The sequence below is a fragment of the Nonomuraea longispora genome (assembly GCF_004348345.1).
Classification (GTDB): domain Bacteria; phylum Actinomycetota; class Actinomycetes; order Streptosporangiales; family Streptosporangiaceae; genus Nonomuraea; species Nonomuraea longispora.
This window is the reverse complement of record NZ_SMJZ01000015.1, coordinates 1-54,539: the sequence shown is the minus strand read 5'-3', so window position 1 is coordinate 54,539 and position 54,539 is coordinate 1. Positions and strand designations below refer to the sequence as shown.

General features: G+C 69.2%; 63 protein-coding genes, 1 tRNA gene and 1 pseudogene (1 of these 65 running past the window's edge). 33 read left to right on the top strand and 32 right to left on the bottom strand.

Annotated elements, in window-relative coordinates; translation table 11 throughout:
* The 3 genes from E1267_RS06765 to E1267_RS06755 all read left to right on the top strand — a co-directional run.
* Positions 1-48: the 3' end of a dolichyl-phosphate-mannose--protein mannosyltransferase gene (locus E1267_RS06765; RefSeq protein WP_132330885.1), read on the top strand. Its footprint begins 1,590 nt before the window's first position; 48 of the gene's 1,638 nt are visible here — the last part of the coding sequence; the start codon falls outside the window, past its left edge; its stop codon occupies positions 46-48.
* A gap of 113 nt (positions 49-161) precedes the next feature.
* Complete coding sequence (locus tag E1267_RS06760) at positions 162-1,364, top strand: hypothetical protein (RefSeq protein WP_165959489.1); 1,203 nt, start codon at positions 162-164, stop codon at positions 1,362-1,364.
* Between the two features lie 86 nt (positions 1,365-1,450).
* Positions 1,451-2,383, top strand: coding sequence for a DUF5996 family protein (locus E1267_RS06755; RefSeq protein ID WP_132330883.1), 933 nt, complete (start codon positions 1,451-1,453; stop codon positions 2,381-2,383).
* Positions 2,384-2,638: 255 nt separating this feature from the next.
* Here E1267_RS06755 and E1267_RS06750 read toward each other — a convergent pair whose 3' ends face one another.
* Together E1267_RS06750 and E1267_RS06745 are read right to left on the bottom strand one after the other, a co-directional pair.
* Positions 2,639-3,883, bottom strand: coding sequence for an RNA polymerase sigma factor (locus E1267_RS06750; protein ID WP_132330881.1), 1,245 nt, complete (start codon positions 3,881-3,883; stop codon positions 2,639-2,641).
* Complete coding sequence (locus E1267_RS06745; protein ID WP_132330879.1) at positions 3,884-4,303, bottom strand: YciI family protein; 420 nt, start codon at positions 4,301-4,303, stop codon at positions 3,884-3,886.
* Between the two features lie 138 nt (positions 4,304-4,441).
* Here E1267_RS06745 and E1267_RS06740 point away from each other — a divergent pair, with 138 nt between their 5' ends.
* Positions 4,442-5,221, top strand: a complete 780-nt coding sequence (locus E1267_RS06740; RefSeq protein WP_132330877.1) for an alpha/beta fold hydrolase — start codon at positions 4,442-4,444, stop codon at positions 5,219-5,221.
* 128 nt (positions 5,222-5,349) lie between these two features.
* Here the strand turns inward: E1267_RS06740 and E1267_RS48190 are convergent, their stop codons facing one another.
* Positions 5,350-5,655 (bottom strand): WCX domain-containing protein, encoded by a 306-nt coding sequence (locus E1267_RS48190; RefSeq protein ID WP_484213937.1) that lies wholly within the window; start codon positions 5,653-5,655, stop codon positions 5,350-5,352.
* On the opposite strand from E1267_RS48190, the gene E1267_RS06730 reads away from it, so the two are divergent.
* The gene (locus tag E1267_RS06730) at positions 5,644-6,111 is read left to right on the top strand and encodes a VOC family protein (protein ID WP_132330875.1); all 468 of its coding nucleotides are present in this window, start codon (positions 5,644-5,646) and stop codon (positions 6,109-6,111) included. The genes E1267_RS48190 and E1267_RS06730 overlap by 12 nt on opposite strands.
* Here the strand turns inward: E1267_RS06730 and pip are convergent.
* The 3 genes from pip to E1267_RS06715 form a co-directional block, all read right to left on the bottom strand.
* Complete coding sequence (gene pip / locus E1267_RS06725; protein ID WP_220449367.1) at positions 6,065-7,024, bottom strand: prolyl aminopeptidase; 960 nt, start codon at positions 7,022-7,024, stop codon at positions 6,065-6,067. The two genes, E1267_RS06730 and pip, sit on opposite strands and share 47 nt — an antisense overlap.
* Before the next feature lie 174 nt (positions 7,025-7,198).
* The gene (locus tag E1267_RS06720; RefSeq protein ID WP_132330873.1) at positions 7,199-7,591 is read right to left on the bottom strand and encodes a RidA family protein; all 393 of its coding nucleotides are present in this window, start codon (positions 7,589-7,591) and stop codon (positions 7,199-7,201) included.
* A gap of 35 nt (positions 7,592-7,626) precedes the next feature.
* Positions 7,627-7,899, bottom strand: coding sequence for a hypothetical protein (locus E1267_RS06715; RefSeq protein ID WP_132330871.1), 273 nt, complete (start codon positions 7,897-7,899; stop codon positions 7,627-7,629).
* Between the two features lie 86 nt (positions 7,900-7,985).
* On the opposite strand from E1267_RS06715, the gene E1267_RS06710 reads away from it, so the two are divergent.
* On the top strand, positions 7,986-8,585 hold the full coding sequence (locus E1267_RS06710) for a TetR/AcrR family transcriptional regulator (RefSeq protein WP_161714645.1): 600 nt from the start codon (positions 7,986-7,988) through the stop codon (positions 8,583-8,585).
* Between the two features lie 149 nt (positions 8,586-8,734).
* Entirely contained in the window at positions 8,735-9,097 is a 363-nt protein-coding gene (locus tag E1267_RS06705; RefSeq protein WP_132330867.1) for a peptidase inhibitor family I36 protein, read from the top strand.
* An 18-nt stretch (positions 9,098-9,115) separates the two neighbouring features.
* Here E1267_RS06705 and E1267_RS06700 read toward each other — a convergent pair whose 3' ends face one another.
* The 3 genes from E1267_RS06700 to E1267_RS06690 all read right to left on the bottom strand — a co-directional run bounded on the left by E1267_RS06700 (position 9,116) and on the right by E1267_RS06690 (position 12,565).
* Positions 9,116-10,567 carry an N-acyl-D-amino-acid deacylase family protein gene (locus E1267_RS06700; protein WP_246063551.1) on the bottom strand — a complete coding sequence of 484 codons (1,452 nt, stop codon included), beginning with the start codon at positions 10,565-10,567 and terminating at the stop codon, positions 9,116-9,118.
* A gap of 203 nt (positions 10,568-10,770) precedes the next feature.
* Entirely contained in the window at positions 10,771-11,634 is an 864-nt protein-coding gene (locus E1267_RS06695; RefSeq protein WP_132330863.1) for an LLM class F420-dependent oxidoreductase, read from the bottom strand.
* 85 nt (positions 11,635-11,719) lie between these two features.
* Entirely contained in the window at positions 11,720-12,565 is an 846-nt protein-coding gene (locus tag E1267_RS06690; protein WP_246063549.1) for a CPBP family intramembrane glutamic endopeptidase, read from the bottom strand.
* A 45-nt stretch (positions 12,566-12,610) separates the two neighbouring features.
* On the opposite strand from E1267_RS06690, the gene E1267_RS06685 reads away from it, so the two are divergent.
* Positions 12,611-13,237 carry a TetR/AcrR family transcriptional regulator gene (locus E1267_RS06685; protein WP_132330861.1) on the top strand — a complete coding sequence of 209 codons (627 nt, stop codon included), beginning with the start codon at positions 12,611-12,613 and terminating at the stop codon, positions 13,235-13,237.
* 75 nt (positions 13,238-13,312) lie between these two features.
* Here the strand turns inward: E1267_RS06685 and E1267_RS06680 are convergent, their stop codons facing one another.
* The gene (locus E1267_RS06680) at positions 13,313-14,134 is read right to left on the bottom strand and encodes a GON domain-containing protein (RefSeq protein WP_220449366.1); all 822 of its coding nucleotides are present in this window, start codon (positions 14,132-14,134) and stop codon (positions 13,313-13,315) included.
* 133 nt (positions 14,135-14,267) lie between these two features.
* Between E1267_RS06680 and E1267_RS44115 the strand changes: the two genes are divergently transcribed.
* A complete protein-coding gene (locus E1267_RS44115) occupies positions 14,268-14,435 on the top strand; it encodes a hypothetical protein (RefSeq protein WP_165959484.1) in 168 nt (55 codons plus the stop codon).
* 397 nt (positions 14,436-14,832) lie between these two features.
* Here E1267_RS44115 and E1267_RS06670 read toward each other — a convergent pair whose 3' ends face one another.
* The 3 genes from E1267_RS06670 to E1267_RS06660 all read right to left on the bottom strand — a co-directional run bounded on the left by E1267_RS06670 (position 14,833) and on the right by E1267_RS06660 (position 16,674).
* Positions 14,833-15,228, bottom strand: coding sequence for a hypothetical protein (locus E1267_RS06670; RefSeq protein ID WP_132330857.1), 396 nt, complete (start codon positions 15,226-15,228; stop codon positions 14,833-14,835).
* Positions 15,229-15,310: 82 nt separating this feature from the next.
* Positions 15,311-15,928: a LysE family translocator gene (locus E1267_RS06665; protein ID WP_132330855.1), complete on the bottom strand. Its 618-nt coding sequence runs from the start codon at positions 15,926-15,928 to the stop codon at positions 15,311-15,313.
* Positions 15,925-16,674: a phosphodiesterase gene (locus E1267_RS06660; protein WP_132330853.1), complete on the bottom strand. Its 750-nt coding sequence runs from the start codon at positions 16,672-16,674 to the stop codon at positions 15,925-15,927. Before E1267_RS06660 ends, E1267_RS06665 begins: the two co-directional genes overlap by 4 nt.
* 108 nt (positions 16,675-16,782) lie before the next feature.
* Here E1267_RS06660 and E1267_RS06655 point away from each other — a divergent pair, with 108 nt between their 5' ends.
* Together E1267_RS06655 and E1267_RS44110 are read left to right on the top strand one after the other, a co-directional pair.
* Positions 16,783-17,379 (top strand): CGNR zinc finger domain-containing protein, encoded by a 597-nt coding sequence (locus E1267_RS06655; RefSeq protein WP_246063547.1) that lies wholly within the window; start codon positions 16,783-16,785, stop codon positions 17,377-17,379.
* Complete coding sequence (locus E1267_RS44110; protein ID WP_165959488.1) at positions 17,372-17,692, top strand: hypothetical protein; 321 nt, start codon at positions 17,372-17,374, stop codon at positions 17,690-17,692. Before E1267_RS06655 ends, E1267_RS44110 begins: the two co-directional genes overlap by 8 nt.
* Positions 17,693-18,019: 327 nt before the next feature.
* Here E1267_RS44110 and E1267_RS06645 read toward each other — a convergent pair whose 3' ends face one another.
* The 3 genes from E1267_RS06645 to E1267_RS06635 are packed head-to-tail and all read right to left on the bottom strand — an operon-like array spanning position 18,020 to position 21,796.
* Positions 18,020-20,221, bottom strand: coding sequence for a xanthine dehydrogenase family protein molybdopterin-binding subunit (locus E1267_RS06645; RefSeq protein WP_220449365.1), 2,202 nt, complete (start codon positions 20,219-20,221; stop codon positions 18,020-18,022).
* A gap of 1 nt (position 20,222) precedes the next feature.
* The gene (locus E1267_RS06640) at positions 20,223-21,194 is read right to left on the bottom strand and encodes an FAD binding domain-containing protein (RefSeq protein ID WP_132330905.1); all 972 of its coding nucleotides are present in this window, start codon (positions 21,192-21,194) and stop codon (positions 20,223-20,225) included.
* Positions 21,194-21,796 carry a (2Fe-2S)-binding protein gene (locus E1267_RS06635; protein ID WP_132330849.1) on the bottom strand — a complete coding sequence of 201 codons (603 nt, stop codon included), beginning with the start codon at positions 21,794-21,796 and terminating at the stop codon, positions 21,194-21,196. Before E1267_RS06635 ends, E1267_RS06640 begins: the two co-directional genes overlap by 1 nt.
* Before the next feature lie 283 nt (positions 21,797-22,079).
* On the opposite strand from E1267_RS06635, the gene E1267_RS06630 reads away from it, so the two are divergent.
* Positions 22,080-22,673: a TetR/AcrR family transcriptional regulator gene (locus E1267_RS06630; RefSeq protein WP_132330847.1), complete on the top strand. Its 594-nt coding sequence runs from the start codon at positions 22,080-22,082 to the stop codon at positions 22,671-22,673.
* A 485-nt stretch (positions 22,674-23,158) separates the two neighbouring features.
* Here E1267_RS06630 and E1267_RS06625 read toward each other — a convergent pair whose 3' ends face one another.
* Both E1267_RS06625 and E1267_RS06620 read right to left on the bottom strand, forming a co-directional pair.
* Entirely contained in the window at positions 23,159-23,806 is a 648-nt protein-coding gene (locus E1267_RS06625) for a DUF3159 domain-containing protein (RefSeq protein WP_132330845.1), read from the bottom strand.
* Entirely contained in the window at positions 23,803-25,161 is a 1,359-nt protein-coding gene (locus E1267_RS06620; RefSeq protein ID WP_132330843.1) for a carotenoid oxygenase family protein, read from the bottom strand. Before E1267_RS06620 ends, E1267_RS06625 begins: the two co-directional genes overlap by 4 nt.
* A gap of 96 nt (positions 25,162-25,257) precedes the next feature.
* Between E1267_RS06620 and E1267_RS06615 the strand changes: the two genes are divergently transcribed.
* On the top strand, positions 25,258-25,905 hold the full coding sequence (locus tag E1267_RS06615; protein WP_165959487.1) for a TetR/AcrR family transcriptional regulator: 648 nt from the start codon (positions 25,258-25,260) through the stop codon (positions 25,903-25,905).
* A gap of 111 nt (positions 25,906-26,016) precedes the next feature.
* On the opposite strand, the gene E1267_RS06610 is transcribed toward E1267_RS06615, so the two are convergent.
* Entirely contained in the window at positions 26,017-26,601 is a 585-nt protein-coding gene (locus E1267_RS06610) for a TetR/AcrR family transcriptional regulator (RefSeq protein WP_246063545.1), read from the bottom strand.
* A 165-nt stretch (positions 26,602-26,766) separates the two neighbouring features.
* On the opposite strand from E1267_RS06610, the gene E1267_RS06605 reads away from it, so the two are divergent.
* The 9 genes from E1267_RS06605 (at position 26,767) to E1267_RS06565 (ending at position 35,121) form a co-directional block, all read left to right on the top strand.
* The gene (locus tag E1267_RS06605; RefSeq protein ID WP_132330839.1) at positions 26,767-27,171 is read left to right on the top strand and encodes a carboxymuconolactone decarboxylase family protein; all 405 of its coding nucleotides are present in this window, start codon (positions 26,767-26,769) and stop codon (positions 27,169-27,171) included.
* Positions 27,172-27,748: 577 nt separating this feature from the next.
* On the top strand, positions 27,749-28,525 hold the full coding sequence (locus E1267_RS06600; RefSeq protein WP_132330837.1) for an SDR family oxidoreductase: 777 nt from the start codon (positions 27,749-27,751) through the stop codon (positions 28,523-28,525).
* A 206-nt stretch (positions 28,526-28,731) separates the two neighbouring features.
* A complete protein-coding gene (locus E1267_RS06595; RefSeq protein WP_132330835.1) occupies positions 28,732-29,697 on the top strand; it encodes a helix-turn-helix domain-containing protein in 966 nt (321 codons plus the stop codon).
* Between the two features lie 250 nt (positions 29,698-29,947).
* On the top strand, positions 29,948-31,288 hold the full coding sequence (locus E1267_RS06590; RefSeq protein WP_132330833.1) for a hypothetical protein: 1,341 nt from the start codon (positions 29,948-29,950) through the stop codon (positions 31,286-31,288).
* Positions 31,285-31,677, top strand: a complete 393-nt coding sequence (locus E1267_RS06585) for a FixH family protein (protein ID WP_132330832.1) — start codon at positions 31,285-31,287, stop codon at positions 31,675-31,677. Before E1267_RS06590 ends, E1267_RS06585 begins: the two co-directional genes overlap by 4 nt.
* A 12-nt stretch (positions 31,678-31,689) precedes the next feature.
* Positions 31,690-32,784 (top strand): hypothetical protein, encoded by a 1,095-nt coding sequence (locus tag E1267_RS06580; protein WP_132330830.1) that lies wholly within the window; start codon positions 31,690-31,692, stop codon positions 32,782-32,784.
* Positions 32,781-33,362, top strand: a complete 582-nt coding sequence (locus E1267_RS06575; protein ID WP_132330828.1) for a hypothetical protein — start codon at positions 32,781-32,783, stop codon at positions 33,360-33,362. Before E1267_RS06580 ends, E1267_RS06575 begins: the two co-directional genes overlap by 4 nt.
* Entirely contained in the window at positions 33,359-34,453 is a 1,095-nt protein-coding gene (locus tag E1267_RS06570) for a sensor histidine kinase (RefSeq protein WP_132330826.1), read from the top strand. Before E1267_RS06575 ends, E1267_RS06570 begins: the two co-directional genes overlap by 4 nt.
* Positions 34,450-35,121 carry a response regulator gene (locus tag E1267_RS06565; protein WP_132330824.1) on the top strand — a complete coding sequence of 224 codons (672 nt, stop codon included), beginning with the start codon at positions 34,450-34,452 and terminating at the stop codon, positions 35,119-35,121. Before E1267_RS06570 ends, E1267_RS06565 begins: the two co-directional genes overlap by 4 nt.
* 357 nt (positions 35,122-35,478) lie before the next feature.
* Here the strand turns inward: E1267_RS06565 and E1267_RS06560 are convergent, their stop codons facing one another.
* Complete coding sequence (locus tag E1267_RS06560; protein ID WP_132330822.1) at positions 35,479-35,889, bottom strand: winged helix DNA-binding protein; 411 nt, start codon at positions 35,887-35,889, stop codon at positions 35,479-35,481.
* A gap of 80 nt (positions 35,890-35,969) precedes the next feature.
* On the opposite strand from E1267_RS06560, the gene E1267_RS06555 reads away from it, so the two are divergent.
* The 5 genes from E1267_RS06555 to E1267_RS06535 all read left to right on the top strand — a co-directional run bounded on the left by E1267_RS06555 (position 35,970) and on the right by E1267_RS06535 (position 40,608).
* Positions 35,970-36,827: an SAM-dependent methyltransferase gene (locus E1267_RS06555; RefSeq protein ID WP_132330820.1), complete on the top strand. Its 858-nt coding sequence runs from the start codon at positions 35,970-35,972 to the stop codon at positions 36,825-36,827.
* 47 nt (positions 36,828-36,874) lie between these two features.
* Positions 36,875-37,108: a hypothetical protein gene (locus tag E1267_RS06550; protein WP_132330818.1), complete on the top strand. Its 234-nt coding sequence runs from the start codon at positions 36,875-36,877 to the stop codon at positions 37,106-37,108.
* A 115-nt stretch (positions 37,109-37,223) separates the two neighbouring features.
* Positions 37,224-38,111, top strand: coding sequence for an aminoglycoside phosphotransferase family protein (locus tag E1267_RS06545; protein ID WP_132330816.1), 888 nt, complete (start codon positions 37,224-37,226; stop codon positions 38,109-38,111).
* Positions 38,112-38,961: 850 nt separating this feature from the next.
* Positions 38,962-39,378, top strand: coding sequence for a hypothetical protein (locus E1267_RS06540; RefSeq protein ID WP_165959486.1), 417 nt, complete (start codon positions 38,962-38,964; stop codon positions 39,376-39,378).
* Positions 39,379-39,765: 387 nt separating this feature from the next.
* Positions 39,766-40,608 carry a MerR family transcriptional regulator gene (locus E1267_RS06535; RefSeq protein WP_132330812.1) on the top strand — a complete coding sequence of 281 codons (843 nt, stop codon included), beginning with the start codon at positions 39,766-39,768 and terminating at the stop codon, positions 40,606-40,608.
* A gap of 276 nt (positions 40,609-40,884) precedes the next feature.
* Here E1267_RS06535 and E1267_RS06530 read toward each other — a convergent pair whose 3' ends face one another.
* Together E1267_RS06530 and E1267_RS06525 are read right to left on the bottom strand one after the other, a co-directional pair.
* Positions 40,885-41,487, bottom strand: a complete 603-nt coding sequence (locus tag E1267_RS06530) for a transposase (RefSeq protein WP_425465067.1) — start codon at positions 41,485-41,487, stop codon at positions 40,885-40,887.
* Positions 41,488-41,891: 404 nt separating this feature from the next.
* Positions 41,892-42,299 (bottom strand): phenolic acid decarboxylase, encoded by a 408-nt coding sequence (locus E1267_RS06525; protein ID WP_165959485.1) that lies wholly within the window; start codon positions 42,297-42,299, stop codon positions 41,892-41,894.
* Positions 42,300-42,577: 278 nt separating this feature from the next.
* Between E1267_RS06525 and E1267_RS06520 the strand changes: the two genes are divergently transcribed.
* Positions 42,578-42,856, top strand: a complete 279-nt coding sequence (locus E1267_RS06520) for a hypothetical protein (protein WP_132330808.1) — start codon at positions 42,578-42,580, stop codon at positions 42,854-42,856.
* A gap of 89 nt (positions 42,857-42,945) precedes the next feature.
* Here E1267_RS06520 and E1267_RS06515 read toward each other — a convergent pair whose 3' ends face one another.
* The gene (locus E1267_RS06515) at positions 42,946-43,830 is read right to left on the bottom strand and encodes an NAD(P)-dependent oxidoreductase (protein ID WP_132330806.1); all 885 of its coding nucleotides are present in this window, start codon (positions 43,828-43,830) and stop codon (positions 42,946-42,948) included.
* A gap of 49 nt (positions 43,831-43,879) precedes the next feature.
* Here E1267_RS06515 and E1267_RS06510 point away from each other — a divergent pair, with 49 nt between their 5' ends.
* Positions 43,880-44,287, top strand: a complete 408-nt coding sequence (locus tag E1267_RS06510; RefSeq protein WP_132330804.1) for a MerR family transcriptional regulator — start codon at positions 43,880-43,882, stop codon at positions 44,285-44,287.
* A 108-nt stretch (positions 44,288-44,395) separates the two neighbouring features.
* On the opposite strand, the pseudogene E1267_RS06505 reads toward E1267_RS06510, so the two are convergent.
* Positions 44,396-45,610, bottom strand: a pseudogene (locus E1267_RS06505) (IS3 family transposase).
* 98 nt (positions 45,611-45,708) lie between these two features.
* Between E1267_RS06505 and E1267_RS06500 the strand changes: the two are divergent.
* Positions 45,709-46,164: a hypothetical protein gene (locus E1267_RS06500; protein WP_132330802.1), complete on the top strand. Its 456-nt coding sequence runs from the start codon at positions 45,709-45,711 to the stop codon at positions 46,162-46,164.
* Positions 46,165-46,315: 151 nt separating this feature from the next.
* Here the strand turns inward: E1267_RS06500 and E1267_RS06495 are convergent, their stop codons facing one another.
* From E1267_RS06495 to galU, 8 genes are all read right to left on the bottom strand, one after another.
* Positions 46,316-46,996, bottom strand: a complete 681-nt coding sequence (locus E1267_RS06495; protein ID WP_132330800.1) for a hypothetical protein — start codon at positions 46,994-46,996, stop codon at positions 46,316-46,318.
* 278 nt (positions 46,997-47,274) lie between these two features.
* Positions 47,275-47,348 (bottom strand) — tRNA-Ala (locus E1267_RS06490).
* Between the two features lie 49 nt (positions 47,349-47,397).
* Positions 47,398-47,979, bottom strand: coding sequence for a divisome protein SepX/GlpR (gene sepX, locus E1267_RS06485; protein ID WP_132330798.1), 582 nt, complete (start codon positions 47,977-47,979; stop codon positions 47,398-47,400).
* 124 nt (positions 47,980-48,103) lie between these two features.
* Positions 48,104-48,748, bottom strand: coding sequence for a GNAT family N-acetyltransferase (locus E1267_RS06480; protein WP_132330796.1), 645 nt, complete (start codon positions 48,746-48,748; stop codon positions 48,104-48,106).
* 66 nt (positions 48,749-48,814) lie between these two features.
* Complete coding sequence (locus E1267_RS06475) at positions 48,815-49,294, bottom strand: MogA/MoaB family molybdenum cofactor biosynthesis protein (protein ID WP_132330794.1); 480 nt, start codon at positions 49,292-49,294, stop codon at positions 48,815-48,817.
* Complete coding sequence (moaC, locus tag E1267_RS06470) at positions 49,294-49,770, bottom strand: cyclic pyranopterin monophosphate synthase MoaC (protein WP_132330792.1); 477 nt, start codon at positions 49,768-49,770, stop codon at positions 49,294-49,296. Before moaC ends, E1267_RS06475 begins: the two co-directional genes overlap by 1 nt.
* Positions 49,767-50,954, bottom strand: coding sequence for a molybdotransferase-like divisome protein Glp (gene glp / locus E1267_RS06465; protein WP_132330790.1), 1,188 nt, complete (start codon positions 50,952-50,954; stop codon positions 49,767-49,769). Before glp ends, moaC begins: the two co-directional genes overlap by 4 nt.
* Positions 50,941-51,843: a UTP--glucose-1-phosphate uridylyltransferase GalU gene (galU, locus tag E1267_RS06460; RefSeq protein ID WP_132330789.1), complete on the bottom strand. Its 903-nt coding sequence runs from the start codon at positions 51,841-51,843 to the stop codon at positions 50,941-50,943. The genes glp and galU overlap by 14 nt, the downstream gene beginning before the upstream one ends.
* A gap of 24 nt (positions 51,844-51,867) precedes the next feature.
* Between galU and E1267_RS06455 the strand changes: the two genes are divergently transcribed.
* From E1267_RS06455 to E1267_RS06445, 3 genes are all read left to right on the top strand, one after another.
* Positions 51,868-52,437, top strand: a complete 570-nt coding sequence (locus E1267_RS06455; RefSeq protein WP_132330788.1) for a 5-formyltetrahydrofolate cyclo-ligase — start codon at positions 51,868-51,870, stop codon at positions 52,435-52,437.
* 23 nt (positions 52,438-52,460) lie between these two features.
* Positions 52,461-53,966, top strand: coding sequence for a potassium/proton antiporter (locus E1267_RS06450; protein WP_132330786.1), 1,506 nt, complete (start codon positions 52,461-52,463; stop codon positions 53,964-53,966).
* A 67-nt stretch (positions 53,967-54,033) separates the two neighbouring features.
* A complete protein-coding gene (locus tag E1267_RS06445; RefSeq protein WP_132330784.1) occupies positions 54,034-54,354 on the top strand; it encodes an FmdB family zinc ribbon protein in 321 nt (106 codons plus the stop codon).
* Positions 54,355-54,539 lie beyond the last annotated feature (185 nt).

The window sequence follows — 54,539 nt, the reverse complement described above, 5'->3', positions numbered from 1 at the left end:
TACACCGAGTGGAAGGCCCGCATGCTGTTCGAGAAACGGTGGATATGATCACATTTTTGTCGGCTCCATAGTGGTCTCTTAGGGCAGTCGCAGTGGAAGACCCGATACGCACCGCATTCGGACATCGTCAGGTCCGGGGTCGATACGGCAAACTTCGAGGCATGAGTGCACCGGATGTCACCGCCCTTCTCGCCGAGTTGGAGCGCTCTCAGCCGGACCTTGCCGAAGAGGCCAGGACCGCCGTCGAATGGTTGACGGGTGGGGAGCCGCTGGAGACGGTAACCCAGCTCGACGTCTGCGAGTTTCTCTGGTACACCCTGCCGATCAAGGTGGGGCCGCTCAAACCAGGAGGCGACCACGAGCGCCTGGCCCGTTCGCTCGGGCAACTGCTGCGGCTCGGAGGGCTGGAGCGGTACGCCGACCTGTGCACGTCCCCCACGACGATCAAGATTTTGCGCACGTACGAGCGCGAGGGCGAGGACTCCGGCGCCAGCGCCTACCAGCAGGCGCTCGAGGCCACGGGCGTGCTCCCGCCCGACGTGCCGGAACTCCAGTGGAGCATGATCATGGGCCCTGAGGAGCTGGGCGCCCACCTGGCTTGCTCCGCCGCGCTCGAGCTGGCCATCGTCGCCCGCGCCAACGTCGACCGCACCGCGCTGACCCGCCGCTGGCTCACCGAGCCACGGGCCGAGCTGGGCGGCGACAGCTGGCTCAACCGGGTGCACGGCGAGCGGCTCAACCGCTGGGTGCTGGGCCGCGGCCCGGCCAGGCGGGAGCTGGCCCAGCCGTTCGAGGTGCGCCTGCACGCGCCCGTGACCCCGCAGCCCCTGCCCGCCCTGCACCGGCTGCTCTCCCTGGCCGCCGCCTCGGAAGGCAGCCTGCCACTGCGGCTCGCTCCGTCGCCGGAGGCGCTCAGGCTGCGTGAGCTCGCCGAGCGCGAGCTGGGGGCGATCAGCCGCGACGGCGCCAAGCTGATCATCACCGATTACGGCAAGCGGCTGCTCAAGTCCCCGAAGACGATGTGGAAGGCGGTCACCAAGCTGCTGCTGGCCAGGGGCGAGCACGAGTTCGAGGTGTCGGCCCGCGAGGCAGCGCTCATGCTGCTCGCCGACGGCACCCTGATGTCGCCCGCCGAGCTGCGCGAACGGGTGGCGGAGGTGGTCGGCGGTGAGGGCTGGCATCCCGCGACGAGCCTGGAGGACGTCTCCGCGCCCGTGACCGATCTGGTCGCCCAGCTCACGGCGCTGGAGCTGGCGTACAGCGACGAGCTGGCGGTGCGGATGCGCCGCCCTGGCCAGCTGGCCGCGCTGGCGGCGCTGCGCGCGCACGCGCTGCGGCCGAGGAAATACGTCAGCTCAGGGTGAGCTCCGGCCTCCGACCACGACCCCGGAGAGCCATTCGAACACGTACGGTAGCTACGATAGCGGGGAAACAGAGAAGGGGGGCCGTCATGGAGCTGTTCCCTGCCATGCCGCTCGCCGAGTGGACGGAGGCCAAGGAGACCTTTCACCGGTTCGCGCAGATCGTGGGCAAGATCCGGCTGGCTTCGAGCAACCGGCGCAACCACTGGTGGCAGGTGCCCTTCCACCCGACCGGGAGAGGGCTCACCACGCGGCCGATGGGCGGCCTGGGCGAGCAGCCGCTGTTCTGCGTCGACTTCGACCTCGTACGCCACCGCCTGGTGATCGACGTGCTCGACGGGCGCACCGCCGAGTTCAGCCTGATCGGGCGGTCGGTGGCGTCGTTCCACGACCGGCTGTTCGAGACCCTGGCCGGGCTGGGCATCCGGCCCGAGATCTGGGCTGTGCCGTTCGACATGGGCGACGACACGCCGTTCCCCGAGGACACCCTGCACGCCCGCTACGACCCGGTGCTGATCAACCGTTACTGGCGGGTCCTGTCGCAGGTGGTGCAGCTCCTCGACCGTTTCGCCGCCGGCTTCGCCGGCAAGACGAGCCCGGTGCACCACTTCTGGCACACGTTCGACATCGCCGTCACCCGGTTCACGGGGCGCGTGGTCCGGGTCTCGCCCGACGCCGACCCGGTGACCCGCGAGGCCTACAGCTGGGAGGTCATCAGCTCGGGCTTCTGGTTCGGCGACAAAGAACGGCCATGGCCGGCGTTCTACTCCTACACCGCGCCCGAGCCCGAAGGGCTGGAACGCGAGCCGCTGCGGCCCGCGCAGGCCGAGTGGCTGCCCGCCAGGGGCAGCCACCTGGCCGTGCTCCGCTACGACGACGTGCGGGGCATGGAAGAGCCGGTGGCGGCGGTGCTGGAGTTCCTCGACAGCGCCTACCTGGCGGGCGCCAAGCTGACCCGGCTCGACACCGACGCCCTGGCCTCGCCGGACGGCGTCACCGACCCCTACTACGGCAAGGCCTGAGAAGCGCGAAACGCCCACCCTCCGAGGAGAGCGGGCGTTCCACGAGTGCGTACCGGTGTGCAGGTCGCCTCTCGGCGAAAGGCACAACGCGGCTCCAGCCGAACGGTATTCCGCGAAGGCAATAGGTGAGGCCCGGGGACACTGATCACACCGGCCACGCGATGTATAACCCCGCCAGGCAGCCGGACATTCCCCGGCACCCTGATTTTTTCCGAGCGGCTGGGGAACGGGCAGCGACCCACCGGGCCGGGCCCGTCAGGCGGGCGGGCCGGGCTTGAGCCGGGCGGCCCTGGCCCGCAGGTAACGCTCCTGAGGGCGGCTCATCGCGCGACCGGCGGCCTCGTCGTACGCCTCGATGGCCGCCACGTCGTCGCCGGACATCTCCAGCAGGTGCGCCCGGACCGCGTACAGCCGGTGGTCCCCGGCGAGAAGGTCGTCGTGCCGGAGGCGTTCGAGCAGGTCGAGGCCCGCCTGAGGGCCGCGGGCCATGGCCACGGCGACGGCGTGGTTGAGCGCCACCATGGGGTTGCCGGACAGCTCCAGCAGGCGCTCGTACAGTGCCACGATCTGCGGCCAGTCAGTCTCCTCCGCGGTGGGCGCCTCGTCGTGAAGGGCCGCGATCGCCGCTTGGAGCTGGTAAGGGCCGGGCGTGCGGCGGGAGAGCGCGGCGGTGACGAGGGCGATGCCCTCCTCGATGGCGGCCGCGTCCCACAGGCCGCGGTCCTGCTCGGCCATCGGTATGAGAGCGCCGTCGGGGCTCGTACGCGCCGGTCGCCGCGCATCGGTGAGCAGCATGAGCGCGAGCAGCCCGGCCACCTCGGGGTCGTCGGTCAGCAGGTGGTGGACCACGCGGGCGAGCCTGATCGCCTCCGCCGCCAGCTCCGCGCGCTGCAGGTGGGGCCCCGAGGAGCTGGAGTAACCCTCGTTGAAGATCAGGTAGAGCACGTGCAGCACCGCGCCGAGGCGTACGGACCGCTCGTCCTCCCCGGGCAGCCGGAACGGCAACCCGCTCCGCTTGATCTGTTCCTTCGCCCTCGTGATGCGGCGCGTCATGGTGCCCTCCGACACCATGAAGGCGCGGGCGATCTCACGCGTGGTGAGGCCGCCCACCGCGCGGAGCGTCAGCGCGATCTGCGAGGCCGGCGCGAGCGACGGGTGGCAGCACATGAACAGCAGGACCAGCGTGTCGTCCGCCGCCGGGGCGACCTGGTCGGCGGCGGGCGACAGCCGCTCCTCCGGCAGCGTCCATGTCTCCTCCCGGCGCCGGCGTGCCTGCTCGCTGCGGAGCAGGTCGGTCAGCCGCCGCGACGCCACGGTGATCAGCCAGGCCCGCGGGTTGTCCGGCACGCCCTCGCCCGGCCACCGCAGGGCGGCGGCGAGCAGCGCCTCCTGCACGGCGTCCTCGGCGGCGGCGAAGTGCCCGTACCGACGGACGAGCGCGCCGAGGACCTGCGGCGCCAGCTCGCGCAGCAGGTCCTCGGTCGCAGGATCGCCCGTCACTCAGAAACCCATGTCGGCCGCGGAGTCGATGACGGGCCTGACATCGGCGTAGGCGTCGTCGTAGGCGCCGCCGGGGTAGGGGCACTGCCCCAGCCGGGCGGCGATCTCGGCGGCCCGGTCGAAACTCTCGCACTCGACGATCCAGTAGCCCGCGAGCACCTCCTGGGTCTCCGCGTACGGTCCGTCGGTGACGACCGGACGGCCGTCCTTCGAGTGCAGCCTCCTGGTGTGCACGGGCGCCGCCAGCCCCCGGGTCTCGACGAGCTCCCCCGACTCCTCCAGCTCCTTGTTGAACTCGGTCATGAACGTGACCATCGCCTCCACGGCCTCCGAGGTCCAGGCGGCCTCGTCGCCGGAGTCCTTGCCCGACAGCACGTCGTAGTCACGCTGCGAGCCGTACGACAAGATCATGTACTTCATCGTGGTGGGTCCTTTCTCCGTTGCCTCTCGCCGGGGACGTCGGAGCCGAGGCCGCGCACCGGACACCTTCCGGAGAAGATTCACACGAGCGCGCCGCCGCCGTCCACGCTCATGCCCCTCTGAGGCACCATCGAAGGCGTGCCATACGCAACCATCGGCGGCGTCAAGCTGTCCTACCAGGTCCGCGGCGCCGGACCGCCTCTCGTGCTGCTGCAGGGCCAGGCCAACGACCACCGCTGGTGGGACCCGGTACGAGCCGACTTCGCGGCCGCGTACACCACGGTCACCTTCGACTACCGGGGCACCGGCCACAGCGACAAACCCGACGAGCCGTACACGACCCGCGGGTTCGCCCTCGACGTGCTGGCCGTGCTGGACGAGCTGGGCGTACGGCGGGCGCACGTCTACGGCACGTCGATGGGCGGGCGGGTGGCCCAGTGGCTGGCGGCCGGCCATCCCGAGCGGGTCGGGGCGCTGGTGCTGGGATGCAGTTCGCCGGGCGGCGCCCACGGGTTCGAACGGGGCAACGACGTCCGCAGGTCACTGGCCCAGCCGGACCGGGCGGCGGCCGGGCGGGCGCTGCTGGAGCTCATGTACACACCCGCCTGGCTGGCCACGCATCCCGGCCCGCACCGCACCGTCGGCGACCCGGACATGCCGGCGTACGCGCGGCGCCGCCACCTGGCCGCGAGCGCCGGGCACGACAGCTGGGACGCGCTGCCCGCCATCACCGCCCCCACCCTGGTCGTGCACGGCACCGACGACGTGCTCAACCCGGCGGCCAACGCGCCGCTGCTGGCCGGACGCATCCCGAACGCGCGGTTGCGGATGGTGAAGGGGGCGCGGCACGCGTACTTCGAGGAGTTCCGTAAGGTGGCGAGCCCGCTGGTGCTGGAGTTCCTGGCCGGCTCGGCCTGAGTGCGGCCATGGTGCGTGGTCGGTGAGCGGGTGCTCGGCGGGCCCGGTCACCGGCGAGGACCAGCGTGTGATGGGTGTCGGGGGTGGCGAGCTGGGCCACCCACGTGGCAGTCCAGTCCTCGATGGGATCAAGACTCGCCGGTCGGGGCGTCCCGGCTCTGCCGGGCAGGCAGGGCATGGCCGGCGGCCCGGGTGAGGCGGGCGGACAGGGCTCGCAGGTGTGCGGTCAGTTCGGCCGGTTCGTGTACCTCGAACTCGCAGCCCAGCGCGAGCAGTCGGAAGGCGAGCCAGTCCAGGGTGTCGGCGTGCATGCGCAGCCGGCAGGTCCGCTCGTCCTCGCCGACGTCCTCGCCGACGACCTCGCCGACGACCTCGCCGAGCGCCCTGACGACCCCGAGGGCTACACCAGCGTCACGCCGTGGATGATCGGCCACGACACGGCCGGGCTCATCGACTGGCTGAAGGCCGCCTTCGACGCCGTCGAGCTCGGCCGCGTGACCGATGCCGAGGGGCGCATCGGGCACGCGGAGGTACGCATCGGCGACGCGGTGGTGATGATGTTCGACGCCCGGCCCGACTGGCCGGACACGCCCGCCTTCCTGCGCCTGTACGTTCCCGACGCCGACGCCGTGCACCGCCGGGCCGTCGAGGCGGGTGGGACGTCGGTCACCGAGGTCACCCATCTGTTCTTCGGCGACCGGGTGGGGCGTGTGCGTGACCCGTTCGGCAACCTCTACGCGGGGGGGGCGTACGAACCCGCGGCTCACCCGACCGGCGGGGAGGCGATGGTCACCAGGGGCACCGTCCTGATCCCCCAGATGACCCCGAGCCGCGGGTTCGCTTTCACTTTCCGGCGAACCGGTCGAGAGCCGCGAAGATCGTGTCCCTGAACGTGGGGCTGCCGGTGTGCCCGGAGTCCTCCACCACGACCAGCTCGGCGTCGGGCCAGGCGCGCGTGAGCTCGTAGGCCGTCTCCAGCGGGCCGCCCAGGTCGAGGCGGCCGTGGATCAGCACGCCGGGGATGCCGGCCAGCTTGTGGGCGTCGCGCAGGAGCGCGCCCTCCTCCAGCCACGCGCCGTTGGAGAAGTAGTGGGAGCAGATGCGCGTCAGGGCCATCACCGCGTCGGCGGGCCGGTCGCTGTAGGCGTTCGGCTTGCCGTTGACCTCCATGGAGATCACGGCGTCCTCCCAGGTGACCCAGTCGGTGGCGGCCTTCGCCCGTACGCTCTCGTCGGGGTCGGACAGCAGCCGCGCGTACGCCGCCAGCACCGCGAACGTGTCACCGCCACGATCGGCCTCGGGCACCCCCTGCAGGAACCGCTCCCGCGCCTCGGGGAAGAACCGCCCGACTCCCCGGTAGAGCCAGTCGATCTCGTAGCGGCGGGTGGTCGTGACGCTCGGGATGACGATCTCCGACACCCGCTCGGGGTGGGTCTCGGCGTAGGCGAGGATCAGCGTCGAACCCCACGACCCTCCGTACAGCAGCCACCTGTCGATCCCGAGGTGCTCGCGCAGCAGGTCCATGTCGGCGACCAGGTGGTGGGTGGTGTTGGCACTCAGGTCGGTGGCCGGGTCGGCGGCGTGGGGGCGGCTGCGCCCGCAGTTGCGCTGGTCGAACAGGACGATCCGGTAACGCTCGGGGTCGAAGGTGCGCCGCACTCCGGTCGAGCAGCCCGAGCCCGGCCCGCCGTGCACGACAAGAGCGGGTTTGCCCTCCGGGTTGCCGCAGACCTCCCAGTAGACAAGGTTGCCGTCACCGACGTCGAGCATGCCGTGGTCGTACGGCTCCATGGAGGGATTCAAGGCGGTTCCTCTCAAGACGTAACAGTGCTTGGATAAATGTAACAGCACTTAGATATCCGAGGACCGGTCGTCACCAATGCTCGGCGAGCAGGACGTCGAGCCGGCGGAGGTGTGCGCCTGCGCACCGCCTCGCCCAGCCGTCGCGGTGCGGCTCCCCCCACCGCGGCGAGACGCTCATGCGGCGCCGCCGCGCCGGGCGTCCACCTCGATCTCGATCTTCATGCGCGGGTCGGCGAGGCCGCACACGAGCATGGTGGCGGCCGGGCGCACCTCGCCGAAACACTCGCGCAGGACAGGCCAGCAGGGCTCGAAGTCCGCGCGGTCGGGCAGGAGGTAGCGCACGCGTACAACGTCGCGGAAGGTGCAGCCGGCCTCGGCCAGGGCGTCCCCGATGTTGCGCAGGCACTGCGCGGCCTGCTCCACCACGTCGTCGGAGATGGTCATCGTCGCGTAGTCGTAGCCGGTCGTCCCCGACACGTGCACCCGGTCACCGTCCACGACGGCGCGGGCGTACCCGATCCGCTCCTCGAAGGTGGAACCGCTGAGGATCGTGCGTCGCTCCGTCATGGACGGAACCGTACGCGAGGCGGCGGGGGCCGGGGTCAACGGGTGATCAGCACCGTGATGTGGTTGCTCTCGGGCACCACCCCGGCCTGCCGGTGCGCCTCCTTGAGCGCGTCGGAGGCGTAGTGCTGCCGCATGGCCTGCGCGTTCTCGCACTCGAACAGCACGACCGCCTCGTCGGGCTGCTCGGCGTTGACGCTGACGAGCGCCGTGCGCATGCCGGCCGCCCACCGGACCTCGGCCAAGCTGTCGAACGCCGCGCGCCACCGGTCGTAGTCGGTGAACCTCTGACGGACGAGCAGGTACTCCATGATCGAGCTCCAAGATATCTACAGCGTTGAGTTCAACCTAGCCGGAGTGTCCGAGAAATTCAACATCGATGACTATGCTTGAAGGAGTGACCACCAGGCCAGGAGGACGCCGGCCGGGCGCGACGCGGACACGGGTCGACATCCTGGCCGCCGCGCAACGGAGCTTCGCCGAACACGGCTACGTCCTCACCACGATCAGGGGCGTCGCCCGCGCCGCGGGCGTCGATCCGGCGCTCGTCCTTCAGTTCTTCGGCAGCAAGGACGGCCTCTTCGACGCCGCGCTCCGCGACGACCCGCCCGTCCGCGCGCTCGTCACGCTCGCCGGCGAGGGCGACCCGTCCGACCTCGGCCCCCGGCTCGCCGCCCGCTACCTGGAGTTGTGGGAGGACCCGCACACAGGCCCCCGAATGCTCGCCGTGGTCAGGGCCGCCACCGCGGCTCCCAGCGCCTCGGCGATGGTGACGGCGTTCATGACGGACGAGGTGATGTTGCCGCTGGCACGCGCCATCGGCGCCGACCAGGCCGAGCTGCGGGCCGCCCTGACCGGCGCCTACCTGTTCGGGGTCGCGAGCGCGCGTTACGTGCTCGGCGTCGCCCCGCTGGCCGCCCTGGACAGGGAGGCGGCGGTCACGTACGTGGCCCCTGTCGTGCAGCACCACCTCACCGGGGACCTCACGCCTCCCTGAGCCGCTGTCACGAGTACGTCAGTTCTCCCCCGCCCCAGGTCACAGATCTTGTATCCCTCAGGCGGACGCGTGCCGTGTCGATGCTGCTACAGAATGTGACCGAGCCGCCGGGCAGCAGCCCGCGGCAGCACCGACACGAGGAGAACCGCATGAAGACCACCCGCACGCGGATCGCCACTCTCACCACCGCCATCGGCCTCGTCCTGGTCGCGGGCGCCGGCCCGGCCGCGGCGGCGCCCGGATCGTCCCGGGCGGGTGACATCTGCCTGTGGAGCGGCAGGAACTACACGGGCGCGTCCTGGTGCTGGAACCCGGGCAACGGCTACGTCGACGTGCCGCCGGCCCTGCACGACAACGTCGGGTCGTTCCAGGCCCACGCCTCCGGCTGCTTCATCAACTGGATCCAGGTGCCCACCAGGAAGGAGACGCGCGTCGTCAGGAACGGCGACTACCGCAGGGTCTACGACAACGACTTCGGCGGCCGCATCGACGCGGTGGCGCCCCGCTGCTGACCCGGCCGCCCGCCGGGGTCAAGGACGCAGGACACGGCCTCTGCGCTCGCCCGTGAACTCCCCCGACTCCACCACGACGTGCCCCTCCAGCAGGACGTGGACGATGCCGGACGGGCGGGCGGAGGGGGCGGTGTAGGTGCCGGAGTGGCCGACGGCGCCGGGGTCGAAGACGCAGATGTCGGCCCAGGCGCCGGGGCCGAGCCAGCCCCGCCCGCGCAGGGCGAACTGGTCGGCCGTGGCCGAGGTCATCTTGCGCACCGCCTCCTCCAAGGAGACGACCCCGCGCTCGCGCACGTACGTACCGAGGAAACGGGGGAAGCAGCCCCATGTGCGGGGGTGTTCCAGGCCGACGGGCGCCCCGTTGTCGGAGCCGACGCCGACGAGCGGATCGGCCATGATCTCGGTCATGTCGTCCTCGGCCATCATGGAGACCACCATCGTGGCGGCGGGGTCGGCGGCGATCAGCGCGCACGCGACCTCCCACGGGTCCTCCTCCGCGACCGCCACCAGGGCGCGCGCCCCCGGGTCGGCGGTGACATCGGCCAGCGTACGGCCCGCGAACGACGGCTCGGCGTGCGCGGTGATCAGGACACCATCCGGGGTGCTGTCCTGCCACAGCCCCGCGCCCGTCCCGCCGGACCCGGCCACGGCGCGCAGCCGGGAACGCTCGCCCGCCTGCGTGAGCACCTCCCGCACCCGCCCGCCGGCCAGCGCCGACGGCGGCAGCAGCGCGGCGAGCATGGTGGCGCCCGCCAGGTAGGGATACTGGTCGCCCCGCGCGTCCACCCCGGCGACGCGGGCCGCGCGCAGTTTGCCGAGCAGCATCCCGGCCTGGCCGTGGTTGCGGCGGCCGGCGACCTTGCAGTGCGACACCTGCAGCCGTACGCGGGCCCGCCGGGCGATCTCGACGGCCTCGTCCAGCGCGGCGGCGAGCCCGCCGCCCTCGTCGCGCATGTGGGTCGTGTACGGCACCCCGTACCCGTGCGCGACCTCGGCCAGCGCCACCAGTTCTTCGGTGCCGGCGTAGCTGCCCGGCGGGTAGATCAGCCCGCTGGACAGCCCGCACGCGCCCGCGTCGAAGGCCGCCGCGGCGAGGTCGCGCATCCGGTCGAGGTCGCCCTCGCGCAGCGTCTCGGCGAACCCGGCCACGGCCGCGCGCAGGGTCGAGTGGCCGACGAGGGTGGCCACGTGGTTGGTCGGCCCGGCCGCCGCGACGGCCTCCAGAAATCCGGCGAACGTCCAGTCGGGCACGTTCTCGCCCGTCAGTTCCTCCAGCGCGGAGGCGTCGGGCGCGTAGGAGAAGCCGCAGTTGCCGTTGATCTCGGTGGTGACGCCCTGGAGCAGTTTGAACGGCTGCGGCTCCGCCATCAGGGGCACCAGGTCGGAGTGCGCGTGGGCGTCCACGAACCCGGGCGCCACGGCCAGCCCCGCTACGTCGATCTCCCGCCGCGCGCGGGTCCGCCGGTCCACGGTGACGACCCGCCCATCCGCAACGGCGACATCACCCACATAAGCCGGAGATCCGAGACCGTCGTACACCGTTCCGCCACGAAGGATGAGATCGACCATGAAGCCACCCAACACTCCACAGATCAGCAAATCTTGTCTTCAGCCACTGAATAAGCTGACTCGGGTTGGTGCGATACGACGAAGGGCCCTTTCCGTCCGTACGCTCAGCGCCCCGGCGGGGTGATGCCTGCGATCTTCGCGGCCAGTTCGGCCAGGTGCGCCAGCCACCGGTCGTCGGCCGCGTCCGGCACGACCACGATGACGTGGTCGATGCCCAGCCCGGCGAGCTCACCGCAGCGCTGGATACTTTCCTCGACGCTCTGGCCGTCGGGAATGCGCATGTGGAGGGTCTTCTCGATGTTCTCGTAGGGCCGTCCCAGTCGCTCGCAGTGGGCCCGCAGCACGCCCAGCTTGTGCCGTACGTCGGCGCCGTACATAAGGTTGCACATGTCGGCGTACTCGGCGACGAGCCTGAGGGTCTTCTTCTCCCCGCTGCCGCCGATGAGGACAGGCGGGTTCGCCTGGGGCGCGTTGAGCGTGCGCCCCAGCCGGTAGTGGCGGCCCTCGTACGGCTCGTCCGTGTCGCTGCCCATCTGCCGGACGATCCGGAGCGTCTCCTCCAGCCGCTCGAACCGCTCCGCGCGCGGCGGGAACGGCAGGCCGAGCCCGCGTGACTCGGGCTCGTACCAGCCGGCGCCGATGCCGAGCACCGCCCGCCCACCGGAGAGCGCGTCGAGGGTGCTGACCTGCTTCACCAGCAGGCCGGGCTCGCGGTGGACGGGGCAGGTCACGAGTGCGCCGAGGCTCACCCGGTCGGTGAGGGCGGCGGCGTAGGACAGCGCGCCGTACGCCTCCAGCATCGGGTCCTCCACCGCCCCGAAGTTGGGGATCTGGAAGAGATGGTCCATCACCCAGAAGCTGCGCAACCCGGCCTGGTCGGCACCCCGGGCCGCGACGGCGAACCTGGAGGCGATGGCGGCGTCGCCACCGGGCCAGGTGAAACGAGGGCAGGTCAGGCCGAGGTCCATGGATCACTCCTTGATCGGGGCATGAAAAAACCCTCTCGCCTGGATGTGGTCCGAGGCGGAGAGGGCTCCGTGAACTTCTATTATCTCACACCATTCCCAGCAGGATAGGAGCGGCGTTCACCGCGCCGTGGACGACCAGGAGGGGCCACATCAGGCGGTAGCGGCTCCACAGGTAACCGAGGAACAACCCCTGCACCCCTTGGTTGACGAACGCGGAGGCCAGGTCGCGAGGAAGGTCGCCCGTGCCCTGGATGCCGATGTGCCAGGACGCCCAGAGCAGCGAGGACAGGACGATGGCGGGCCAGGGGCCGAGCAGGTGTTCCCATCGGGTCTGCAGCCAACGCCGGTAGAAGACCTCTTCGAGCAGGGCGTTGACGAGGAACACCACAACCACGGTGACCACCAGGGTGAGGGTGTCGACGGTCGCCGCGAAGTCGCTGGTCGGCGGGGCCAGTGGGCTCGCGTAGGAGAGGACGAGCCAGGCGGCCACCGGCGCCGCGGGGCCGTAGCGGCGCCAGGCCGTCGACGGCTCGCGTACGAGGGTGACGGGGTCCCGCCTTGACCACCAGAAGAGCGCCGTGGGCACGGCCGCCAACAGTGCGAGCTTGAGCGCCGTGGGCGCGGGTTCGCCGCCGACCGACCACCGTAACGCCACGGCGAAGACCAGCGCCGCCATCAGCAGCACGACCGCCTGAACCCGGACGCCACGCCCTCCCGTCACCCCACCCGGGGGCTCCGTCCTGGGCGGCACCAGCCGTACGAGAGCCAGCCCGGCCAGCACCGGGATCCAGCGGTGCCACATGGGCACGGTGTCGACGTGGTCGGCGGAATAGCGGATGTCGGTGGCTCCGGTCAGCACCAGCCACAGCGCCGATCCGGCGATCAGGGCCAGGCCACCGCCCAGGACGGCATAGTTGATGTTATTTCGCACGCTTGTACTGTATAGGAAACCGTACGACTGTGCTGTAATGGGAGCATGCCGAAGATCGTTGACCACGAGCAGCGGCGCGAGGAGATCGTCCGCGTCGTGTGGCAGGTCGTCAGCAGCGAGGGCATCGAAGGGGCCACCGTACGCAAGGTCGCCGAGGCGGCGGGCATCTCGGTCGGCGGCCTGCGCCACTACTTCGACACCCAGCGCGGCCTGCTGCGCTTCGCGGCGGAGGCGGTCGCCAGAAGCGTCACCCGGCGCATCACCGCGCGCTACCACGCGGACATGCCCGGCGAGCGCCGCGCCCGGCTCATGCTCGAAGAGCTGCTCCCCCTCGACGACGAGCGGCGGGTGGAGGTCGACGTCTGGCTGGCGTGTCTGCTGCGCTCCCACGTGGACGAGTCGCTGGCGCGGCTGCGCCACACGGGCTGGGTCGGCGAGCGCCACATCTGCCGCCTCGCGGTCGCCTCCTGCCACGGCCTGCCGCTGCCCGACCGGCCTGGCCAGGAGCTCGCGCGGGCCGATCTGGAGAGACAGGCCGGGCGGCTCCACGTGTTCATCGACGGCCTGACCCTGCACGCGGCGACATACCCGGACAGGTTCACGCCGCAGTCTGTACGCAGGATGCTCCACGACGAGCTGCGCCTGCTGACCGGGACACCGACGCCGGCGTGACCACGTCTCCGCAGGCAGAAGGGCCCGGCTCCCTCGACCGGGAACCGGGCCTGCCGGATGCGCGAGCCGGACGGGTCAGCCCAGCGAACGGACCTGCCCGTCGGTGCCCAGCACCGCCACCGCCTGGTCGCCGTACTGCACGATGACCCTGCCCTGGCTGCCCTGCCGCCGCACCTGCGTGGTGACGGGGGCGCCGTCGTTCAGGCGCACGCAGATCTGGTCGCGCGTGAAGGACGTGCGGTTGCGTGAGCACCTCAGCTCAAGGTGAGACGTGCCCGCCCGCGGGTTGAAGGGGTTGTACATCACCGGAGCCGACGTGATCCAGCCGCAGTAGCCCCCGCCTTGCAGGGCGACCACCTGGTTGCGCGCGCTCACGCTCGCCGACCCTGCGGGGGCGTTGCCGCCCGTGACGAAGGTCTCGCTCACGCGGAACGGTGTGTCACGCAGATCGATGTTCCCCCGGCCGTCGGCCCTGCCGGTGCACGCCATCGCGGCGCCGTACGGCATGCTCGTCACGGTCGTCGAGGCGTGCCGCAGCGAACCGGTGGACGACGCGAAGGTCAGGTCGCCGATGTCCACGGTCATGGTGCGGGGGTCGACGCGCAGCCGGGTGAAGGTCGTCCTGACGTTCGTGCCAGGCGAGGCTCCGCCGGCGGTGTACTGCGAGAAATTGACGTCCTGGCCCGTCCTGGCGAGCGTGATGTATTCGGCAGGCGTGGTGGCCATGTTATGGCAGTACGCCGTGAACACGTTTCCGTTGTTGATGAGCAGATACGTGCCGTCCCTGGCGAGCGGAATCGTCCGCCGGACGTCCTGGCATGTGCTGAAGACGGGCAGGGCCGCGGCGTGCGCCGGAGCCTGGGCCGCCACCGGCAGGGCGGCGGCCATTGCCGCCATAAATGCCGATATTCGGACGTGCTGTCGAGCCATGAGTTTTCCCCTCCAGCTGCGAACGGGACCGTTTGCGTTGGGGAGATTAACAAACACGTCATGGCCCGGACGGCGCGGCCGGGCGCGCGTGGGACAATCAATGGTCAAAACCATTTTAGGCCGCACCGCGGTGAAAACCAGCGCTCCACAAGAATGTGATTGCGAGCCCGGAGAGAAACTGATTTCGCGCGGCTCAAGCCCGGTGGGCGGACAACAGGACGAGCGCGGCCTGTTTGGCGGCCTCGCCCGCGCGCCCACCGCATCGTGATGCGCGGCCACGACGGTCGCCCCCTCGACCAGCAGGAGCAGTTGGCGGCCCGGAGCGGGCGGGTCCGCGGTGAGCTGGTCGGCGGGGTCGTCGCCCGCGGCGGCCGAGGCGTCGGCCAGCCAGCCCGCCACCCGCTCGCTGCGCGCCCGCAACATGGCCTCCACCAAGCCGTCCCGCCGACCACACCTCGACGGAGGCGACGCTGGCATGGACCGCGATCCTGTGCGCCGCCGCCTCCGCCGTCGCCATCACCACCGGCCGTACGCGCACGATCCCGGCACGGCGCTGACGCATCCGCTCCGCGGGGCGCTCCAACGCGCGGATCCCCCTCGCGACGGTCTTCAGAGGCGCCCTGAAGCCCTCCTGCTCTTCACCGGCCGCTCAGAGGCGTCCGCGGTCAGTCGCAATAGACGTCGGTCACGCCTTCGAGCGGCCTGCCGCTGCCGACCTGCCCCGCGAAGCTGATGCACTTGCCCTTGGCGGAGACGCTCACCGGACCGGCGTACGTCGTGTAAGAGCCTTTGTCCGTCTGACTGCCCCCTCCGCTGGCGGAGATGTCCACCCTGATGTACTGCTTCTTGCCCGGCTTGTTCGTGTACGTCATCGCACAGTTCTTGCCGGTGGACGAGTTGTAGTAGACGGCGATGTAGCCGCCCGTGATCGACCAGTTGTCAAGATGAGTGCCCGAACACCCGGCTGCCGTGGCAGGGGCCGCGGTGCCGACCATGAGCCCTGCTCCCAGCAGCAAGGAGCCACCAAGGCCGAGCACCATTCGCCACATACCTTGCTTCACTTGTCCTCCTTAACATGACTTCCGGAGGACTATACCGACATAAACCGATCCGCCCTCGTCCCCACACACGGCGTGCCCCCGCCTACGCCGTGGCGGCCCGGAGGCCGAGGGCGACGAGCACCACCGCCGTCACCTTCCCGACCGCGCGCTTGAACCGGGTCTTGTGCAGGATGTTCGCCCCCCGGTGAACGAGGGCCGTCCAGGTCAGCAGCCACGCCGCCACCAGCAGTGCCTGGGCGGTGGCCAGGGTGAGGATCTGCCCGCCGAGATGACGGCCGGCCACGAGGAACTGCGGGACCAGGGTCAGGTAGATCGCGGCCGCCTTGGGGTTGAGCACGTTCGCGAGCAGGGCCTGGGTGAAGACGGAGCCGCCCCGTACCCGCCGATCCGCCGGCGGGGGAGGCGGGGGCAGGGTCGTGGAGCGCCAGGTCCACACGCCCAGGCCGACCAGGTAGGCGGCGCCGAGGAGCTTGACGGCGGTGAAGGCCTGGCTGGAGTGCATGACCAGCGCCGACAGACCGGCGGCGGCCAGCGTCGCGTGGGCGTACAGGCCGGTGACCGTACCGAGGACAACCGGGAGGGCCTGGCGACGGCCGCCGGCAGTGACGTGCCGGATCAGCAAGGTCAGGCTCGCGCCCGGGGTGACGATGACGGGCAGGATCGCGAGGAGGAACCCGGCGACCGCGTACGGGTGGATCACGCCTCCGGCACGACCCGGTAATGGGTGGTCAGGCGCCGGTCGTCGTCCAGGATGTGAAAGGCCAGGGCGGGCGGTTGCTCAAGGTCGGCGGGCCGGTCGCCCTCCCACGGCAGGCGCAGGGTCCAGGTGACGGCCGGGGCCACGATCAGCGGACGGCCGCCGAAGGTGGAGACGGCAGCGGTGTGGGCGTGGCCGGTGAGCACGGCGACGACCTGCGGATGGGCGTCGAGCAGCTCCGCCAGGTCGCCGGTTCCCTCCAGCCGCTGGGAGTCGGGCAGCGGGTGGTGGAGCGCGACGGGCGGCTGGTGGAAGGCGATCAGCGCGGGCGTGCCGGGGGCGAGCCCGTCGAGCGTGGCGTGCGTCCAGGTGAGGGTTTCGGCGTCGAGGCGGCCCTCGTCGCGGCCGGGGATGGTGGAGTCGCACATCAGGATGGCGGCGCCGCCGACGTGGTGCACCTCGTTGATCGGCCCGGAGCCGGGCGGTTGCCGCAACATCGCCTTGCGGTAGGCCGGGCGGGCGTCGTGGTTGCCCGGACAGGTGAGCACGGGGAAGGGGGCGGCGAGAACCTGGGCGGCCTGCTCGTACTCCGCTTCCTCGCCGTGATCGGCGATGTCGCCGGTGACCAGCACGGCGTCGACCGGGCGGGGAAGGGCTCGCAGGTGGTCCATGACCCGGGTGGCGCGACGGAGCGCTCTGTCGGTGCCGTCGAGGTGCAGGTCGCTGATCTGAGCCAGCAACAACGTCATCGTGTCGTCCCATCCTCTAACGGATAAAAGATTTTATCCGTTAGAGACGGTAGAGTACGAGGGAGCAGACAGGCAAGCGGGAGGGTTGGAGTGGAGCGCTGGCCGGCCTTGGCCCTGGCACTGGCGGGCACGATCCGCCATGACGGCGACGGCGGCGTCGCCGATGACCTGGCCACGCCGCGGAGCACGGCCCGCTGGATCCACCAGCAGGCCGAGCCGCTGACCGGGCTCGTCGACGTCGCGGGGCTCACGGTGGACGACAGGCTCACGGGCGAGATCGTCGAGCTGCGGCGGGCCGTACGAGCGCTGTTCGCGCACGCGGTCAGCCCCGCGCCGCCGAGCCGGGCCGACGCCCACCGGCTGATGCCGGTCGAGCAGGCGCTGGCCCACCTCAACGGGACGGCCGCCCGCGAGAGGATCGCCCCGCAACTGGCCTGGCCCGCGGGCGCGGCACCCCGTACCGACGTGCTGTCGGCCGAAGCCGACGCCAACGTGCGGCTGATCGCGGCCCTGGCCCGTGCCGCCATCGACTTCCTGAGCGGCCCGCAACGTGAGCGACTGCGAGCCTGCAACGCGCCACGCTGCGTACGCTATTTCGTCAGGAGCCACGGGCGGCAGGAGTGGTGCAAGCCGTCATGCGGCAACCGCGCCCGTGCGGCCCGCCACTACCAGCGCCACAACGCCCCACCCGCCCCGGATGCCTGACTCCCGGTGCGCTCACGGCTGGGCGCCGTCGGTGTGGAGGATCCGGCAACGCTCGGGCGCGGCCGGATCCCGGTCGACGACCTGGATCGGCGGCCATGCCCATGGCCGGACGCCGATGCCGGGCACCCGCGAGAAGCCGATCCGTCCCCGGGTGCCTTCGACCGCGACACGCGGCCAGATCGAACTGCTCGACAACGAGTGGTCCCCGGAGCAGATCGTGGGACATCTGCGGCTGACGCACGCCGGCAACCCGGTCATGCGGATCAGCCACGAAAGCATCTACCGCGCGATCTACACGACCCGGTGGAACTGATCCGCGTGAGCTGTGCGCCAAGCTGCGCACGCGCCGTCCCATCCGCAAGAACAAGAAGAACACGGTCAAGGGCCAGTGGCGTTCCCAGATCACCGGGGCACGGCCGATCGAGGAACGGCCTGCCGCAGCCGACGCCCGGACCGAGATCGGCCACCTCGAAGGCGACCTCATCGTCGGAGCCAAGAACAGCCAGATCGCGACGCTGGTCGACCGCAAGTCCCGCTACCTGACCATGGTCGCGCTACCCAGCCGTCACACCACGACGGTCATCCCCGCCCTGCAGCAGGCGTTCACACGGACGGATGCACGTCTACTAAGCTTTCGCTGTCAGGCGAGCAGTTTGTCGGGAGTGATGGGCAAGGTCCTGATGCGTTTGCCTGTGGCGTTGTAGACGGCGTTGGCGAAGGCAGCCGCAGCTCCGACCGTGCCGAGCTCGCCGATCCCGCGGGCGCCTGTGGGGCTGAGTCTGGTGTCGGGGTGGTCGAGGAAGTGCACGTCGATCTCCGTGGTGTCGGCGTTGACCGGTAGCAGGTAGTCGGCGAGGTTGGCGTTGGAGATCCGGCCGGTTGCGCCTTCGACCTTGCCCTCTTCGAACATGGCCGCCGCGAGCCCGAACAGCACTCCCCCGGTGATCTGGTTGCGTGCGGTTTTCGCGTTGAGGATCGCCCCCGCGTCCACCACGGTGGTGAAGCGGCCCAGGCGCGGGTCCCCGGTCCACCGGTTGACCCTGACCTCGCAGAAGTGCGCGGCATAGGAGGCATAGGCGTGGCTTTCGTCCAGGGGCGCACTGGTGCCCTGGGCTCCGACCTCGGCGGTCCTGGTCAGGGTGAGCAGCTCACCGAACCCGACTGACGTGCCCGCACCGACGAGACGGCCTCCGTCGTAGCGCACGTCGCCGGCTCCGACCAGCGGTGAGCCCGCGGCCGTGGTGGCGTGCTCGACCAGCTTTCCGATCGCCTCCTTCGCGGCCACCAGGATCGCGGGCGTCACGGTCGAGGTGGCGGCCGAGCCGACCGCGCCGTAGATGTCGTTGTTGCCAGCGACGGGCAGTCCTGAGTCGCCGAGTGCGGGCCTGATGCGGTCGACGGGCACCTCCAGAGCGCGGGCCCCGGTCATGGCCATGATCGTCCACATCCCGGTCCCCGCGTCGGACGTGGCGCAGCCCACGGTGGCGGTGCCGTTCGGGCGGAAGGTCACCCGCACTGTCGTAGACGCTCGGCCCGAGTCCAGGATGGCAGTGGACATGCCGAGTCCGACCTGCCAGTCACCGTCGGTGACCGCGGCCGGCTGGGTGCTGCGGCGCGACCAGCCGAACCGCTCGGCGCCTACCCGGTAACACGCGTCGAGATGCTTGCTGGAGTACGGCTTCGCCTCGATCAGGGTCGACTCCAGGTAGTTCTTCATGCGGAGCTCGATGGGGTCCATGCCGAGCCGCACGGCCAGCTCGTCCATGGCGCTCTCCAGGGCGAAGGATCCGGCCTCGTCGCCGGGGGCGCGCATGATGGTGGCGGTGGGCAGGTTCATGTCGGGGGTGACCATCAGCCTGATGTCGACGTTCGGGGCGAGGTAGTACTTCGGCGTGGTGCGGTAGCCGGGATCCTCCACGATGCTCTGGCTGGTCGTGTGGTGCTTGATCGCGTTGAGCCGCCCGTCCCTGTGCGTGCCGAGTCCGAACGTTTGCGAGGAGGCTGCCCGGTGGCCGGTAACGGTGAAGAGTTGCTCGCGGCTGGTCACGACCTTGACGGGGCGGGCGAGCGCGAGGGCGGCGGCCGCGGCCAGCAGGGCGGGCGCCCAGGTGAACGCCTTGCCGCCGAAGGCGCCGCCCACGTACGGGCTGATGACGTGCACGTCGGCCGGCTGAACGCCGAGCACGGTGGCCAACTCCAGCGCGTGCGCCGCCGGTCCCTGCGTGCCGCTGTAGATCGTCAGTTTCCCGTTCTGCCAGGCGGCCACGGCCGCGTGCGGTTCCATCATGTTGTGGTGCCTGGGCGGGATGTCGTAGGTCTCTTCGACCCTGACCTGGCTGGCGGCCAGCGCGGTCTCGATGTCGACGTCCTGGGGTTTCTTGATCGGTTGCCCGAGCGGCAGCCCGGTGACGGGTGGGTCCGCGGGGTTCTGCTTGGCGTCCTCGAAGGAGGATTTCGGGGGCAGTGCCGTGTACGTCACTTTGATGAGCGCCGCGGCGTCGCGGGCTTGCTCGATGGTCTCGGCCACGACCATCGCGACGATCTGGCCGTAGTAGTGGATCTCGCTGTCTGCGAGCGGGTGGCGGGCCTCCGCGAAGACGGGCGCGAGCGGGGGCGGCAGCGTGCCACGAAAGGCCGGCCGGTTGCCGGGAGTGTAGATCTCGATCACGCCCCCGGCGGCGCGGGCCGCGCTCAGGTCCATCGAGACGATCCGGCCGTTGCCGATCGTGCTGGTCACCATGTGCCCGTAGACCATCGCGGGCAGGTTGTGGTCGGAGGCGTACTTGGCCGCGCCGGTGACCTTGGCGCGGGCGTCGATCCGGTCCATCGTGGGTTGTGCCATATCAGCCTGCCAGGTGGACGAGTGCGCGGACGATGGTGCGGCGCAGCAGCGCCGGTTTGAAGGCGTTGCGGGACAGCAGGCGCGAGCCGTCGGCGGCGTGCTCCACCGCCGCCTGGAACGTCTCCAGTCGCATCGGCTTGCCCTTCAGCGCCTGCTCGACGGCGGGCAGCCGCCATGGCCTGGTGCCCACGCCGCCGGCCGCGACGCGGGCCTCGCCGATCACGCCACCCCTCACGTTCACCGCGACGGCCGCGGAGCAGAGCGCGAAGTCATACGACTGCCGGTCGCGCACCTTCACGTACGTGGACCTGCGCGCCCACGGCAGCGCGGGCACGGCAACGCCGGTGATCAGCTCACCCGGCCGTAACTCGTTCTCCTGATGCGGTGTGCTGCCCGGCAGCCGGTAGAAGTCGGCCAGCCGCAGCGAGCGCTCACCGCCGGCGCCGCGCAGCGACAGACGGGCGTCGAGCGCGATGAGCGCGACGGCCAGATCGCTGGGGTGGGTGGCGACGCAGGCGTCGCTGGTGCCCAGGACGGCATGTGAGCGGTTGTGACCGTCGACGGCCGAGCAACCCGAGCCGGGCGAGCGCTTGTTGCACGGGGTGGCCGGATCGCGGAAATACCCGCAGCGGGTGCGCTGCAGCAGGTTGCCGCCGATGGTGGCCATGTTCCTGATCTGCGGTGAGGCGCTCTGCCGCAGCGCCTCGGCCAGCATCGGGTACGGGCCCGCGACCAGGTCGTGCCCGGCCACGTCGGCCATGCGCTCCATGGCCCCGATGGACAGGCCCTTGGCGCCGGCCCTGATGCCGCGCAGCGGCACGGCCGTGATGTCCACGACGTGCGCGGGGCTGATGACCTCCAGCTTCATGAGGTCGACCAGCGTCGTCCCGCCCGCCAGATAGGCGGATCCGTCGCGTGCCTGCTCCAACGCCTCGCCCACGCTGCGCGCGGCGGCGAACGTGTAAGGTCGCATCACGCCCCCTCCTTGGCCATCCGCACCGCTTGCACGATCTGCTGGTACGCGCCACAACGACAGATGTTTCCCGACATGTGCTCCCGGATCTCGGCCTCCGATCCCGCGTACCCCTCCTCGATCAGCGCGACGGCGGACATGACCTGCCCCGGCGTGCAGAACCCGCACTGCAATCCGTCGCACTCCACGAACGCCCGCTGGACCGGATGCAGCCGGTCCCCGTCGGCCAGTCCTTCGATGGTGATCACGGCCTTGCCGCTGACGCCGGCCGCGAGCGTGAGACACGACAGCACCCGGCGACCGTCCACGTGCACGGTGCACGCGCCGCACTGGCCGCGGTCGCAGCCCTTCTTGGTGCCGGTGAGGTCCAGTCGCTCGCGCAACGCGTCCAGCAGTGTGACGCGCGGGTCGAGGCTGAGTGTGCGCGCCTTTCCGTTCACCTTCAGCGCGACCTCCACGACCGCGGCGCCCGCGGCGCCCGCGGCGGTGGCGGCCACAGCCGGCCGCGGGTGCTCCGCGATGGCGGTGAGCCCCGCCGCTGCGGCCGAGGTCAGCAGGAATCCGCGGCGCGACACCTCGTCGTCGCGTGACTGCTCTTCCATGTATCAGTCTCCATTTCCTCTGGGCGGCGTCCTGGGCACCGGTGAGCACTGGGGCGCCCCTAGTGACCGCCGCGTGGAAGGCCCGAAGCCGGTAGGAGTACCGGATATCGGACAAGCGCGGCAGCGGCACACGCAGCGAAACCCGGACCCGCCGGACCGCCGCGGCGGGCGCGATGGCGGCGGCGTCCAGCAAGCCGATCCTGAGCACATCTCCTCCCGAACTCGATACCAATAGGTACTGAGTACCATAACGTATCAAGTTCCATCGGGATAGACTGAACGCATGCCGGCCGAATCACTCCAGGAACGCAAGCGGCAGAAGGTGCGCAACGCCATCGTCACGGCCGCCTACGAGCTGTTCGGCGAACGCGGGTTCGACGACGTCACGGTGACCCAGATCGCAGAACGGGCCGAGGTCGGGCGCACCACGTTCTTCCGCTACTTCGGCGATAAGCAGGAGGTCGTGTTCGCCGACGACGAGCGGACCATCGCGGCCCTGATCGGCACCCTGCGGCGCGAGGCCGAACGGCGCGCGCCAATCGGCGACTCACTGGCCGACGCGCTCGGCGCGATCAGGGCGGCCACGCGGGAAGGCCTGACCGGGTGGACGGCCACGCCGGCGCGATCCGCGGTGCACGCCCGGCTGCTGCGCCGCCATCCCGAACTGATGGCGCGACTGCTGCTGAAGCAGCAGCAGGAGGCCACCTTGATAGTCGACGCGCTGACGGAGCACGGCGCAACGCCCATGGCCGCGACCCTGGCCACGCAGGTGTCACTGGCCTGCCTCTACACGGCCATGCAGACCGCCGACGATCCCGCGAGTCTGCCGGAACTGGTCGAGGAGTTCTTCGCCAGACTCGACGGCCTCACCGGGTAATCCGGCTAGATCACCTCAAAGTCGGTCACCATCGCCATGTCCTCGCATGCAAGGTTGCGCGCCAGAACAGCACGCACTCCAGCGACCCGCTCTCCTGGTGCCTGTTGCGGGCGGCGTAGGCGAAGCCGCTTCTGGAGCCGGGGGTGTAGGCGTAGTGACCGGCAACCCTCCGCTGTACCGGGTGTTGAGGTGCCCGGTCACCTGGCGGACCCACAGACCGGCGCCGTACCACGAGTCGCTCCGTGACGCCGATCTCCGGCTTGGCCACCGTCCTGCCGATGGACGTCGCGTTCAGCACCGTGCCGGGCATCTTCGATCAACACGCGCCACAGGGAATCCGGCTTCCCAAGGGGTTGACCGGGCGCGAGCACATGACGTCATCGTCACCAGGGCCTGGCCGAACTGGACGATGCGAACAGCCTTACACCGCGTGTTCCCGCTGGACCCGGACGCCAACCGCGCCGTCGCCAGGCGGTCTGACAGCCCTACTCGGCCGTCTCCTTGAAGCGCTTGAGGCGGCGTTCGGAACGGCGTACCGCCCACACCGTGGTGACCAGGGCGAGGGCCAGCAGCGGATAGCCCATGGTGATCTTCGCGAGCGCCAGCCAGCCGGTGTAGTCCTCCTCATACAGCCAGCGCTGCACTACGTACCTCGCGGCGAACACCGCGGCCAGCGCTGCCGTGGCCACGTCGTAGCCGAAGCGGGACGGCCTGTCCTTCGTCCACTCCATCGGCACCCGGTTCAGCACGCTCCAGGCCACTCCGGCCAGCGGCCTGCGAACCAGCATCGACAACACCAGCACGGCGAAGCAGGCCAGGCTCAACCAGATGCCGAACAGGAAGAACCCGCTCGCAGAACCGGAGCGGTAGGCGATGAACGAGGCGATGGCGATGCCGATGAAACCGGACACGGCAGGCCGCAGCGGTTGCTTGCGGATCACCCGCAGCACGATGAACGCGATCGCGGTGCCCACCGCGCTCCAGATGCCTGCCTGCAGTCCGAACATCGCGTTGCCGGCGACGAACACCATGACCGGGAAGGAGGAGTAGAACAGCCCGGCCAGACCACCTGTCTGCTCCCACGCCGTGGGCACCCTGCGTTGCCCTTGCTCGGTGGGAGGGGGTCCGGTCACGACAGGTCCCCACTGGGGATCCAGCTTCCGTGGAAGCCCAGCGGCACCCGTACCGGAAGGTGGACGGTGGCGATCGGGGCGCCGGTGAAGTCCTGGGCGGCCAGGATCACCAGGTCGCTGGCGCCCCGGTCCGGATCGTGCACGAAGGCCATCACGTACCCGTCGTCCTCGGCCGCGCCGGCGGACGACGGCACGAACACCGCCTCGCCGACCGCGGCGTCACGGCCGAACCCGTGCGTCTCCACGGTGCCGCGCACGAGATCGTGCTTGAGCAGCACGCTGCCGAAGGCGTCGTCGTCCAGGTCCTGCAGGTCCTCGACGCCGGCGGGCACGGTCGTGCTCACGGCGGTGTATCCGTAGCGATGCGGCGCGCTCACCACGCGCTCGTCCACCCGCGGGAACTCCTGGGCACGGTCGTGCAGTCGCTGTTCGGCGACCTTGCCGCCGGTGAGGTCCACGGTGAACCGGTGGAGTGTGGGAGTGCCGGTCCCCTCGAATTTGGCCATGTCGAACGCCTGGGGATAGCGGATCACGTCGATCACGACGCGGTCGCCGTCGTCGTAGGCGTTGAGGGTGTGGTAGATCCAGCAGGGCTCGATGTCCAGCCAGCGCACCCCGGAGCCGTCGCGTGGCAGCAGCCCGAGGCGCGCCCCGTGCGTATCGTCCCAGGCGTAGGGGACCGTCGACCCGCCCGCGGCATCCGTGCTCGCGATGACCGGCAGGTCGTAGAGGATCACGTACTTTCCGGTGAGCGCGAAGTCGTGCATCATCGGCCCGCCGGTCACCGGCACCTCTCGCGCCGAGGACACCAGAGCGTCCGCACCGACGACGATGTGCTCGACCGCGTCAGGCCGCCCCCAGCGGTAGGTGATCGCGTGGAGTTCTCCCGTGCGCGGGTCGAGCTTGGTGTGCGCCGCGTAGCCCGCCGGCAGCGTGCCGCCGAAGTCGAAGGGGCCGACCGTCTCCAGATCGTCGCTGAGCTCGTACGGCCGGGGCCCCGACTCCACCAGCGCCAACGTCCGGCCGGCGTGGCCGATCACATGGGTGTTGGACGCGAAGTCCATCCCCTCGAAGACCGGCCCCGGCCGCGGCTGCTCGCCGAGCGCCTGAGCCACCATGGCCGAGCGCACCCAGCGGTTGCGGTACCACTCGGCTCGCCCGTCCCGCAGACGAACTCCGTGCACCATCCCGGTGCCGAGGAACAGGGAGCTTGCGCCGGGATCGTCGAGTCCCAGCGCGTTCGGCCCGTTGCGCAGATAACGTCCGTTCAGCTCGGGGGGAAGGGTGCCGCTGACCGGGAGATCGTACGCGGTCACCTCCTCGGTGACCGGGGCCGAGGCGTTCGTGGGAGGCATGCTCGTCCTCTCAGGCGTTCGGCCCGCGCGGGGCGCGCCGATCGATTCAGTTTGCATAACAATGTTGTGTAACAATGTTATGGCATAATGTCAACCATGAGCCCCAAGCCTGCCGATCCCGCCGTCCGAACCGGACTCATCGAGGCCGCCGCACGCGTCCTGGCCGAGGAAGGCCCGAAAGCCCTGACCACCCGGCGCCTGGCCCATGAGGCCGGCACCTCCACGATGGCCGTCTACACCTACTTCGGCAGCATGGACGAGGTGTGGCACGCGGTACGCAAAGAAGGCTTCGCCCGGCTCGTCGCGCACCTCGACGCCACTGCCGACCTGACGGACCCGGTGGCCGGCCTCGCCGCCGGCGGCGCCGCCTACCTCGCCAACGGGCTGGCCAACCCGCATCTTTATCGGGCGATGTTCCTCGAACGGCACGAGGGGCCCGACGCCGGGAACGACACCTTCCAGCGGCTGGTCGACGCGGTCCGCCGATGTGTCGAGGCCGGGCGGTTCCGCCAGGTCGAGCCGATCAGGTCGCTCGGGTGGGCCGTGCAGTTGTGGACCATGAGACACGGCATGGTGAGCCTCGCCATCGCCGAGCTGCTGCCCGCCGAGCACCTCCCACTCCACTTCGCGGACATGTCGCAGTGCCTGTTCGTCGGGTACGGCGACGACCCCGAGGCTGCCCGGCGCTCGGTGGACCTGGCGATGCGCGACCACTGGCCCGCCGAGCCGGCGAACGCAAGCTGAGCTCAGGCGCGCCGGGGACTCACCATCCCGCCGGTGGCAAGAGGGACGGGTTTCCAGCGCGAGCCCAACCTTGTTCGCCTCCTTTTTGCGCGTTGACCATCCGTGGCCTTCTTAAGGCCCGCGATGGATCAGTGAGCGGGCCAGGCGGGCGGCGACGTCGCCGCCCAGAGGGGCGTGGCCGATCAGCAGGCGGTACCACATCAGCCCGAAGAGCTGGTCGACCAGCAGGTCCAGATCGGTACCCGTGCGCAACTCGCCCTGCGCGAGTCCACGGGAGAGCAGGGCGTGCAGTTCGTCTCTGCGGCCGGTGGTGAACTGGCGCAGCCCCTCGGCGGCCACCGGATCACGCTGGGCCTCAGCCATGATGCCGCGCAGCAGCCCGCTCACCTTCTCGACGGTGCGGAAGGTGGCGGCCAGGAAGGTTTCCAGGTCATCGGCGAACACGCCGGTGCCGAGGCCAGGCGTCTGCTGCCTGGCCCGCTCCATCATGGCCTCGAGCAGCACCGCACCTTTGGAGGGCCACCAACGATAGATCGTGTGTTTGCTGACCCCTGCGGCGTGCGCGATCGCATCGATCGAGACGGCCGAGTAGTCGTGGGCGATCAGGAGGTCGGCGGCGTGATCGAGGATGGCCTGCCGGACGGCGGGATTGCGCCGGCGTCCGGTGTGCGGGCGCGGCCGAGGCTCTGATGTCACGGGCACGAGCCTAACACTTGAGGGAACCCATAGTTTCGGCATCACCTTCTCGGTACTGTCAGTATCGACAAGTGAGGACAACGACCGGACCTGGCGACAATCGCCCCCTGCACGGCTCGGGCATGACGGTTGTCCAAGGGACTTACGACACGCCCTGGAGGGCAGATGAATCGCGAACAACGCTTCGAGCGCGGTTTGAAGGTGCTGCAGCAGATCGATCCTGCGGCCGGACAGAAGATCGTGGATGCTTTGGCCGATGTCTCACCTGAGCTCAGCCATCAGGTGGTCGCCTGGGTCTTCGGGGAGATGTATGCACGTCCCGGCCTCCCCCCTCGAGACCGGCAACTGATCACTCTCGGCATTCTCACCGCCCTCGGCGGCTGCGAGACCGAACTGCACATCCACATCAACGCGGCCCTGAATGTGGGTCTCACGCCAGCCGAGATCACTGAAACGCTCCTGCATTCGGCCGTCTACTGCGGGATGCCCCGCGCCCTGAACGGCACCTTCGTCGCCGAAAAGGTCTTCGCCGAACGGGGCCTGCTCCCCGTCGTCGACGCCATGGCCTGACCGAGATCCCGCATCCGGGAACCCTGAGATGAGCGAGCACGGGATCGCGCATCTCAGGCCTTCCCAGGGGAGCCGCCGCCCCTGACTCGGCAGAGCACGCTTGGCCGCATGACCCCATGCCCACAAGCCAGCCGCGCGATCAGCAGGAACATCACGCCGATGCCGCGAGCCTTCCATGCGGCGTTGACCTTGTTCGCGGGGCCGTCCAGCGCCGCAGCGGAGCCGGTCCAGCAGGACGAAGAGTCCGCCAAGGAGAATCGCCGCGGGCGACGTCCATGCCAGTGCGATGCACAGCTTGTGTAGCCATCCATTGAGCGTCAGCCCGTCGAGCAGCAACGGAACTCCGAAGCCGGCCCACAGAATCCCCGCACGCCAGCCGCCTTCAGCCCCGGCCCGCGCGAGTGTCGCGGTACCGGCGCCCACCGCGAGGATGCCGGCTACGCGCATGGCCGCGCCCGGCCGGCGCCTCGAGCGTGGCTCGCGTGCTGATGCCATGCGGCCGAGTGCAGCACTTGACGGAACCAGGCGTTTCGGTAATTCTTTGTCGAAACCAATGGTTCCTACAGACGAGGATGACATGGATCTGCACCTGAGCGGCAAGCGGGCGCTCGTCACCGGAGCATCGCGCGGCATCGGCACCGCGATCGCCGAGGTGCTCGCCGAGGAGGGCTGCGACCTCGACCTGGCCGCACGCAGCGGCCCCGAGCTGGAGAAGCTTGCCGCCCGGCTGGGCGCCGAGCACGGAGTGAACGTCGGCGTCCATGTCGTGGATCTGCGGCAGAGCGACGAACTCGACCGGTTCGCCGCCGCGGTGCCCGTACCGGACATCGTCATCAACAACGCCGGCGACATCCCCGGCGGACCGCTCGCCGCGGTGGACGAGCAGGCCTGGCGGCACGGCTGGGAGCTGAAGGTCTTCGGCTACATCAACCTCACCCGGCACCTGTACACCAGGATGAAGGCCCGCGGGAACGGCGTGATCGTCAACAACATCGGCGCCTCAGGCGAAGGCTACGACGCCAACTACATCGCGGGCAGCACCGGCAACGCCGCGCTGATGACATTCACCAAAGCACTGGGCGGACGCAGCCTCGCCGACGGCATCCGCGTCCTCGGCGTCAACCCCGGCCCCGTCGCCACCGAACGCATCCTCACGCTGATGAAGGCCCAGGCGCGCGCCCGGTTCGGCGACGAGGACCGCTACGGCGAGCTGACCGCGATGTTCCCGCTCGGCCGCGCCGCCTCACCGCGCGAGGTCGCCGACCTGATCGCCTTTCTGGCCTCCGAGCGTTCCGCCTACACCACCGGCGCGGTGTTCACCATTGACGGCGGCGTGTCGGCCGCAGGCCTGTGAATGTGCTCCTGTGGGCGGTCCAGGGCACGCTAGCCGCCCTGTTCCTCGTCGCCGGGCTGCGCGAATCCCTCCCGTCCAATGAGCATCTGCTGGAGTTCCTCCGCAGTGAGGCGGCGGCGCGGGATCCTGCCCAATCTCCGTAACCGCCTGGCGTGCCTGGCCGGGTTGGTCGGTGTCGCGAAGGGCTAGGCCGAGGCGGAGACGAGATGGCTGAGGATACCTTTCTGACCCCCGAGTTCCCTGCCGGATTCCGGGTTCGGAGTGGCGGCTTTGGTTCGCTGGTGGAGGTCGGCAGCGAGAAGGGAGGCGTGGACGAGGGGGAGGTGTGGCTTGGCGGCCTGCGTTTGATGACGAGGAGCATCGTCCCGGGGCGTGGAGGGCGTGATCAGGGTCGTTGCCCTGACCCCCGGTCCGGGCAGTCGTACCATCTGCTGATCCCGCTGGCGGGGAGGCTGGAGGTGGTGCGGGGGCACGAGCGGTTCAGCGCAGGTGTCGGAGACCTGTTGGTCCACGGTGTCCCGTGTGTTATCGCGTGCGACGTGTGGCCTCCGGATGGCCGGTTCGCTTTTCAGGCCATGTGCATCACGGTCCCCAAGCCTCTGTTGAACGTGAATCTGCCGGCCGAGCATCTGGACGGACTGCTGAGTCGTCCCCTTTCGTCCACTGAGGGGATCGGTGGCCTGCTCACCGATTTCACCGTGAACATCAGCCAGAGTGCGCATGAGTTGCGGCCCGCTGATGGGCAGCGATTGGGGATGACGCTGGCGAGCTTGATCTCCGCGTTGTTTCTGCATGCTCTGGAGGCCGAGGGGGTGAGCGTGAGCGGCCGTTCCCATCGGCACGCCCTTGCGCTGCGCGTTCAGGGGTTCATTCAGCGGCATCTGCGTGAGCCGGATCTGACGCCACGGGTGCTGGCCACGGCCCACCACATCTCGATCAGTTACCTGCATCGGGTGTTTCAGGACGAGGGGCTGAGGGTGACCGCGTGGATCAAGGCGCAACGCCTGGAGCGGGTGCGTCACGATCTGGCCGATCCGGCGTTGCGTCATGTTCCGATCCGGGTGGTCGCCTCTGGATGGGGTTTCTCCCATGCCTCAGACTTCAGCAGGGCCTTCCGCCGCGCCTACGGCATCTCGGCCAGCGAATTCAGGCAGCACGCCCTGCCGAGTTGACGGTCGGTGCCCTCATCGTCGGCGCGTCGCTCGCAGGTGGTCAAGATGATCTGACGGGGAGGGGGACAGGCACGCGGAACGATGCCCTGATCTGCTTCTGGGCCCTATGACCTTTGCTCCGATCAGCACTATCCGGCCGTGATCGACGCGTCGGCGGCGCAGGCGAGCGGGCAGGTAGTTCCCGGGAACTAGGCAGGTCAGTGCCCGCGCGTGATGTGCGGGGCGCGGACGGCTTCCTACGCTCTGGCTTGTGCTCAAACCTCTGATCACGACCCTCGTCGCGCTGGTGATTCTCGGCGCTTGGGCGGGGCCCGCGTGGGCGCACGGCCGAAGTGGCGAGGCCGATGTGCGCTTCGCCCAGACGATCGCCGGGATGGAGATCACTGTAGTGGTGCGCGCGAGCCTACAGGTGCCTGCTCCGCTGCAGGTGGACGTGGTTGCGCACGCTCCTGGCCGGGGCGGCCGGATCGATCTGGCGATCAGGCCGGTCGAGGGTGGTCGCTCCTCGTCGGGCATGGTCCGGGTGGAGGCAGGCAGCCCCGGGATGTACCCGGTGGTGCTCTCGGTGGATCGGGTGGGCCCGCACGAGCTGGAAGTTCGCGCCGGCGGGGAACGGTCGGTGCTGCCGTTCGCCGTGCTGGTGCCGCAGACGCCGCTGTGGGAGGTGGTCGTGTACGCGGCCTTCGCCTGCGCGGCGGTGGCGCTGGTCGGCGCCCTGGTGAGCGCGGCGCTGTCCAGGCGGCTGGCCGCCGCGGGGTTCGCAGGCGGGGTCGTGGTGGCGACGGTGGTGGCGTTCACCGCCGGGCTGCTCTCCCCGTGGTTCGCTCCGATGGTGCCCGAGGGGGCGCCACCCGCGTCGCGGGATGTGATGCTGGGGCGGCCGAACGCGCAACCGGTGATCGCAGTTCTGCCCGGCGAGCCCGGTCCGGGGTCGGAGTTCCGGTTGCGCGTGGAGTTGTTCGACGGCTCGACGGGCGGCCCGGTGGACGACCTGGTGGAGCACCATGCCGCGTTGTCGCACCTCGTGGTGACCAACCAGGACGGCTCGTACTTCCATCACGTGCATCCGATCCGCACGGCGCCGGGCACGTACGAGGTGCGGCTGCGTGCGCAGGAGCAAGGGCGGCACTGGGTGTATGCCGAGTTCGAGCGTGCCGATGCGGGCGGGCAGCTGGTCACGGGCGAGTTCACGGTGGGCGGCCCGAAGCAGGCAGCAGACGGCGTTCCCACCGTAACAGGCGCGGCTTCGGGAGGAGTCCCGGTCACCGCGCCGGCGCAGCCGGAGGCCGGGCGGCCCGTAACTGTCACGCTCGACACCGGCGTCGCCAGCCTGCAGCCGTGGCTCGGCATGGCCGGGCACCTCGTGGTGCGCAGTCAGGACGGCGGCTTCCTCGGCCACGTGCACGAGGCCCGCTCGATGGTTCCCGGTTCGCAGCGCGTGCCGGACGAATCCGTCGCGGCCTATGCGCCCAAGCTGGAGTTCACCTTCAGCTTCCCCCGGCCGGGCCGATACCTGATGTGGATCCAGTACGCAAAGAACTACGAGATCGTCACGGTTCCACACGTTGTCGAGGTAAGGGGCACGCCGTGACACGGCGCATCGCGTTCATCGCCCTTCCGATCTTGCTGCTCGCGGCCGGGATCATCTGGATCCTGCGCGGCGGCGACGGGCCGGGCCCCATGGAGCTGCCGGGCAGGGGCGCACATTTCGCGGTCGTCGTCGCCCTCGAACCGAGCACCGGCCCGCTGGAGGCGAGGGTAGAGATCGAGCCCGCTGTCAAGGCGGAGGTGTCGCTGTTCGGGGTGATGCCGCACATGGGCCACACGACTCCGGAGATCCCCGCCCGGGACGACGGCACCGGGCGGTATGTGGCGCGCGGCGAGCTGTTCACCATGCCCGGCGCCTGGGAGATCCACATCCGCGTGCAGGGAGCCGCGGGTACCGAGGTCATCAAGGTCAACACATTGGTCGGAACGTAAGGAGATGCCCCCATGGCGGAACAACCATCCACGGATCCACCGGCTCGTGAGGTGCCGCGCAGAGAGGTAGCCGGAGCCTGGTTCCTGATGTCCGGCTACGCCACACTGCTGGCCGGCATGATCTGGGACGGTCAGTGGCACGGCGACGTCGGGCCCGACAACTTCTGGACTGCGCCTCACCTGCTGCTGTATGCCGGGACCGGCATCATCGGTCTGTCCTGCCTGTCCGTGGTGCTGCTGTCGACCTGGGCCCGAGGACCGGCGACCGAGACCCCGTCGGTGATGGTGTTCCGCACGTTCCGCGCACCCTGGCCGTTCCTGGTGGGCGGGCTCGGCGCGGCGGCCAACCTGCTGTACGCGGGCTCCGACCTGTGGTGGCACGACCTGTACGGCTTCGACATCGCGGCCGGGACGACACCCTCGCACTTCGGGCTGGGCCTGTCGATCCAGGTGGAGATCTTCGCCATGGTGATGGCGTTCGCAGTGCTGCGGCGCACCAGGTCCGACAGGTGGGGCCTGGCGGTGGCGATCGCTCTGGCGACCCTCGGTTCGACGTCGGCGTTCGGCATGCTGTCCGAGCTGATCTTCAACTGGCTGCCGGGCGTGGCGCCGCGCGTGCTCGGACTCGGCGCGGCGGGCGCGCTCATGCTGAGCCTCATCGTCGGGCTCACCCGGCGCTGGCACTGGCCGGCCGCGGCCGGGCTGGCGTTCGTGGTCGTGCAGGGCGGGCTCGCGTTGTGCGTCCCGGCCGCCACCCGCTGGTACGCCGGGGCGATCGACCAGCCGATGCGCGATTACGCCTCCGGCATGCCACAGGTCCTGATCGGGGCTCCCGTCACGTTCCCGCTGATCGCGCTGCTGGCCGCCGCGGCGGTGACGTGGGCCGCGCGACGTAACGTGAGCCCGCTGTGGATCGCGCCGTCGATCGGTGCGCTGGCCGGCGTCAACACCGCGCTCTTCTACGGCGCCGTGGGGATGGAGATGAACTTGCCCGCCACGCTGGTGGCGGTCGCCGCACTCGGGGCGGGCACAGGCTGGCTGGGCTGGCAGTGCGCGTCCCTGCTGCGCTGCTTCGGCCTGCGCACGCCAGGGGCGGTGCCCGCATGAGACGCCTCATCACCGCGGTGCTCGCGGCCGGGGCTGTGGTGCTCACCGGCGCGGGCCCTGCCATGGCGGCGCCCCTGCAGGGTGAGATCGTCCACAGCGAGATCGTGCGCATGAGCGACCATTCCGCGATCACCGTATCGTTCACTGAATGGCCGATCCACGCGCTGCAGTCGCTCGACTTCACCTTCGAGCCCACCGGGGGCATCGACGGGCGCGCCGGCTTGGTCACGGTCGTCTCACCATCCGGCGACCGGCAGGGGCTCAAGGGCATCGTCCTGCAGCGGCGTGGCGACAGCATCGTGCTGCCACGGCACCCGAGAGCCCCCCAGGTGTGGGGGCTGGACGTCGTCTCGCTGCCGGAGGAGGGCACATGGCAGTTCGAGTTTGCCGTGGAAGGACCGGGCGGGATCTCGACAGGGGTGCTGCCGATCCGGACGATCGAGCAGCCGGGGCCGCCACTCGCGCTGAGCTGGACGGTCGCGCTGACGCCCTGGGCGCCGGTGGCGCTTCTGGTGGCCACGGGCTGGCGCCGCACCCGGCGGCTGCGGCGCGGCGCCACACACACCTGGAGTGGATGAGCGATGGTGTGCTGGCCATCCTTCCGCTGCTGGTCTGCTGGCTGATCGGCCGGGGCGAGGATGTCGTCGTGCTGGCGCTGGCCTGCGGGCAATCCCTCGCGCTGATGGGTTCGCGCCGCTACCCGCTGACCGCGCTGGGCATCGTCGTCGCGCTCGAGCTGGCGCTGGCGTTGATGACGATGCCGGTCCTGGTGGCTCCCCTGGTCGCCGCCTCCCGTCTGGGGGCGTGGGGCCGGGGGGACCGGCGCGTGATCGGTGTCGTCTCGGTGCTGGTTCTGCTGCTCGCCGGCCTACCGCTGACGCTGCTGGCCATCGGCGACCCGATCCGGGTGCTTGCGGTCTACTCGGCGCTCGCGCTGCTGTTCGTCGGGTTCTGGGCGGTGGGGCGGCTGGACGCGCGGCAGCGGGATCGTATCCGTGAGCTGCAGGAGCGCTCGCAGCAGCTCGAGGCCGAGCGGACGGATCTCGAGCGGCGGGCGGCCGAACGCGAGCGGGCGCTGCTGGCCAGGGAACTGCACGACATTCTCAATCACTCGGTGACCACGATGGTCCTCGACGCCGAGGCGGGGGCCGACACCCGGGACAGCATGGAGGAGACACTGCGCCGCGTGGCCCACACCGGGCGGGAATCGCTGGCCGAGCTGCGGCGGCTGCTCGGCGTGCTGCGAGAGGCGCCGCCCGGGCACAATCCGCTGGCGCCGCCCCCGAAACTGCAGCAGCTCGACGACCTGGTGGCCGCCTCACCGCCGGGCGGGCCGCGGGCGCTGCTGGAGCGCCGCGGAGCCGTACGCCAGGTGGACGCCAGCATCGAACTGGCGGCCTACCGCGTCGTGCAGGAAGCGCTGACCAACATCGCCAAGCACGCCGGCCCCGTCGACGCGCGGGTGCTGCTGACCTACGAGCCAGCACGCCTGACCATACGCGTCACCAACCCGGTGCGCGGCGGAACCAGAACCATCGGGAACGGGGCCGGCGTGGGACTCATCGGCATGAGGGAACGCGTCGAGCTGCTCGGCGGCTCAGTGAAGGTGACCAGCGGCTCCACCACGTTCGAGGTCCGCGCCACGCTGCCGCTGCGGAGCGCATCATGACCGGCATCCGGGTCCTGATCTGCGACGACGAGCAGCTCCTCCGGGAGGCGCTGGTACGCCTGGTCGGGGCGGCCGACGACCTGACCGTGGTGGACGCCGTCGGAGACGGCGCTGCCGCGGTGGCCGCCGTGGCCGACCACCGGCCGGACGTAGTGCTGATGGACATCCGGCTACCCGGAATGAACGGAATCGAGGCAACCCGCCGCATCGTCGAGCACAACGCAGGCGGACCCACCCGGGTGCTGATCCTGACGACCTTCGACCTGGACAGCTACGTCTACGCCGGACTGCAGGCCGGGGCCAGCGGGTTCCTGCTCAAGGACGCGCCCGGCGAGCGGATCCGCGACGGCATCAGAATCGTCGCGGCCGGGCAGTCCGTACTGGCGCCGGAAGCCACCACGCGGATGATCGAGGCGCTGCAGCCCCTGCTGCCCACCGACGAGGACCGGGCGCTACTGGCGGCGGCCGACCGGCTCACCGAGCGCGAAACCCAGGTCTGCGAGCTCATCGCACAAGGCATGTCCAACAACGAAATCGCACACCAGCTCTTCATCAGCCACTACACCGTGAAAGTGCATGTCTCGAGCATCCTGGCCAAGCTCGACCTGCCGGACCGGGTCCACGTGCTGATCTCGTGGTCCCGGCTACGCGGCCTGCGCCCGTCATGATCGCCGTACCTCCGCGGTTCGCCGAACGCCATGTGGTGTTCGGCGAAGGGGTGTAGTTCGAGCGTCTCAAAATGGCCAGGGCATCGGCCCCTTCGCCACCGGGCATCTCCCCTGCCCACTTCGGTGAGCAGTGCGGGGTGATAGGCAGTGTCCTGACGTGCTTGCCGGTGGCGTTTGGTGAAGGCCGCAGCTCCGAAGCTGCGGCTTAGTGGTCGGCTCCGGGAAGTCCTTCGAGGGTTGACGAATGACGGGCGTTGTGCCGGTGGACGCCAGTCGCTGGAGCGTGGGCGGCCGGGGCTGCGGCTTTGGGTCGTAGGTTCGATGTAGTGCTGCGTTGGGCGGTGCTGCGGTCGCTGGTCACAGCAGGAGGTCGGCCAACTCCTCCAGCAGCTCGGTAGCCCGGCGCGCCTGGGCGGGGTCATCGATGGTGCGGCCGAGCACCTGGTCGATGCGGCGGGCTGCGCGGCGGGTGATCGCCTGCAATGCCGCGTCGGCGATGCGGACCCGGGTGCGCCGCCCGTCGCTCGGGTCGGTCACGGCTTCCACCAGGCCACGTGCTTTGAGGCGCGATACCGACACGGACACGTGGCTCTGCACGAAGCCCGTCCGCTGGTGGATCTCGCTGATCGAGCTGGCCGGGTGCTTGATCACGTCTTCCAGGACAGCTGCCTCACCGGGGGTGAGCGCCAGGTCGCTGTCCTCACCGGTGGCCTGCGAGGACAGCTCGATCAGGCGCTTGCCGAGCCGGTGCAGTCGTCCGCCGTCCATACGCGCAGGCTACATCGCCACAGAAGCATCGGTAACGATGTATCGTTGACGATGAATAGAGGTCGAGCAAGGAGGCGGCGGTGGACCGGCACGATGCGCTGAGGGGCGTGGCGAAGACAGCCCTGGGGGTAGCGGTGGTGAGGGCGCGCGAGAGCCTCAGGGACGACCGGCTGTTCAACGACCCGTACGCCCAAGAATTCCTGGACGCCGCGCCCGGGGCGTTCCCCGAGCAGCCCGACTTGGCCGACGGCCGTGCCGAAGCGGGGCCTGTGGCCTCGCTGGGTGCGGTGTTCGCCTTCCACGCAGTACTGCGCACCCGGTTCTTCGACGACTACCTGCTCGCCGCGACGAGGACTGGCTGCCCCCAGGTCGTCCTGCTCGCCGCAGGGCTCGACACGCGCGCCCTGCGGCTGGCATGGCCCAGCAAGGTGACGGTGTTCGAGCTCGACCTCCCCGAGGTGTTCGCGTTCAAGGAGGAGGTGCTGGCCGGGTGCGGCGCGGTGCCCACCTGCGAGCGCCAGACTGTTCCGGTCGACCTGCGCGGGAACTGGACGGACGCGCTGGTCGCGACCGGGTTCGATCCCACCGTGCCGACCGCGTGGCTGGCCGAAGGACTGCTTCTCTACCTGACAGCCGACGAAGCCGCGCGCCTGCTGACCGCAGCCGGCGAGCTGTCCACGCCGGGCAGTCAACTCGCCTTCGAGCACAGCGGCATCGCCAGCTCCGCGCTCCTGGCTCAGACCTGCGGCATGCCGGCGATAAAGCAGTACACCTCGCTGTGGAAGGGAGGACTGGGCGACGACGCCCCCGGCTGGCTCAGCCGACACGGCTGGCGACCGCAGATCCACGATCGCGCCGAACTCGCCGCCTCCTATGGCCGTCCCGTCCCCGGACAGTCGAGCGGAGGTTTCCTCACCGCCGTCCGCACAGACCACTGACCCTCCCGGAGGATCGGCCGCATCGTCCCGTGCCCGCTGCCCTTGCCGTGCTCGTCACCCTGACCGCCTCCGAGCGCCACCGGCTGAAGCAGATGGCCTACGGCCACAAGACCGAGTACCGGCTGCGGATGCGCGCGCGGGTGGTGCTGCACGCCGCACGCCGACGCTCCAACGCGCGCGGCATGGGGGATATCCCAGAGGGCCGATCGCTCGCCGATTGGTGGGCATATGGTGGTACCGCAGCATTTTCGCCACCACGTGTTTTGAGTCGACCTTCTTGATGCCGGGGTACCGGGTGCGGCGCAGAGAGCGAGAGCGGGTGATGCTGACCGCTCGGTGGATGGTGGTCAGGCCGCGATGACGCCAGCCGTCCCCACTGTCCGGCAGAATGGCGGGATGCCTCGACCAGTCCCCGCCGACCTGCTGGACATCGCCGAGGCACTTGTCCCCGACGCTCCCCTTGGCACCGCGCACCTTGCCGAGCATGGGAATATGCACCACGTCGTACTTTTCCCCGGCGTCGCCGCAGTGCGTATCAGCAAGCGCCCCAGTGCCGCCGCCGAGTTGCCGCGCCGGGTCGAGATTCTCCGAGCCGTCGCGGCGGCCGGTCTGCCTTTCGCCGTGCCGGAGCCGCTGACCGCGGTGACCACGTACGGGGAGCGCGCGGCCGTCGCGCTTTCGTGGATCGACGGCGAGTCGTTGCCGGAAGGCATCGGGCACCCGGCGGCGTTCGGCCTGCTCCTGGAGGCACTGCGCGAGGTCGAGATCTCACCGGAGCTCAGGGCTGTTCTCCACACTCCCCGCCGGTACGCCGATGACCTGGGATGGGCCGACATCCTGAGCGACGAGATCATTCCGCGCCTGCCGGCGAAGTGGCGCGACGGAGTGCGGCAGCGGCTGGACCTGCTACTGGCACTCCAGGAGGTCCCGGCCAGGCTCGTCCACGGCGACCTCGGCGCCGGCAACGTCCACTTCGGCGAGGACGGCAAGCTGGCCGGCGTACTCGACTGGGACATGGCGATCCTGTCCGACCCAGCGATCGACGGGGCACTCGTCGCGACCTGGCACGGCTGGGACGTCCTGCGCGCCGCCACCGACGAGGAGACCTACCGACGCGCCTGGACCTGGAACGACGCGGTCGGGGTCGGGCACCTCCACGCCGTCTTCGCCGGCAAACCCCTGTCGCACGTCGACGGCTTCGTCCGATCCGTCGTCGCTTGGTTGGAGGAGCGCGGCCCCGAGCCTACCGATCGGCCCGGACTCATGCCCGGGCACAGTGGCTGAGCTGCCGCGTTCTGTCCTTTCTGACCACCGCCCATTTCGACGACATCGTCACCAGCAAACCCACGATCCCGGCTCCCGGGCGCAAACTGTGTCGGAGCTGGTGGCCCGCCGCCTTCGGCGACCACGACTTCAGAGGAGGGCTACGAGGCGTTCGAGGCCGCTGGCATTGGATGCACGCCCAGATGCCGACTGGCCATCTGCCAATGAGCGGAAACCCTGCCGCATTGTTGGTGGCAACTCCTCCGAACGCCGGATCGGTTCTGCTGATGAGCGCGACGAGCATGGATCCGTGAGCAATGACGACGATCGAGACGGTGGACAGGTGACTCGACGAGCGGTCGCGACGGGCGGCGCGATCTGCGGGGCCGTCTATACGGCCACGCATGCTTGGTGGACAGGGACGGGTCGCCACCGTTCGTGCGGGCCGAGTCGGTGATCGTCGGCGGCTGGCCGCTGGTGCTCACCGCAGCCCTGACGGCCGCGGTCTGCGCCGCAATCGCTACGGGCGTGATCGCTCGCTGGCCTCCGCTGGCACGGTGGCTGTGGTGTGAGCCGGTTGGCTGACCGCTACGCTTCTGGCGGCCTACGGACTGCTGTTGGGGCCTTACCCGTTTCAACTGATGCTGTCACCCTTCGGTGTGCCCTTCGACGGTACGCGCCTTGGCACGTTGCTCCTCCAGACGCACGTGACTGTGACGGCAGTCCTGACAGCGGTCAGCACGCAGCCGGTCGTCCGGGAGTTGCGAGGCGCGTGCCTTGACTGCGGCCGAGTTCACGGTCGAGCACCGGAGACGCGCCGAGAGCCGACGAGCCGCTGGGGTTACCTCGGCGCATACCTCGCGATCCTCGGATGTGCCATCCGCTTTGCGCCAGAGATTCCCTCCTGGGTGACCAACGGTGTCGTGTCAAGCGCTTCGCCGGGCGGCTCGGCTTCCTGATCTTCATCGCCATGATGGTTCTCGCCGGTACTTTCCTGCCGCTGGCTCTGGCGTACCGATGGGGACCCGTCTGGCCGGCGTGGACACTTTGGGCAGGCACGGATGTTCCTCGATGGATCGTGCTGGGACCAGCTCTTCTGGTGGCCATCGGCCTGCTCGCATACTTCGGCGTCGGAGGCTTGACAGCGTCGTTACTGGGAAACACCGCCGGTGCCGTGGAGATCACGGGTTACGTCGTCTGGGGCATCGGTCTCGCCATGGCGACAGCGTCGTACGCCCTGCTGACTCGCCGTCCGTGTCGTGCCGGCGGAACCGGCCGCACCTGGTGAGACGTCAGGCTGCTCGCGCGTTTTGTAGTGTGATGCCGCTTTCTGCTGTCGTGGGTGGCTACTTGATCCACATCTTGGTCGGCAGTGGTGTCGCGCGCACAAGCTGATCCGGCAGTACCTACCGAAGGGCATCGATCTGAGCCTGTACAGCCAAGCCGACTGGGAAGGGATGTCGGCGACCAGTTGGAGCTCCCCAGCGGCGGCCACTTGATGGGGAGCTATCTGGCCGTCGTTGACACACTCTGCGTTGCCGGAAGTCCGTCGTTCTCGATCGGTCCCGGCGGCAGCTAGGGCCTGGCTCCGGTGACACCTGGATGGTGTTGTTGCACCTGCCGTAGCGGCATGTGGTGTGGTGGAGGCACCACAGCACGAAAGGCTCTGTCTACGATGTACCCCTCCATAACGCCTCCTCGCCAGGTGAAGATCGGTGATGCTGCCACCTTCGCCGGGACCACCCCTCGCGCCATCCGCCACTACCACGAGATCGGTCTGCTGCCGGAGCCCGAGCGCGGCGGGGACGGTCGCCGCCGCTACGGCTACGACGACATGATCCGCCTGCTGTGGATCCGCAAGATGGCAGAGGCCGGCATCGGCCTGGACGACATGCGGGCCGCCTTCGACGAGGCCCGGGACATCGAGGAGATCCTGAGCAGGCTAGAGGAAGCCTTGGCGGCGCAGGAGGCCGCCATCAAGCGTCGGCGCGCGGCTGTCCAGCGTCTGCAGGCGGTGGGTAGTCCGCTAGGGCTGCTCTCCGAACTGGTCACGGACCGGCTCAGCCACCTGCCCCCGGGCGCACTGCGACCGTCGGACGTTGAAGCGCTACTGGTCACGGAACGGATCTTCGGGCCGCTGGGCGCCGCCATCCAGGCCAGCGTGTTCATCGTGCTGGCTACCCACCCCGACCTGCGGGCCGAGCAGGACTGTCTTGACGCGGCCGAGGCCGCCCTCGACGACGGCGTCGAACCCGACGACCCGCGCGTCGAAGAGCTCGCCGTACAGCGATGCACCCAACAAATGGCCCTGGAGCAGGCCATCGAGGCAGCTGGTCTTGACACGGCCGAGGAGAAGCTCTTCGAGATCTACGACGCTGACCTGAAAGGGGAAGAAGACACGCAGATGAGCGCCTCCACAGCGACCACCAAGATGCCCTACGACTTCTCTCCCGCCCGGATGCGCTGCATGGAACTCACGGCACAATTTCTCGCCGACGCCCACTCCGCAGACAGCTGATCGCCCGTACCTGGCACCGATGTGGCCCGACAGCCGGTCGCGTCCATCCATACATGACCGGTCGTACCAGACTTCGAGCCCGGCCGTAACCAAGAGTGACATCACAACTAACCGTACGTGGGGATTCCGAACTGGCCACTGACAAAGGGGGGGGGCGGCTAGCTATCGGCGCGAATAGTCGATGTGTTTCGGCAAGCAGGTGGCAGCCTCCTGAAGGAGGCTCAACGATATTGCCTCTGAGAGGGCGTTTGATTTGAGTAGATTGCTCCTTATGTTCTAGTAGGTGCCTCGCCAGGTTGGGGTGGCCTCGTCCGTTATGCGCTTGGTGAGGTTGTCAATCGAGGCGATGTAGATCATGGCTTCGGAGCTGGTGGGAAGGGTTTCGTAATCGCGGGTCAGGCGTCGTCGTAACATAAGCCAGCCGAGGCTGCGTTCCACCATCCAGCGTCGTTCAATGACTTGGAAGCCGCGGACGTCCGGGTTTCTGTTGACGACTTCCACGTCGATTCCCAGGCGGGCTCCGTGTTCGACTGCAGCGTTTTTGAATCCGGTGTCGACCCAGGCTTTGGTGATGGTTGGGTGGGTCTCCTTGACGTCGTTGAGGAGTTGTATTCCTACGGCGTTTTCGGAGAGGCTTGCGGCGGTGACGGTGACGTCGAGTAGGAGGCCGAGCGCGTCTGTGACGATGCCTCGTTTCCGGCCGACGATCTTCTTGGCGGCGTCGGCCGTGGGCCGGCGGTCGAGTCCGGCCTGCCACCAGGCGGTCAATGCCCGGGTGGGCTCAATTAAGCCCAGCGGGCGTCGGAAATGTCGCTGGGTACGGCTTCCGTTCGCCCATACAGGAGCTTCTACCCGAGAAATGTGATCGATAGTTGACATCGGCCGATCGGGAGCGTCTACCACATTGCTAGACGGAATTTGGGCGCCATTTCACTATCAAATGCTCGCTCGTATGGGCGATGAGGACTACACAAAGCCACACGTACAGGGAAACGAGCCCAAAAGGCTGTGACTACAAAGCTAGGCATACGCTAACCAGCCATGCCTAAACGCCCACTCAGGACACGTGCGGGGGGCACGGCTGAAGATCGCGACCTGGGTCGCGGACTTCTACAACGTCAAGCGCAGGCACAGCGCCAACGACGGGCTGTCGCCTGTCACATTCGAGCGTCAGATGATCGAGAAGAGGCAGGCAACATCAGCCCTGCTGAGGGCCGCTGTGGCATAGGACCGTCTCCACCGTTTGAGGGATTGACACACTCCGCGTCCTTCATGTTCGTACGTCACAGTACCTCGAAGTAGCCGTCGTCGGACAACACGTGACGAGGGCCGTCGGCCTTGGTAGCCGCCAACTCGCGGATCCGGGAGAGGTACCGGGGGTCCTGGTTGTCCCCAGCCAGAACCTTGAAGTCCTCCACGGCCCACGCGGGAAGCGCCGCGAACCGATGGCTGGTTTGTGGCTCCAGGTACCAGATGACGTTCACCACTGTGCCGACCTCCTCGTACCAAGAGGTCAACTCGATACCCGGGGCAATTCGGTGGTAGTAGGTGGGCTGCACAGCGTGGCGGCCTGCGTGAGGGCCCTTCTCAACCGTGTAGTCGATCGTGTCCGGTCCCACGTACACCGGATTGAAAAGCCACCCGTTCGGCTGACTCCAGCGGATCTTTGCTCCGAGGATTGTATGCAACATGTTTGGTCCCCTCTCCATGCGGCTTGTGGCTGACACCGTCGTTTGGGGAATGTCTTGTTCAAGATGAACCAAACTGAGCCTTTTCAGCGTGATAAGTCCCGACGGAGCTGAAGGACCTGGATGGACTTGGCAACGCGGTTCGCCCGGAACTGGCAGCATCTCAGTTTGCGAAGGATCCTCACGACCTCGGCATCCCCGGCCGGCGCGGCCGTCCCACGGCCAGGCCCGGCGACCTGGACATCTCGACGATCCGCCAGAGCTGGCTGCGGGAGATCCTGGTGGCCTGGATCAGCGAGACCAAGCCGACCACCACCGAGGTCCGGCGGGCGCACAAGGCGGCGCAGGCCGCCGGCCGGGCACTGGACGCGCGGCCTGGTGGCGGCTTGCAGATCGCGGCGCTGGGCTTCGCCGACATGAACACGATCGTCGCCGGCTTCGAGCACCTGGTGACCGACGACGGCCGGGCGATGGGCTCCAAGACCAGGTCCAGCCCGCTGTCGATGTTCTTCAAGGTGCTGAGGTGTGCACGAGTGGGTGTGAGCTGCGGTGAGTCGTAGCCCTAGAAGATCGTTTCCCGTGAATCCTGCACGGCGTTGTCTTCACCGAGACCGCTGAGATCCTGGAGTACTCCCGCTATTGGGGTCGGTCAGTCGTTGCGGGGTTTGCTGAATTCTTCGATCAGCACGGGATACTGCTCCCCACCGTGTCCGGCGGCGATCGAGCGGTCGGCCATCGCCTTGATCAACTTCGGCAGTTCGGCGTTGACACCGACCACCTCGCTCTCCTCGATCAGGTGTGCCATCGCCCTTGCGTCGGTCTCCAGGGCCGACACCTCGGCCGGGAAGGAGCCGCTGTCGATCTGCTGGGCATATCCAGGCAACCATTCGGCCACACCGGCAGCGATCCGCTGCGCAAACGGCGCATACGTTGCGGCGTCAACACCGGCCGTCCTGAGCAGGGCAGTGCCCTGAAGCCAGGCGTTCAGTACGCTCCACATCATGGCGAGGCCGGCCACGTCATACAGGGACGCCAGCCCATGGTCCGCACCAAGGTAGGTGACGGTGCCGAGCGCGTCGAGCGTTGACTGGTGCGCCTCGAAGTCCGACTGCGACCCGCTGTGCAGAATCACCGCCTCGGCGGTCCCGATCGCCGATGGGATCGCCATGATGGCGCCGTCCAGGTAATGGGCGCCTCGCTGCTCGGCCCATTGGGCGGCTTCCCGGGCCTGGACCGAGTCGCCCGAGGTCAGATTGATCAACACCTTGCCGTCCAGCTCGCTATCGCTCGCGCCGAACAACTCGTGCATGGCCTGGTAGTCGGTGACGCAGATGATCGTCAGGGAACCCGCCTGGAGCGCGTCGCCAACCGTTGGCGCCAGCCGTGCACCGTCGGCCACCAACTGGTCAGCCTTGAAGGTCGTACGGTTCCACACGGTTGTGGGATGCCCGGCTTTCAGGAACGCGCCGGCCAGTGCCCGGCCCATCAGTCCGAGTCCGATGACTGTCACGGGTGTATCGGTTTTGTTGTTCATGGCAGCATCGTCAACGTTGATACCGGTGTGAAGGTCAAGTGAGGGTTCGATGCTGATCGGGGAACTGAGCCGTCGGACGGGCGTGAACGCCCATCAGTTGCGCTACTACGAGGCCCAGGGTCTGCTGGAGGCAGACCGGGGCACGAACGGTTACCGCGAGTACGCCGAGAGCGCAGTGCTGCGGGTGAAGCAGATCCGGCATCTGCTCGGTGCCGGATTGTCCTCTGAGGACATCGCGTACCTGCTGCCCTGCGCGGTCGGAGAGGCCCCGGAGCTGCTCGGATGTCCCGAGTTGCTGGCCGCGATGCGGTCACGGCTGCAGCGACTGGACGAGCAGATGGCCAGGCTCGCTCAATCCCGCGACGCTCTTGCCGACTACATTGATGCGGCCGATCGAATGGCCAGCGAGAGCTACCCACCCTTTGACGATGCTGACCAGGAGCCCGTGCCCGCCTGAGCGATCTGTTGGGTTTTCGGACAGGAACCCAGGGTCCCCGCCTTGACCCGTTCGCAAGGATCTTCCAGGCAGTTGTGGGGCGTTCCCCCCGGAGTATGGACACGGGGTTCATGCTGCTTTGAGCAGACTATCGGGTTGCTGCTCGTAGTCGATCGGGCTCAGGTGCCCGAGGGTGGAATGCCTCCTTCTCGTGTTGTAGCGGGTGATCCACTTGAAGACCGCCAGGCGTGCTTGCCGCGCAGAGGACCAGCGTCGGGAGCCTTGGAGCGTCTCACGCTTGAGCGTGGCGTTGAACGCTTCCGCGGCGCTGTTGTCGGCGCTCGTGCCCACGACACCCGTCGACCGACGGACACCCAACTCGGCGCACAACTGCGCGAACTCCTTGGAGGTGTACTGACTCCCATGATCGGAATGGAAGATCGCGCCCTCCAGGCCGCCCCTTCGTGGCAACGGCAGCTCGCATCGCCTCGGCGACCAGTTCAGTGCGCATGTGGTCGGCGATCGACCAGCCCGCCAGGCGGCGTGAGTGCAGGTCCAGTACGGTCACCAGGTACAGGAACACGCCATCGCCGACGGGCAGATAGGTGATGTCGCCGACGTAGCGCTGGTTAGGCGCTGGGGCAGTGAAGTCCCGGCCGATCAAGTCGGGCGCCTTCTGGTCGGCAGGCCCGGGCAGCGTGGTGCGTACCTTCTTGCGCAGATGCAGCCCGATGATGTCGAAGACGCGCATGACCCGTTCGACACGCTCGTGATTGACTTTCCTGCCCTGGGCGCGCAGTTCGGCGGTGACGCGCGGGCTGCCGTAGGTGCCGTCGAACTCCTCATGTATCTGCCGGATCTCCGCAGCGAGCGCGGCATCGGCCGCCTGGCGGGCCAGCCGGGCGGGCAGCGCCTTCAGCCACCGGTAGAAGCCGGACCGCGAGACCGGCAGCACCCGGCACAACCGCTTCACGCCGAAGGCGTCGCGGTGGTCGGCAACGAACTGGAAGCGGCTCACCAGTTCGTCTCGCCCGCGAAATATTTGGCAGCTTTGCGAAGAATGTCGCGCTCCAGCTCCAGCTCCCGGATTCGGGCTTTGAGCTGCTTGTTCTCGGCTTCCAGCACGTCGTCGGACGATAGCGGCCCGCTGGCCGGCTCCTCGACCCGCCCCTTCTTCTCGGCTCCGGCGGTGCCGTTCGCGCGAGCCCCACGCACCCACAAGCGCAGCGTCTCGGGGTGCACGCCCAGGTCCCGGCCCACCGACGCGTACGTACGGCTCGGGTCAGACAGGTACAACGCGACGGCGTCCGCCTTGAACTCCGGCGGATACGACTTCATCGCCACGTGGAACTCCTTGCCTCCGGATGTCCATCATCCGACACTCAAGGTGTCCACACTTCGGGGGGAAGGCCCGTGACTGCCAGTACTTTGCCGTTTGCACTGTGGAGTTACAGGATGGCATGGCGTGCTTCAGGGAGACGATGGTGACGTCGAGGCCGGAACGCTTGGCCCGGGCCGAGAGGTCCGCGCTGCAGCAGGTGGATGAACTGCGAACACGGCTGGCTGAAGCCGAAGAGCAGGTCCGGCGGTTGTCCATAACCCGGGAGACCCTGCTGTTGCTCGACGACCACGACGGCGAGGGCGCCGGAGGGCAGCCTGGCCTCGACCCTCATGATTCAGACGATGCGACATCGCCGTTGCCTGTCTTGCGCGGCTGGCGGGAGCAGGCGGTGGCGTTGCTGGCCACGGCGGAGCGACCGATGCGGGCGAGGGAGATCGTGCAGGCGCTGGGCAAGCCGGATACCCGTTCCCGAGTGGAAGGAATGCGGTCCCGCCTTCAGCGGCTGGTAACTGACGGGTGGTTGCGACGCGAAGAGGACGGTTCTTACGCGATATGAGTGGGGTGTGACCCTCGACCCGGAAACATCGGCGAAGATCACCCGCTATCGGCCGCGCGTCCCACCACCGGAGTGGGAGCAGGTCGCCGACACGGTGCGGATGCTGGTGGCCGCCAGCGCCCACCGCTCCCCCTACAACGTGGAGCGGCTGCTACACGCCGCCACCCGGCTCGCCGCCTGGTGCCACCGCCGCGGCCTGCCCGACGATCCGGAGGTGTGGTTGCGGCACGAGACGATCGACGCGTTCGTCCTGACCGGCTGCACCGACCTGGCCCCGCGCTCCGCCCAGCCCTACCGGGGCTGGTTGCGGCGCATGCGCGCCACGCTGGCCTGGCTGGAACGCGGTGAACAGGTGCCGCCGCCGATGCGCGCCCTTGCCGGTGTCACCGCGCCGTACTCCCCCGCGCAGCTCGGCCGGTTGCGGTCTTGGGCTGAACACCTGCCCGGTCAGGCTCGCACCGACGCCCTGGCGTTGATGGCGCTCGCCTTTGGCTGCGGCCTGACCTCCGGCGAGGTGGCCGCCGTCCGCACCGAACATCTGCGCCGCTTGGATTGGGGCGCCGTCGTAGTCACCGTCCCCGGCACAGAGCGGTTGATCGTCTGCCGCGCCGCCTGGGAGGACGTCCTGGTTCACGCCCGCCGACCGGCCCCGCGGCGCCTTCGTCTTCCGGCCCAGGCGCGCCGCCCGGCACGCCAAGAACCTGTTCAGCTCCTGGACGGCCCGCCACCGGCCGACCGGCGGCCTGCCCGCGCTGTCGGTGCGCCGGCTGCGCTCCTCGTGGATCGTCGAGTTGCTGAGCGCGCGGACCGACTTGGGGTGGTGGCCGCTCACGGGCCGGAGCAGGCCACCACCCGCCCCATAACCCGCACTTCAGATCACCTTGTCGCAACACCCAGCCCGGAGCCGGCATCGCCATGCCCAGCGACGCGAACTCCGACCTCCATTAGCGCCCTGACACCACCCGAGCCCTCCCGGACACCCGCTCCGCAGCTCCCAAACCGGGACGAACCCAATTCGGAAACACCTGAAACGACAAGATCCCGCCTGATCGCGATGATCAGACGGGATCCCGTCAACTTCAGTCCGGCCGTTTTAGGAACGGCCTTGGGTGGAGATGAGGGGATTCGAACCCCTGACCCCTTCGATGCGAACGAAGTGCGCTACCGGACTGCGCTACATCCCCAAGGACTCGACCAGATTAGCAAACTCCGGAGGGTCCTCGCGCCACCGTTTCAGTCGCCCACCGCTCGCCTGGGTGGTTCGGCGTACTGATCGAACAGGACGTCCGAGTGGTGCGAGGCGAGATCGATGATTTCGGCCTCCGCCTCCTCGACGGCGTGCCGCTGCTCGCGCGCCCGCCGCAGCCGCTCAGCGCGCGCCTGACGGGCACGTTCGCGCCGTTCTCTGTCCACCTGTACGGCGATGCGGAGAAAGGCCATGTACGTCATCATGATGACGACGGAGGGCGCGACCCCCCACCATGGGATCATCTTGACCGCCGCCGTGATGATCGAGGCGAGCACCAGCAGGGCGGTGAAGAACAGCAGGCGGCGCCGGCGGGCCACGATGATGGCGCGGCGGCGGAGCCGGAACTGGCGGACGTCGACCTTCTCGACCTCCATCGGCACCGTTCCGTCGTCCTCGTCGGCGTCGGAGGGGCCGAGGTTGTCGAGGTCGGGAAGCTGGTGTTCGCCGGTGTAGTGCTCTTCGAGTTCGGCGAGTTCGGCGAGGTTGGTCTTGTCCCTGCGCAGCCACATCGGGATGAGGACGCACAACCACATCACGACGATGGCGAGGTAGAGGAGAATGCTCACGGGCACCTCCGGGCAGCACGAAGACGCGAGTGTGCTGGTTGCGTCTTCAATGTGCTCACGTCACGCACCGTAAGACCGCGTGTCACTAATTGACGAGCATTCGGTGCGGTGTGTCGCGAGATCGTCAAACCTCTTCGACGGGAGAACCGCCGTGAGTTGCCGACTCACGTGCCCGACGCCACTGCACGAGAAGCCCGCCAGGCACGTCCTCGACGGTCAACGCGTAACAGATGTGGTCACGCCAGGCTCCGTCAATGTGGAGTTGGCGCCGCCGAATGCCTTCTTCCCGGAATCCGAGCTTCTCAACCACCCTTCGGCTGGCTTGGTTCTCGGGGCGGATGTTGGCCTCCAGCCGGTGCAGGCCGGTGGTGAAAAAGCAGTGGTCGACGGCCATGGCGAGGGCGGTGGGGGTGATGCCCTTGCCGGCCAGCGCGCCGTCGATCCAGTAGCCGACCTGGGCGGAGCGGGCGGATCCCCAGACGATCGCGCCCACGGTCAACTGCCCCGCGAAGCGCCCGCCGTACGTGACCACCCAGGGCAGCGCGAGCCCTTGCCTGGCCTCGCGGCGCAGGGTGCCGACCATGGAGATGTAGGGCCCGAGACCGGTTCTGAACAGCGGAGTCTCGGGGTTGCTCGGCTCCCAGGGACGCAGCCAGTCGGCATTGCGCAGGCGGGTCTCGCGCCACACGCGCACGTCGCTCAGCCGTAGAGGCCGCAGGCCGACCGGACCTTCGCCAAGAGTCGCCGGCCAGCCACGAAGTCGATCCACGGTTCCATCATCCCCCTATCGGGGGCGATGTCGCCACGGGTCATGTGGTCGAAGATCCGGCTCGGGTCAGCGCGGGTGATCGCCGCCCCGGATCTGATCGACCGCGTGCCGCAGAATAGGCGCGAGTACGGCGACGCCGTCGCGTACACCTCCAGAAGATCCCGGCAAATTCACGATCAATGTTGTGCCCGCTTGTCCGGCCAATCCTCTGGAAAGTACAGACGTAGGCACTTTTTCGCGGTTGGCCTGGCGGATGGCCTCGGCTATCCCGGGAATCACGCGGGTGATCACTTTGGCCGTCATCTCGGGTGTCAGGTCGAGAGGCGTCAGGCCGGTGCCCCCGGTGGTCACGATGACGTCGAAGCCCTCCCCCACGCCGTCTCGCAGCGCGCGTTCGACCGCCTCTCCGTCGGGCACCAGCACGGGCCCTTCGACGCTGTCGCAGCCGGCCTCGCCGCGCAGCAGCTCGACCAGAAGGGGACCCGATTTATCGGCATAAACCCCGGACGACGCCCGGTTCGACACCGTGATCACGAGAGCCCGCATCACGCCGGCTCCCTGGTCCAGCCACCGGTCTTACCGCCCAGCTTCTCCTCCACCCGTACGTCGGTGATCGTCGCGCCGGGATCGACCGCCTTCACCATGTCGATCAGCGTCAGCGCGGCCACCGAGACCGCAGTCAGCGCCTCCATCTCCACGCCGGTGCGGTCGGCCGTCTTGGCCCGGCACGTGACCGCCACGCCCCAGTCCTCGACCTCCAGGGTGACCTTCACGCCGTGCAGTGCGATCGGATGGCAGAGCGGGATCAGGTCGGGGGTGCGTTTCGCCCCCATGATGCCCGCGATCCTCGCCACGCCCAGCGCGTCGCCCTTCGGCACCTCACCCGACCGCAGCAGCGCCACGGTCTCGGCCGTCAGCAGCACCCGGCCGCTCGCCGTGGCGGTGCGGGCCGAGACGTCCTTGGCGGAGACGTCGACCATGCGGGCGGCGCCGGTCTCGTCGATGTGGGTCAGCTCGCTCACAGCTTGATCACCTCCACCGTGGCGCCCGTGGGCACCTCGGTGACGTCCTCGGGAACCATGATCAGGGCGTTCGCCGTCGCCAGGGCGGCGAGTTGGTGGGAGCCCTGCCCGTGCACCGGCGCCACCGTGCCGTCGGGCGCGAGCACGCCGCGCAGGAACGACCTGCGCCCCGACGGCGAACGCAGGGGCCCGGCGGCCTTGGCGGTGACGGATGAGGGCATGCCGCTGGGCAGGCCGCGCATCCTGTCGAGCGCCGGGCGTACGAACAGTACGAAGGACACGAAGGAGGACACCGGGTTGCCGGGCAGCGCGAAGATCGGCACCTGGTCGTCCCCCAGGACGCCGAACCCCTGCGGCATCCCCGGCTGCATGGCCACCTTCTCGAACCGGACCGTCCCCAGCGGCGACAGGGCCTCCTTGACCGGCTCGTACGCCCCCATCGAGACCCCTCCGCTCGTGATGATCGCATCGGCGCGCACCAGATGGGTGTCGAGCCGGTCAAGCAGCACGGCAGGATCGTCGGTGACCGAGCCGACGCGGTAGCCCTCGGCGCCCGCCTCCCGCACGGCGGCCGCCAGGGTGTAACTGTTGGACTCCCAGATCTGCCCGGTGACCAGGGGCGATCCGGGCTCGACCAGCTCGGCGCCCGTGGAGATGATCACGACCCGGGGCCGCGGCCGCGCCTTGACCCGGCGCCGCCCCACCCCGGCGATGATGCCGAGCTGCGCGGGACGGATCACAGTGCCCGCCTCGAGCACCACGTCGCCGGCCTCGACGTCCTCCCCCGCTCGCCGGATCGCGTTGCCGGTCTCGGCGCGGCGGTCGATGCGTACGGAGACGGTGCCGCCGTCCGTCCACTCCACCGGCACCACGGTGTCGGCCCCCGCGGGGAGCGGTGCGCCGGTCATGATGCGTACGGCGTGACCGGGCCCGACGGCCCGCAGCTCGGTGGACCCGGCCGCCACGTCGTCGATCACCGGCAACGTAACCGGAATTTCCGACAAGTCGTCGGCGCGTACGGCGTACCCGTCCATGGCCGAGTTGTCGAACGGCGGCAGCGGCACCGGCGAGGACACGTCCTCAGCCAGCGTCGCCCCCAGCACCTGCTCCAGGTCGAGCTCCAGGGGCGCCAGCGGACGCACAGTGGCCAGGATGTCGGCCAGGTGCGCGTCAACCGATTTCATCGAGGAACTCCCGCAGCCACGGCACGAAATCCGGCGCCAGATCCTCACGGTCGGCCGCGAACTTCACCACGGTCCGCAGATAGTCGAGCTTGTCGCCCGTGTCGTAGCGCCGCCCTCGGAACAGCACCCCGTGCACCGGCCCGCCCTCCGCCGAGCCGCGGGAGGCGAGCGTGCGCAGCGCGTCGGTGAGCTGGATCTCGCCGCCGCGCCCCGGCGGGGTGTCCTCCAGCACCGCGAACACCGCGGGATCGATCACGTAGCGGCCGATGATCGCCCAGTTGGACGGCGCCTCGTCGGCCGGCGGCTTCTCCACCAGATCGGTGACCCGTACGACGTCGTCCTCGGCGGTCGCCTCGATGGTCGCCACGCCGTACTGCGAGACCTGCTCCTTGGGCACCTCCATCAGCGCGATCACACTTCCGCCGAACGTGTCACGCACCTCGATCATGCGCTTGAGCAGCGGGTCGCGGTAGTCGATCAGGTCGTCGCCGAGCAGACAGGCGAACGGGTGGTCGCCGACGTGCTGCTTGGCGCAGAGCACCGCATGGCCGAGGCCCTTGGGCTCGCCCTGGCGCACGTAGTGAAGCGTCGCGAGCGAGGCAGGCTCACGAACCTGGGACAGCCGGTGCTCGTCGCCCTTGGCCTCAAGGGCACCCTCCAGCTCGAAAGCCCGGTCGAAGTGATCCTCGATCGACCGTTTATTCTTGCCGGTGACCATAAGCACGTCGAGGAGCCCCGCCGAGGCGGCCTCTTCAACGACATACTGGATCGCGGGCTTGTCGACGATGGGCAACATCTCTTTGGGTGTCGCCTTGGTCGCCGGGAGAAACCGGGTGCCCAGACCCGCGGCGGGCACGACGGCTTTCGTCACAGGGTCGAAGTCAGCCATGAGTAGACCCTAGTGGAGGCACCTGTGGACAAGCTCAACCTGCGCCGCGAGCTGAACGCGGCGCGTAGTGCACTCTCCCCTGAGCAACTACGGGCAAACGCCATCAAGGTCCGCGAAACGCTGCTCGAACAACCGTGGGTCCAGATGGCCGGTCTGGTGGCCTGCTACTGGTCGACGGGCTCGGAGCCGGATACGCACGGGCTCGTGTTCGCTCTGTGGAAACACGGCGCCACCGTGATCCTTCCGGTGCTCCGTGAGGACGACGACCTCGACTGGGCGGTCTACGACGGACCGGGCACGCTCGCCCCCGGGCGCTTCGGCATCATGGAGCCCGTCGACACCCGCCGCGGCGTCGACGCCATCCGCACCGCCGCCCTTGTGATCGTGCCCGCCCTCGCCGTCGACAGGAGGACGGGGGTGCGTCTCGGCCGCGGCGGCGGCTCGTACGATCGAGCCCTGGCCAGAGTCGGTCCCAACGTCCCCACAGTGGCCCTCCTCCACGACGGGGAGTTGATCGACGATGTCCCGGCCGAACCACACGACCGCCGCATCCGCTATGCCATGACACCCTCAGGCCTTACTAGTCTTATGTGACCACAGGGATGAGAGGGGGCTGAATGACGCTTGATGGCTGGCTCCTTCTCGGGGCCGCGATCGTCATCGCCGCCATCGCGTCCGTACGCCTCGCGCATCGCACCGGTCTGCCCAGCCTGCTGGTGTTCCTGGGCTTCGGCCTCCTCCTGGGCGATTCCGGGTTCGGCATCCCCTTCGACAACCCTGCCGTGGCCCAGCAGATCGGCCTGACCGCGCTCGCGGTGATCCTGGCCGAGGGCGGACTCACCACCAACTGGTCCCATGTGCGGCGATCCGTTCCCATAGCCGTGGTGCTGGCGACCGTGGGGGTGGCGGTCAGCATCGTCGTGCTGGCGCTGGTCATCCAGGGCCTGCTCGGCATCGACCGGAACACGGCGCTGATCCTCGGCGCGGTGCTGGCCTCCACCGACGCGGCGGCCGTCTTCTCCGTGCTGCGCAGGCTGCCGCTGCCGCCCCGGCTGGCGGGCGTGCTGGAGGCGGAGTCAGGCTTCAACGACGCGCCCACCGTGATCGCCGTCGTGCTGCTCAGCGGGGCGGCGCACTCGCCCGCCAACCTGGGAACGTTCCTGCTCGGCACCACGGTCGAGCTGCTCATCGGTGCGGCGGTCGGCCTCGCCGTCGGGCCCGCGGGCGCGTACGCGCTGCGTCGCGTCGCCCTGCCCGCCTCAGGCCTCTATCCCATCGCCGTGCTCGCGCTCACCTTCGTCTCGTACGGCGGCGCGGTGCTGCTGCACGGCTCGGGCTTCCTGGCCGTCTACCTCACCGGGCTGATCCTGGGCAACTCGCGGCTGCCTCACCGGGCGGCCACCAGAGGGTTCGCCGAGGGGGCGGCGTGGCTGGCGCAGATCGGTCTGTTCGTGATGCTGGGGCTGCTGGCCAACCCGGGCGAGATGCCCTCGGCGATCATCCCCGGCCTGATCATCGGCACCGTCATGGTGCTCCTCGTGCGCCCGCTGTGCGTCATGGCGAGCTCGGCGGTCGCGTGGGTGTTGCGGTTGGGCTGGGTGAGCTGGCGCGACCAGGCGTTCCTGTCGTGGGCAGGGCTGCGCGGCGCGATCCCCATCGTGCTCGCGACCATCCCCTGGGCGTCCGGGGTCGAGGGCTCCAAGGACATCTTCAACCAGGTCTTCGTGATCGTCATCGTGTTCACCCTGCTGCAGGGGCCGACACTGCCGTTCGTCGCCCGGTTGCTCAAGGTGACGGCGCCGGGAGAGGCGCACGACCTCGCGGTGGAGTCGGCGCCGCTGGAGGAGCTCCAGGCCGACCTGCTGCAGATCACGGTGCCGCCGGGCTCGCGGCTGCACGGCGTGGAGATCTTCGAGCTGCGCCTTCCCGCAGGTGCCGCCGTGACGCTGATCGTGCGCGACGGCAGGTCGTTCGTACCGGCCACCACCACCAGGGTCAGGGCGAACGACCAGCTGCTGATCGTCGCCACCGCCTCCTGCCGCGACCAGGTCGAACGCCGGATCCGTGCCGTGAGCCGCAGCGGGAAGCTGGCGGGCTGGTACGGCGAGCGGGGGCTGGAATAGGTGATTGACGGCATCGGTTAGCATTAGCAGTCGCATCCCTCGAGTGCCAAACCTGAAGGAGGAGCGCGTGCCGACCTACCAGTACGCCTGCAACGACTGCGGTGAGCAGCTCGAGGCCGTCCAGAAGTTCACCGACGACGCCTTGACGGTCTGCCCGAGCTGCGAAGGAAACCTGCGCAAGGTCTTCTCCGCCGTCGGCATCGTGTTCAAGGGCTCGGGGTTCTACAAGACCGACAGCCGCCCGTCCACCTCTGGCGCCTCGACCTCCTCGTCGTCCAAGTCGGCTGATGCGTCGTCGTCCGAGTCGTCGTCGAAGTCCTCGGAGAGCAAGTCGGGCGACTCCGGTTCGTCCACCTCCGCTCCCGCGCCGGCCGCAGCCTCCAACTGACCGCGCCGTTCCCCTGGGCGTGCCGCCCGGGCCTTCGGTATGCGCCGGTCGAGCAGGCGTTCGCGTGCGCCGGGCCCCGGTGGCGATCGGGTGGCGCAGGCCCTCCGGCTGGTGATCCGTAGCGACAGCCCGTCCACAGCGACCCGGCACTGCGGCCACGTTATCCACAGACTGTCTCTTATACA

Excerpts from the sequence above, each read along its gene's own strand:
- E1267_RS06760 (WP_165959489.1), top strand. The coding sequence starts at position 162 with ATGAGTGCACCGGATGTCACCGCCCTTCTCGCCGAGTTGGAGCGCTCT.
- E1267_RS06755 (WP_132330883.1), top strand. The coding sequence starts at position 1,451 with ATGGAGCTGTTCCCTGCCATGCCGCTCGCCGAGTGGACGGAGGCCAAG.
- E1267_RS06745 (WP_132330879.1), bottom strand. The coding sequence starts at position 4,303 with ATGAAGTACATGATCTTGTCGTACGGCTCGCAGCGTGACTACGACGTG.
- E1267_RS06730 (WP_132330875.1), top strand. The coding sequence starts at position 5,644 with ATGATCGGCCACGACACGGCCGGGCTCATCGACTGGCTGAAGGCCGCC.
- E1267_RS06720 (WP_132330873.1), bottom strand. The coding sequence starts at position 7,591 with ATGACGGAGCGACGCACGATCCTCAGCGGTTCCACCTTCGAGGAGCGG.
- E1267_RS06715 (WP_132330871.1), bottom strand. The coding sequence starts at position 7,899 with ATGGAGTACCTGCTCGTCCGTCAGAGGTTCACCGACTACGACCGGTGG.
- E1267_RS06705 (WP_132330867.1), top strand. The coding sequence starts at position 8,735 with ATGAAGACCACCCGCACGCGGATCGCCACTCTCACCACCGCCATCGGC.
- E1267_RS06695 (WP_132330863.1), bottom strand. The coding sequence starts at position 11,634 with ATGGACCTCGGCCTGACCTGCCCTCGTTTCACCTGGCCCGGTGGCGAC.
- E1267_RS06685 (WP_132330861.1), top strand. The coding sequence starts at position 12,611 with ATGCCGAAGATCGTTGACCACGAGCAGCGGCGCGAGGAGATCGTCCGC.
- E1267_RS06680 (WP_220449366.1), bottom strand. The coding sequence starts at position 14,134 with ATGGCGGCAATGGCCGCCGCCCTGCCGGTGGCGGCCCAGGCTCCGGCG.
- E1267_RS44115 (WP_165959484.1), top strand. The coding sequence starts at position 14,268 with ATGGTCAAAACCATTTTAGGCCGCACCGCGGTGAAAACCAGCGCTCCA.
- E1267_RS06660 (WP_132330853.1), bottom strand. The coding sequence starts at position 16,674 with ATGACGTTGTTGCTGGCTCAGATCAGCGACCTGCACCTCGACGGCACC.
- E1267_RS44110 (WP_165959488.1), top strand. The coding sequence starts at position 17,372 with ATGCCTGACTCCCGGTGCGCTCACGGCTGGGCGCCGTCGGTGTGGAGG.
- E1267_RS06645 (WP_220449365.1), bottom strand. The coding sequence starts at position 20,221 with ATGGCACAACCCACGATGGACCGGATCGACGCCCGCGCCAAGGTCACC.
- E1267_RS06640 (WP_132330905.1), bottom strand. The coding sequence starts at position 21,194 with ATGCGACCTTACACGTTCGCCGCCGCGCGCAGCGTGGGCGAGGCGTTG.
- E1267_RS06635 (WP_132330849.1), bottom strand. The coding sequence starts at position 21,796 with ATGGAAGAGCAGTCACGCGACGACGAGGTGTCGCGCCGCGGATTCCTG.
- E1267_RS06630 (WP_132330847.1), top strand. The coding sequence starts at position 22,080 with ATGCCGGCCGAATCACTCCAGGAACGCAAGCGGCAGAAGGTGCGCAAC.
- E1267_RS06620 (WP_132330843.1), bottom strand. The coding sequence starts at position 25,161 with ATGCCTCCCACGAACGCCTCGGCCCCGGTCACCGAGGAGGTGACCGCG.
- E1267_RS06615 (WP_165959487.1), top strand. The coding sequence starts at position 25,258 with ATGAGCCCCAAGCCTGCCGATCCCGCCGTCCGAACCGGACTCATCGAG.
- E1267_RS06605 (WP_132330839.1), top strand. The coding sequence starts at position 26,767 with ATGAATCGCGAACAACGCTTCGAGCGCGGTTTGAAGGTGCTGCAGCAG.
- E1267_RS06600 (WP_132330837.1), top strand. The coding sequence starts at position 27,749 with ATGGATCTGCACCTGAGCGGCAAGCGGGCGCTCGTCACCGGAGCATCG.
- E1267_RS06595 (WP_132330835.1), top strand. The coding sequence starts at position 28,732 with ATGGCTGAGGATACCTTTCTGACCCCCGAGTTCCCTGCCGGATTCCGG.
- E1267_RS06580 (WP_132330830.1), top strand. The coding sequence starts at position 31,690 with ATGGCGGAACAACCATCCACGGATCCACCGGCTCGTGAGGTGCCGCGC.
- E1267_RS06575 (WP_132330828.1), top strand. The coding sequence starts at position 32,781 with ATGAGACGCCTCATCACCGCGGTGCTCGCGGCCGGGGCTGTGGTGCTC.
- E1267_RS06570 (WP_132330826.1), top strand. The coding sequence starts at position 33,359 with ATGAGCGATGGTGTGCTGGCCATCCTTCCGCTGCTGGTCTGCTGGCTG.
- E1267_RS06565 (WP_132330824.1), top strand. The coding sequence starts at position 34,450 with ATGACCGGCATCCGGGTCCTGATCTGCGACGACGAGCAGCTCCTCCGG.
- E1267_RS06560 (WP_132330822.1), bottom strand. The coding sequence starts at position 35,889 with ATGGACGGCGGACGACTGCACCGGCTCGGCAAGCGCCTGATCGAGCTG.
- E1267_RS06545 (WP_132330816.1), top strand. The coding sequence starts at position 37,224 with ATGCCTCGACCAGTCCCCGCCGACCTGCTGGACATCGCCGAGGCACTT.
- E1267_RS06540 (WP_165959486.1), top strand. The coding sequence starts at position 38,962 with ATGTGCCATCCGCTTTGCGCCAGAGATTCCCTCCTGGGTGACCAACGG.
- E1267_RS06535 (WP_132330812.1), top strand. The coding sequence starts at position 39,766 with ATGTACCCCTCCATAACGCCTCCTCGCCAGGTGAAGATCGGTGATGCT.
- E1267_RS06530 (WP_425465067.1), bottom strand. The coding sequence starts at position 41,487 with ATGTCAACTATCGATCACATTTCTCGGGTAGAAGCTCCTGTATGGGCG.
- E1267_RS06525 (WP_165959485.1), bottom strand. The coding sequence starts at position 42,299 with ATGTTGCATACAATCCTCGGAGCAAAGATCCGCTGGAGTCAGCCGAAC.
- E1267_RS06515 (WP_132330806.1), bottom strand. The coding sequence starts at position 43,830 with ATGAACAACAAAACCGATACACCCGTGACAGTCATCGGACTCGGACTG.
- E1267_RS06510 (WP_132330804.1), top strand. The coding sequence starts at position 43,880 with ATGCTGATCGGGGAACTGAGCCGTCGGACGGGCGTGAACGCCCATCAG.
- E1267_RS06475 (WP_132330794.1), bottom strand. The coding sequence starts at position 49,294 with ATGCGGGCTCTCGTGATCACGGTGTCGAACCGGGCGTCGTCCGGGGTT.
- glp (WP_132330790.1), bottom strand. The coding sequence starts at position 50,954 with ATGAAATCGGTTGACGCGCACCTGGCCGACATCCTGGCCACTGTGCGT.
- galU (WP_132330789.1), bottom strand. The coding sequence starts at position 51,843 with ATGGCTGACTTCGACCCTGTGACGAAAGCCGTCGTGCCCGCCGCGGGT.
- E1267_RS06450 (WP_132330786.1), top strand. The coding sequence starts at position 52,461 with ATGACGCTTGATGGCTGGCTCCTTCTCGGGGCCGCGATCGTCATCGCC.